The sequence below is a fragment of the Neobacillus canaveralius genome, from assembly GCF_047237705.1.
Lineage (GTDB): Bacteria > Bacillota > Bacilli > Bacillales > Cytobacillaceae > Neobacillus > Neobacillus niacini_K.
The window spans coordinates 865,072-922,742 of sequence record NZ_JBDFLL010000001.1 but is presented as its reverse complement, the minus strand read 5'-3'; the positions used below and the strand labels follow the sequence as shown (position 1 = coordinate 922,742).

The 57,671-nt window shown below is 39.5% G+C and carries 54 protein-coding genes and 1 pseudogene; 32 read left to right on the top strand and 23 right to left on the bottom strand.

The window, feature by feature from the left end; genetic code table 11:
* The first annotated feature begins 223 nt into the window (after nt 1-223).
* The 5 genes from ABC255_RS04465 to ABC255_RS04445 all read left to right on the top strand — a co-directional run bounded on the left by ABC255_RS04465 (nt 224) and on the right by ABC255_RS04445 (nt 5,936).
* The gene (locus ABC255_RS04465; protein ID WP_412991631.1) at nt 224-604 is read left to right on the top strand and encodes a hypothetical protein; all 381 of its coding nucleotides are present in this window, start codon (nt 224-226) and stop codon (nt 602-604) included.
* Nucleotides 605-811: 207 nt separating this feature from the next.
* A complete protein-coding gene (zupT, locus tag ABC255_RS04460) occupies nt 812-1,624 on the top strand; it encodes a zinc transporter ZupT (protein WP_412991630.1) in 813 nt (270 codons plus the stop codon).
* Nucleotides 1,625-1,864: 240 nt separating this feature from the next.
* Nucleotides 1,865-3,244: a S1C family serine protease gene (locus tag ABC255_RS04455; RefSeq protein ID WP_412991628.1), complete on the top strand. Its 1,380-nt coding sequence runs from the start codon at nt 1,865-1,867 to the stop codon at nt 3,242-3,244.
* A 525-nt stretch (nt 3,245-3,769) separates the two neighbouring features.
* Entirely contained in the window at nt 3,770-4,336 is a 567-nt protein-coding gene (locus tag ABC255_RS04450; RefSeq protein WP_412991627.1) for a glycerol-3-phosphate acyltransferase, read from the top strand.
* Complete coding sequence (locus tag ABC255_RS04445) at nt 4,329-5,936, top strand: aminotransferase class V-fold PLP-dependent enzyme (protein WP_412991626.1); 1,608 nt, start codon at nt 4,329-4,331, stop codon at nt 5,934-5,936. Before ABC255_RS04450 ends, ABC255_RS04445 begins: the two co-directional genes overlap by 8 nt.
* A gap of 155 nt (nt 5,937-6,091) precedes the next feature.
* Here the strand turns inward: ABC255_RS04445 and ABC255_RS04440 are convergent, their stop codons facing one another.
* Together ABC255_RS04440 and ABC255_RS04435 are read right to left on the bottom strand one after the other, a co-directional pair.
* The gene (locus tag ABC255_RS04440) at nt 6,092-7,576 is read right to left on the bottom strand and encodes a YifB family Mg chelatase-like AAA ATPase (protein WP_412991625.1); all 1,485 of its coding nucleotides are present in this window, start codon (nt 7,574-7,576) and stop codon (nt 6,092-6,094) included.
* Entirely contained in the window at nt 7,561-8,172 is a 612-nt protein-coding gene (locus ABC255_RS04435) for a transposase (protein WP_412991624.1), read from the bottom strand. The genes ABC255_RS04440 and ABC255_RS04435 overlap by 16 nt, the downstream gene beginning before the upstream one ends.
* 194 nt (nt 8,173-8,366) lie before the next feature.
* On the opposite strand from ABC255_RS04435, the gene ABC255_RS04430 reads away from it, so the two are divergent.
* Nucleotides 8,367-8,813 (top strand): helix-turn-helix domain-containing protein, encoded by a 447-nt coding sequence (locus ABC255_RS04430; protein ID WP_412991622.1) that lies wholly within the window; start codon nt 8,367-8,369, stop codon nt 8,811-8,813.
* Nucleotides 8,814-8,940: 127 nt separating this feature from the next.
* Nucleotides 8,941-9,387 (top strand): DUF6376 family protein, encoded by a 447-nt coding sequence (locus ABC255_RS04425; RefSeq protein ID WP_412991621.1) that lies wholly within the window; start codon nt 8,941-8,943, stop codon nt 9,385-9,387.
* A gap of 138 nt (nt 9,388-9,525) precedes the next feature.
* On the opposite strand, the gene ABC255_RS04420 is transcribed toward ABC255_RS04425, so the two are convergent.
* The 3 genes from ABC255_RS04420 to ABC255_RS04410 are packed head-to-tail and all read right to left on the bottom strand — an operon-like array spanning nt 9,526 to nt 12,624.
* A complete protein-coding gene (locus ABC255_RS04420) occupies nt 9,526-10,665 on the bottom strand; it encodes an ABC transporter permease (RefSeq protein ID WP_412998482.1) in 1,140 nt (379 codons plus the stop codon).
* Nucleotides 10,646-11,368: an ABC transporter ATP-binding protein gene (locus ABC255_RS04415; protein ID WP_412998481.1), complete on the bottom strand. Its 723-nt coding sequence runs from the start codon at nt 11,366-11,368 to the stop codon at nt 10,646-10,648. The genes ABC255_RS04420 and ABC255_RS04415 overlap by 20 nt, the downstream gene beginning before the upstream one ends.
* An 8-nt stretch (nt 11,369-11,376) precedes the next feature.
* Nucleotides 11,377-12,624: an efflux RND transporter periplasmic adaptor subunit gene (locus ABC255_RS04410; RefSeq protein WP_412991619.1), complete on the bottom strand. Its 1,248-nt coding sequence runs from the start codon at nt 12,622-12,624 to the stop codon at nt 11,377-11,379.
* 286 nt (nt 12,625-12,910) lie between these two features.
* Between ABC255_RS04410 and ABC255_RS04405 the strand changes: the two genes are divergently transcribed.
* Complete coding sequence (locus ABC255_RS04405; RefSeq protein ID WP_412991618.1) at nt 12,911-13,654, top strand: C39 family peptidase; 744 nt, start codon at nt 12,911-12,913, stop codon at nt 13,652-13,654.
* A gap of 676 nt (nt 13,655-14,330) precedes the next feature.
* Here ABC255_RS04405 and ABC255_RS04400 read toward each other — a convergent pair.
* Together ABC255_RS04400 and ABC255_RS04395 are read right to left on the bottom strand one after the other, a co-directional pair.
* Nucleotides 14,331-15,101 carry a M48 family metallopeptidase gene (locus ABC255_RS04400; protein ID WP_412991617.1) on the bottom strand — a complete coding sequence of 257 codons (771 nt, stop codon included), beginning with the start codon at nt 15,099-15,101 and terminating at the stop codon, nt 14,331-14,333.
* Nucleotides 15,102-15,128: 27 nt separating this feature from the next.
* The gene (locus ABC255_RS04395; protein ID WP_412991615.1) at nt 15,129-15,449 is read right to left on the bottom strand and encodes a TM2 domain-containing protein; all 321 of its coding nucleotides are present in this window, start codon (nt 15,447-15,449) and stop codon (nt 15,129-15,131) included.
* Nucleotides 15,450-15,714: 265 nt separating this feature from the next.
* Here ABC255_RS04395 and ABC255_RS04390 point away from each other — a divergent pair, with 265 nt between their 5' ends.
* Nucleotides 15,715-17,754, top strand: a complete 2,040-nt coding sequence (locus ABC255_RS04390) for a molybdopterin-containing oxidoreductase family protein (RefSeq protein WP_412991613.1) — start codon at nt 15,715-15,717, stop codon at nt 17,752-17,754.
* 63 nt (nt 17,755-17,817) lie between these two features.
* Here ABC255_RS04390 and ABC255_RS04385 read toward each other — a convergent pair whose 3' ends face one another.
* The 6 genes from ABC255_RS04385 to ABC255_RS04360 all read right to left on the bottom strand — a co-directional run bounded on the left by ABC255_RS04385 (nt 17,818) and on the right by ABC255_RS04360 (nt 28,096).
* Entirely contained in the window at nt 17,818-19,023 is a 1,206-nt protein-coding gene (locus ABC255_RS04385) for a hypothetical protein (RefSeq protein WP_412991612.1), read from the bottom strand.
* Nucleotides 19,023-19,493 carry an RNA polymerase sigma factor gene (locus tag ABC255_RS04380; RefSeq protein ID WP_412991610.1) on the bottom strand — a complete coding sequence of 157 codons (471 nt, stop codon included), beginning with the start codon at nt 19,491-19,493 and terminating at the stop codon, nt 19,023-19,025. The genes ABC255_RS04385 and ABC255_RS04380 overlap by 1 nt, the downstream gene beginning before the upstream one ends.
* A gap of 224 nt (nt 19,494-19,717) precedes the next feature.
* Nucleotides 19,718-20,692 carry a ring-cleaving dioxygenase gene (locus tag ABC255_RS04375; protein ID WP_412991608.1) on the bottom strand — a complete coding sequence of 325 codons (975 nt, stop codon included), beginning with the start codon at nt 20,690-20,692 and terminating at the stop codon, nt 19,718-19,720.
* A 219-nt stretch (nt 20,693-20,911) separates the two neighbouring features.
* Entirely contained in the window at nt 20,912-26,317 is a 5,406-nt protein-coding gene (locus tag ABC255_RS04370; RefSeq protein ID WP_412991607.1) for a 5'-nucleotidase C-terminal domain-containing protein, read from the bottom strand.
* Nucleotides 26,318-26,974: 657 nt separating this feature from the next.
* A complete protein-coding gene (locus ABC255_RS04365; RefSeq protein WP_412991605.1) occupies nt 26,975-27,445 on the bottom strand; it encodes a hypothetical protein in 471 nt (156 codons plus the stop codon).
* A gap of 129 nt (nt 27,446-27,574) precedes the next feature.
* Nucleotides 27,575-28,096: a DUF6241 domain-containing protein gene (locus ABC255_RS04360; RefSeq protein ID WP_412991603.1), complete on the bottom strand. Its 522-nt coding sequence runs from the start codon at nt 28,094-28,096 to the stop codon at nt 27,575-27,577.
* A gap of 198 nt (nt 28,097-28,294) precedes the next feature.
* Here ABC255_RS04360 and ABC255_RS04355 point away from each other — a divergent pair.
* Nucleotides 28,295-28,441, top strand: a pseudogene (locus ABC255_RS04355) (sigma factor-like helix-turn-helix DNA-binding protein); the annotation flags it as partial.
* Nucleotides 28,442-28,493: 52 nt separating this feature from the next.
* Here ABC255_RS04355 and ABC255_RS04350 read toward each other — a convergent pair.
* The 4 genes from ABC255_RS04350 to ABC255_RS04335 all read right to left on the bottom strand — a co-directional run bounded on the left by ABC255_RS04350 (nt 28,494) and on the right by ABC255_RS04335 (nt 30,946).
* Complete coding sequence (locus tag ABC255_RS04350) at nt 28,494-28,790, bottom strand: DUF5658 family protein (RefSeq protein ID WP_412991601.1); 297 nt, start codon at nt 28,788-28,790, stop codon at nt 28,494-28,496.
* Nucleotides 28,791-29,176: 386 nt separating this feature from the next.
* Nucleotides 29,177-29,470 carry a hypothetical protein gene (locus tag ABC255_RS04345; protein ID WP_307308079.1) on the bottom strand — a complete coding sequence of 98 codons (294 nt, stop codon included), beginning with the start codon at nt 29,468-29,470 and terminating at the stop codon, nt 29,177-29,179.
* A 148-nt stretch (nt 29,471-29,618) separates the two neighbouring features.
* Nucleotides 29,619-30,518, bottom strand: a complete 900-nt coding sequence (locus ABC255_RS04340; RefSeq protein ID WP_412991598.1) for a GNAT family N-acetyltransferase — start codon at nt 30,516-30,518, stop codon at nt 29,619-29,621.
* Between the two features lie 41 nt (nt 30,519-30,559).
* Nucleotides 30,560-30,946 (bottom strand): VOC family protein, encoded by a 387-nt coding sequence (locus tag ABC255_RS04335; protein WP_412991596.1) that lies wholly within the window; start codon nt 30,944-30,946, stop codon nt 30,560-30,562.
* A 145-nt stretch (nt 30,947-31,091) separates the two neighbouring features.
* Here ABC255_RS04335 and ABC255_RS04330 point away from each other — a divergent pair, with 145 nt between their 5' ends.
* The 4 genes from ABC255_RS04330 (at nt 31,092) to ABC255_RS04315 (ending at nt 34,006) form a co-directional block, all read left to right on the top strand.
* Nucleotides 31,092-31,517, top strand: coding sequence for a VanZ family protein (locus tag ABC255_RS04330; RefSeq protein ID WP_412991594.1), 426 nt, complete (start codon nt 31,092-31,094; stop codon nt 31,515-31,517).
* A 94-nt stretch (nt 31,518-31,611) separates the two neighbouring features.
* Nucleotides 31,612-32,139: an NUDIX hydrolase gene (locus ABC255_RS04325; RefSeq protein WP_412991592.1), complete on the top strand. Its 528-nt coding sequence runs from the start codon at nt 31,612-31,614 to the stop codon at nt 32,137-32,139.
* Between the two features lie 155 nt (nt 32,140-32,294).
* On the top strand, nt 32,295-32,798 hold the full coding sequence (locus ABC255_RS04320; protein WP_412991590.1) for an Lrp/AsnC family transcriptional regulator: 504 nt from the start codon (nt 32,295-32,297) through the stop codon (nt 32,796-32,798).
* A complete protein-coding gene (locus ABC255_RS04315; protein WP_412998480.1) occupies nt 32,798-34,006 on the top strand; it encodes an aminotransferase in 1,209 nt (402 codons plus the stop codon). The genes ABC255_RS04320 and ABC255_RS04315 overlap by 1 nt, the downstream gene beginning before the upstream one ends.
* 108 nt (nt 34,007-34,114) lie before the next feature.
* On the opposite strand, the gene ABC255_RS04310 is transcribed toward ABC255_RS04315, so the two are convergent.
* Nucleotides 34,115-34,447 carry a hypothetical protein gene (locus tag ABC255_RS04310; RefSeq protein ID WP_412991589.1) on the bottom strand — a complete coding sequence of 111 codons (333 nt, stop codon included), beginning with the start codon at nt 34,445-34,447 and terminating at the stop codon, nt 34,115-34,117.
* Nucleotides 34,448-34,606: 159 nt separating this feature from the next.
* Here ABC255_RS04310 and ABC255_RS04305 point away from each other — a divergent pair, with 159 nt between their 5' ends.
* From ABC255_RS04305 to ABC255_RS04290, 4 genes are all read left to right on the top strand, one after another.
* The gene (locus ABC255_RS04305) at nt 34,607-35,515 is read left to right on the top strand and encodes a DMT family transporter (RefSeq protein ID WP_412991587.1); all 909 of its coding nucleotides are present in this window, start codon (nt 34,607-34,609) and stop codon (nt 35,513-35,515) included.
* A gap of 107 nt (nt 35,516-35,622) precedes the next feature.
* On the top strand, nt 35,623-36,387 hold the full coding sequence (locus tag ABC255_RS04300; protein WP_412991586.1) for an SPOR domain-containing protein: 765 nt from the start codon (nt 35,623-35,625) through the stop codon (nt 36,385-36,387).
* A gap of 157 nt (nt 36,388-36,544) precedes the next feature.
* Nucleotides 36,545-37,774 carry an ATP-binding protein gene (locus tag ABC255_RS04295; protein WP_412991585.1) on the top strand — a complete coding sequence of 410 codons (1,230 nt, stop codon included), beginning with the start codon at nt 36,545-36,547 and terminating at the stop codon, nt 37,772-37,774.
* Between the two features lie 68 nt (nt 37,775-37,842).
* Nucleotides 37,843-38,496: an MOSC domain-containing protein gene (locus tag ABC255_RS04290; RefSeq protein ID WP_412991583.1), complete on the top strand. Its 654-nt coding sequence runs from the start codon at nt 37,843-37,845 to the stop codon at nt 38,494-38,496.
* Nucleotides 38,497-38,509: 13 nt separating this feature from the next.
* Here the strand turns inward: ABC255_RS04290 and msrA are convergent, their stop codons facing one another.
* On the bottom strand, nt 38,510-39,475 hold the full coding sequence (msrA, locus tag ABC255_RS04285; protein ID WP_412991581.1) for a peptide-methionine (S)-S-oxide reductase MsrA: 966 nt from the start codon (nt 39,473-39,475) through the stop codon (nt 38,510-38,512).
* Nucleotides 39,476-39,646: 171 nt separating this feature from the next.
* Here msrA and ABC255_RS04280 point away from each other — a divergent pair, with 171 nt between their 5' ends.
* On the top strand, nt 39,647-39,943 hold the full coding sequence (locus ABC255_RS04280) for a c-type cytochrome (RefSeq protein WP_412991579.1): 297 nt from the start codon (nt 39,647-39,649) through the stop codon (nt 39,941-39,943).
* Nucleotides 39,944-39,994: 51 nt separating this feature from the next.
* On the opposite strand, the gene ABC255_RS04275 is transcribed toward ABC255_RS04280, so the two are convergent.
* Nucleotides 39,995-40,957, bottom strand: coding sequence for a 2-hydroxyacid dehydrogenase (locus tag ABC255_RS04275; protein ID WP_412998479.1), 963 nt, complete (start codon nt 40,955-40,957; stop codon nt 39,995-39,997).
* Between the two features lie 175 nt (nt 40,958-41,132).
* Here ABC255_RS04275 and ABC255_RS04270 point away from each other — a divergent pair, with 175 nt between their 5' ends.
* From ABC255_RS04270 to ABC255_RS04260, 3 genes are all read left to right on the top strand, one after another.
* Nucleotides 41,133-43,481 (top strand): DUF4084 domain-containing protein, encoded by a 2,349-nt coding sequence (locus tag ABC255_RS04270; protein WP_412991578.1) that lies wholly within the window; start codon nt 41,133-41,135, stop codon nt 43,479-43,481.
* A gap of 76 nt (nt 43,482-43,557) precedes the next feature.
* On the top strand, nt 43,558-43,782 hold the full coding sequence (locus ABC255_RS04265; RefSeq protein ID WP_412991577.1) for a hypothetical protein: 225 nt from the start codon (nt 43,558-43,560) through the stop codon (nt 43,780-43,782).
* Between the two features lie 86 nt (nt 43,783-43,868).
* A complete protein-coding gene (locus ABC255_RS04260) occupies nt 43,869-44,849 on the top strand; it encodes a glycerophosphodiester phosphodiesterase family protein (protein WP_412991575.1) in 981 nt (326 codons plus the stop codon).
* Nucleotides 44,850-44,882: 33 nt separating this feature from the next.
* On the opposite strand, the gene ABC255_RS04255 is transcribed toward ABC255_RS04260, so the two are convergent.
* Nucleotides 44,883-45,935, bottom strand: coding sequence for an NAD(P)/FAD-dependent oxidoreductase (locus ABC255_RS04255; RefSeq protein ID WP_412991573.1), 1,053 nt, complete (start codon nt 45,933-45,935; stop codon nt 44,883-44,885).
* Between the two features lie 300 nt (nt 45,936-46,235).
* Between ABC255_RS04255 and ABC255_RS04250 the strand changes: the two genes are divergently transcribed.
* The 4 genes from ABC255_RS04250 (at nt 46,236) to ABC255_RS04235 (ending at nt 50,110) form a co-directional block, all read left to right on the top strand.
* A complete protein-coding gene (locus ABC255_RS04250; RefSeq protein ID WP_412991572.1) occupies nt 46,236-47,081 on the top strand; it encodes an ABC transporter ATP-binding protein in 846 nt (281 codons plus the stop codon).
* Nucleotides 47,032-47,955 carry an iron-hydroxamate ABC transporter substrate-binding protein gene (locus ABC255_RS04245; protein WP_412991570.1) on the top strand — a complete coding sequence of 308 codons (924 nt, stop codon included), beginning with the start codon at nt 47,032-47,034 and terminating at the stop codon, nt 47,953-47,955. The genes ABC255_RS04250 and ABC255_RS04245 overlap by 50 nt, the downstream gene beginning before the upstream one ends.
* Nucleotides 47,956-48,095: 140 nt before the next feature.
* Nucleotides 48,096-49,106, top strand: a complete 1,011-nt coding sequence (locus tag ABC255_RS04240) for a FecCD family ABC transporter permease (protein ID WP_412991568.1) — start codon at nt 48,096-48,098, stop codon at nt 49,104-49,106.
* Nucleotides 49,103-50,110 (top strand): FecCD family ABC transporter permease, encoded by a 1,008-nt coding sequence (locus ABC255_RS04235; protein ID WP_412991566.1) that lies wholly within the window; start codon nt 49,103-49,105, stop codon nt 50,108-50,110. Before ABC255_RS04240 ends, ABC255_RS04235 begins: the two co-directional genes overlap by 4 nt.
* Before the next feature lie 26 nt (nt 50,111-50,136).
* Here ABC255_RS04235 and ABC255_RS04230 read toward each other — a convergent pair whose 3' ends face one another.
* Nucleotides 50,137-50,505: a winged helix-turn-helix transcriptional regulator gene (locus tag ABC255_RS04230; RefSeq protein ID WP_034676656.1), complete on the bottom strand. Its 369-nt coding sequence runs from the start codon at nt 50,503-50,505 to the stop codon at nt 50,137-50,139.
* Nucleotides 50,506-50,677: 172 nt separating this feature from the next.
* Here ABC255_RS04230 and ABC255_RS04225 point away from each other — a divergent pair, with 172 nt between their 5' ends.
* Nucleotides 50,678-51,910, top strand: a complete 1,233-nt coding sequence (locus tag ABC255_RS04225) for an MFS transporter (protein WP_412991563.1) — start codon at nt 50,678-50,680, stop codon at nt 51,908-51,910.
* A 1-nt stretch (nt 51,911) separates the two neighbouring features.
* Nucleotides 51,912-52,754 carry an aldo/keto reductase gene (locus ABC255_RS04220; RefSeq protein WP_412991561.1) on the top strand — a complete coding sequence of 281 codons (843 nt, stop codon included), beginning with the start codon at nt 51,912-51,914 and terminating at the stop codon, nt 52,752-52,754.
* Between the two features lie 41 nt (nt 52,755-52,795).
* Here the strand turns inward: ABC255_RS04220 and ABC255_RS04215 are convergent, their stop codons facing one another.
* On the bottom strand, nt 52,796-53,131 hold the full coding sequence (locus tag ABC255_RS04215) for a zinc ribbon domain-containing protein YjdM (RefSeq protein ID WP_412991559.1): 336 nt from the start codon (nt 53,129-53,131) through the stop codon (nt 52,796-52,798).
* 233 nt (nt 53,132-53,364) lie between these two features.
* On the opposite strand from ABC255_RS04215, the gene ABC255_RS04210 reads away from it, so the two are divergent.
* From ABC255_RS04210 to ABC255_RS04195, 4 genes are all read left to right on the top strand, one after another.
* Nucleotides 53,365-53,964: an NADPH-dependent FMN reductase gene (locus ABC255_RS04210; RefSeq protein WP_335531319.1), complete on the top strand. Its 600-nt coding sequence runs from the start codon at nt 53,365-53,367 to the stop codon at nt 53,962-53,964.
* A 156-nt stretch (nt 53,965-54,120) separates the two neighbouring features.
* Complete coding sequence (locus ABC255_RS04205; RefSeq protein WP_412991557.1) at nt 54,121-55,182, top strand: glycosyltransferase; 1,062 nt, start codon at nt 54,121-54,123, stop codon at nt 55,180-55,182.
* Entirely contained in the window at nt 55,182-56,654 is a 1,473-nt protein-coding gene (locus tag ABC255_RS04200; protein WP_412991555.1) for a hypothetical protein, read from the top strand. The genes ABC255_RS04205 and ABC255_RS04200 overlap by 1 nt, the downstream gene beginning before the upstream one ends.
* Nucleotides 56,651-57,646 carry an NAD-dependent epimerase gene (locus ABC255_RS04195; RefSeq protein WP_412991553.1) on the top strand — a complete coding sequence of 332 codons (996 nt, stop codon included), beginning with the start codon at nt 56,651-56,653 and terminating at the stop codon, nt 57,644-57,646. Before ABC255_RS04200 ends, ABC255_RS04195 begins: the two co-directional genes overlap by 4 nt.
* The last annotated feature ends 25 nt before the right edge of the window (nt 57,647-57,671 follow it).

Below are 57,671 nucleotides of genomic sequence, written 5' to 3'. Positions count from 1 at the left end.
CCATAGACTACAAACGTAAACAAGACTAAGACCTGAGACGTATTTTTTTGTGAATATGGTGACAGGCACCACCCGTGGACAGTGTCCACCCCAGGCGGACAGTTAACCATCTCTTTCTTGTTGTTTAGTGTTTTCTAGGCTTTAGTCCAAGAGGTTTACCCAGTTAATCATAGGATATGAAGGTACTACATTAAAATCTTAAATAAATAGATAGAGGAGCGCGATGAAACGAATGTATCAACCATTTGGAATGCCCGTTAATTATCGATTTGGACATCAAGGAGGACAGCATGGTGGCGGTCACCATGGCGGTGGTCACCATGGCGGCAGTCATCATGGCGGTGGTCACCATGGCGGCGGATTTAATTTAGGGAATGTTGGAGCTGGATTGCTCGGACTTGGATTAGGATATTTAGGATCGAGTCTTGGTGGTGGATATGGTCCTGGTTACGGTGGTTATGGTCCAGGATATGGAGCTGGATATGGCTATCCTGGTGGCTATTCTGGATTTGGACCAGGTTATGGCATGTACGGATCTGGTTATGGTCCGGGAATGGGTGGATATGGCGCGGGATATGGCGGCGGAATCGGTCCAGGGTATTAATCTTTTTTTAAACTAAGCGTGAAGTTCTTGAGGAAAATTCAAGGATCTCATGCTTTTTTATATTTTTTGATTATTTTTACTGTTTTTTTGTTTCGGACGGTGTAAAATGTTTCTCAAAGGAAACATTCCTGTATTCGCGCATATATAATATTATTCAAAACATTCAAATATAAAATACATCATTAATAAATAAAGGGAGAAGAGACTATGACGGAGAATCTGCTATTAGCATTTGGGCTGACATTATTTGCTGGCCTTGCAACAGGCATAGGAAGTCTGCTCGCATTTTTCACTTCACATACCAATACAAAGTTTCTATCGGTTACCCTCGGGTTTTCAGCCGGTGTGATGATTTATGTGTCGATGGTTGAAATTTTTGTAAAAGCAAAGGTAGCTCTTGTTGACTCATTGGGTGTTGTTCCAGGGAACTGGTTAACGGTTGGAGGTTTTTTCGGAGGCATGCTTCTGATTGCCGCAATTGATAAATTTATACCGAAACAATCCAATCCGCACGAATTGAAAACAGTTGAAGATATGAATCAGCCAGGTACTAATGATGGAAAGAAGCCTGATCTTTTAAAAATGGGGACATTTACTGCGCTTGCCATCGGAATTCACAATTTTCCAGAAGGAATCGCAACCTTCACTTCTGCTTTACAGGATCCTGCACTTGGTATTGCCATCGCTGTCGCGATAGCGATCCATAACATCCCAGAGGGCATTGCTGTTTCAGTACCCGTTTACTTTGCGACTGGTGATAAGAAAAAAGCTTTTAAACTATCATTCTTGTCTGGCTTATCTGAACCAATTGGTGCACTTGTTGCGTATCTATTTTTAATGCCCTTTTTAAATGATATTATGTTCGGAATTATCTTTGCAGCCGTTGCAGGGATCATGGTGTTTATCTCCCTTGATGAATTATTACCTGCCGCCAAAAGATATGACGAAACCCACCTATCAATCTACGGTCTTATTGCTGGAATGGCCGTTATGGCAATAAGCCTTTTACTTTTCATCTAATCACACATTGAAATGGAATAGTTTGGAGCCAGCAGAAATGCTGGCTTTTTGCTATTTGGGAATCCTCTAACTGTCCACCAGAGAGTTGATAGTGTCCACCCTGGGTGGAAAGTGTCCACGGGTGGTGACAGGCACCAAAATTGAGCAATGATGATTTATTTTTAAGTACAAAGTTTCAATATTTGAGTAAGGGCATATATTAGATGGAATTTCCAAAATTCATGGAAGCGGGTGAATTTAATGATGAAGAGGGCTCTTTTTACAATTCCTCTTTGTTTGATACTTATCGGGGTGATTGTTACTTCTTTTGTTCTAATGGGTATTAAACCAAGCTCTTCGAATATTTCTCAGGCTCAGAAGCTAGCGGAATACACGAAGCCAGCGGTTGTTAGGATTCTTGGCTACTCTGTTGTTGGCTGGCAGTTTAACAATCCAAATGACCCTGAAGTCGATGCAATACTAAGTCAGTTAAACTACCAATCTGTTGTGGGTGGATCTGGGTCAGGGGCGATTATTAGTTCAGACGGTTATGTGGTTACCAATGCCCATGTTGTAGAAGCTGCCCAAATGGAAGATGAGGATATAGCCAATGCTGCATTTGACCAACTTGTTACCATTATCGCGGATTATTTTCAGGTAGATTATGATACAGCGTACGAATATATGCTGACTTATACGCAATACACTGGGATCCAAAAGGTAATTAAGGTTATTTTACCAGGTGGAGAAACTCTTGATGGTGAAGTGAAAAGCTATGGTGCTCCTGTCAATGAAGGGAAAGATGTAGCGGTACTTAAGATTGAAGGAAAAAACCTTCCTACATTAAAGCTTGGGAATTCCGAGACAATTCAAAACCAGGATAATATTTGGGTAAGCGGCTACCCGGCAGCAGCTGATTCTGATTTGTTATCACCTGATTCCTCACTTGTATCGTCTATGAATGCCGGTCAAATTTCTGCTACAGATAAGAAAACGGAGCAAGGAAGCCCGGTTATACAAATTAATGCCGCAGCCACACATGGTAATAGCGGTGGACCTGTAATCAATGAAAAAGGAGAAATCATTGGATTACTGACCTTTAGAGGCGATACCGTAAATGGTCAAGAGGTTCAAGGTTTTAACTTCTCGGTTCCTGTGAATACCGTTAAGGAATTCACAAACCAAGCGGGAGCAAAGAATTCTTCTAGCAGCACAGATAAACTTTACAAGGAAGGGCTTGAGCTTTATTGGGGCGGTTATTACAATAATGCTCTTGAAAAATTTGAAGCAGTTCAGAGACTGTATCCGAACCATTCCGAAATCAAAAAATTTATCACCAATTCGGAGCAAAGAGCTGGAGACAGTAAAACATTGTGGACAGAATATAAAACCATTTTCTATATCGTTGATGGCGTTGCAGCATTACTGATCATACTTCTTTTGATATTTACCTTTGTCAGAAAACGGAAACCAGTAACTGCACCTGCAGCAGCGGGTCTACCGCAGGCACCACCAGCACCGCCAACTATACCAGAAAACACCATCCCAGACTTAAACGGCGATGGAAAAATCGACGTCCAGGACATCATACTAGCACTCCAAGAACAACAAAAGAAACAACAGAAAAAAGACGACGAATAGGTGACTGCTACAGAGTATGCATAAATGGATGAATAAATGAAGGAAAATGTATAAATGGTGACAGGCACCCCTCAGGTATAAAAAGCTATAGGAGATAATATCTATTTATAAATGCTATTTTTGAGGGGGAATGTCTTCTGAGAGGGATTTTACGATTTATTGGTTTCCTCATTTTCATATTTGGAGTTTATCTGATTTTTGCTGAGCAAGTATTTTTTGGGGTACTTTCCATTATATTAGCCTTTTTGATTTTTCCTAATCGAAGTAATAGCAAATCTCATCACTCTAGCTATGACAACGATTATAGCACCGATCATGCCTACAGCTCAGACGGTGATTCTGGGGGTGGCGACTCCGGCGGTAGCGGAGATTAATAAATAAACATCCTCAATCACGAGGATGTTTATTTATTAACGTAATTAGATTTTACAAAGTATATGTGAATAATCAAGGAATTCTATTATAATGGTAATAAATTCATTTTTTCCAAATGAGTTCCAAGAACCCACAAAGGTTGTGTTACACATGCTATGGTTGTATTTTATTATTTCCTATTTTATTGGAAGTATTATGTTTGGCTTTCTTATCACGAAAATCTTCTATCGTAACGATATTCGGGTTCAAGGAAGCGGCAATGTCGGTGCAAGAAATGCCGGCCGCCTTCATGGCAAAACAGCCTTTGTACTCATTTTTCTTGGGGATGCACTAAAAGGGATCCTGGTTATTTTAGCGGCACGCTACCTGCATTTCTCGGAATCTATTCAACTTCTAGGGTTAGCATTAGCCATTTTCGGTCACATCAAGCCCATCACTCTGAAATTTAAGGGTGGAAAAGGGATTTCAACCTTCATAGGCGGGATCATCACCTTTGAACCAATCCTTGTTCCTGTAATTATCCTAGGATTCGGGGTGCTCTACCCTTTTATGAAAAGCTTTACATTAGCAGGATTAGGGGCATTTCTATTTATCCCAGTGGTACTCTTTTTAAAAAATAATGAATGGCTAAGTTGCATTATAGCATTAGGTATCATCGCAATGCTTTACGCAGCACATGCAGAAAATCTCAAGGAAAGGCTGAAACCTAATGAGTAAGCACGAGTTCTTTTTCAAAATTGCAACAACGGCTGATGAATTCGAACAAATTCATCGCTTAAACTATCAAACTTTTTCAGAGGAAATCCCGCAGCATGAAAAGAATGAGGAACAAAAATTAGTTGATCCTTTCCATGCTGAAAATACATATATCATTTGTATAAAAGAAAATGAAGTGATAGGGATGACAGCGATTCGTGATAACCGGCCATTTTCACTTGATCGAAAAATCGGCCCTGTCGAACAATCACTCTCTTTCCCAGTCAACGCACCATGTGAGGTTAGACTACTGTCCGTTAAAAAAGAATATCGAAATGGCCGTGTCTTTTTAGGACTCGCACAGTTTTTAATAAAATATTGCTTGAAAAAAGGATACGATATTGCTTTCATTTCTGGAACAGTCCGCCAATTAAAGCTCTATGGTCAGTTAGGATTCCAGCCTTTTGCTCATTTAACCGGCACAGATGAAGCACGCTTTCAACCAATGTACTTGACGAAAACGACCTTTGACGAGTCAATTGCGGGCAGAATTCTCCCACCGGCGATTCCCTTTTTGCCGGGACCTGTTCAAATTTCAGAAAAGGTCATGAATGCCTTAGGCAAATCACCGATTTCTCACCGTTCCGATCAATATAAAGAAAAAATAGCTAAAGCCAAGGATATTCTCACTAAATTAGTAAACAGCAAATATGTTCATATTTTCCTAGGGTCTGGCACACTGGCCAATGATGTGGTGGCAGGACAGCTTTCGTTAGAGACTGGCCGTGGACTTATTTTAGCAAATGGAGAATTTGGCATTCGTTTGGTAGAACAAGCGAATCGATTGGGTCTCCAATTTGATGTACTTCAAAAAGACTGGGGACATGCCTTCACCCGAGATGAAATTATTTCTAATATCTCAAGTAAAACCGGCTGGATTTGGGTCGTTCACAGTGAAACTTCGTCTGGTATGCTCAATGATCTAAGTTTGCTGAAGGAAATATCGGAACAGCACAAACTCAAGCTTTGCCTTGATTGCATCAGTTCATTAGGTGCGATTGAAGTCGATTTAGAGGGTGTGTATTTAGCGACGGGTGTAAGCGGAAAAGCCATTCGTGCTCTAACTGGTCTTTCATTCGTTTTCCACCACCACGAGGTAAAGCCGTCATTAACACTGACAAAATATCTTGATTTAGGAACATACATGGCTAAGGACAGCATTCCTTTTTCTCAGTCATCTAACCTTTTGGAGGCCCTTCTAGCAGCATTAGAAGAGATAAATAGAGAAACGTTTGAAAAAGTGGTGGAGACACATTCTTTCTTAAAAAATCAGCTGAAACAATTTGGTTTTACCATTATCAGTGAAGAGAACAGTTCCCCCATCATTCTCACGATTGAAATACCAAGGTCCCTTTCTTCTGTTGTAATTGGAGATATCCTCTTCAATCATGGCTACCAGCTCCACTACGAAAGTGACTATCTACAGAAAAGAAACTGGATTCAGATTGCATGCATCGACCACTACGATAAAGCCGACCTAGAAAAAATGGCCAATCTTTTAAATAGAGTAATAACCTATGAACAAACTGCCATCCAACAAGCGCTAGTGAATGGTAAATAGGATTGAATTAAGTCACTGCTAGAAGAGCCTGAGCAGTGACTTTTTTGTGTATCAACTGTCCGCCTGAGGTGGACAGTGTCCACGGGCGGTGCCTGTCACCAATGTCATCATTGTTGATGGTACCACTATTGATGTCACCACCTTTGTTGTCATTTTCAACGAAGCTTCACTGCTTCCAAAATGCTTTGGTCGGTTATGGTGGTGTTCCCTTCTAGGTCTGAAATGGTTCGAGCTAAGCGGATGATTTTTATTTGGGTGCGGTTGCTCCAGTTCTTTTTAACCGAAAGCCGTTGAATTATTTTCTGCTGTTCTTGTGTTAACGGGCTTGTTTTTTGCAGAATATCATAGCTGACTCTACTATTGCATATTTCTTTTCCATAACGTTCATATTGCCGATTTCTAGCAGCCTCCACCCTACTTTTAAAAACGAATGACGTTACCTCTTCTTTTGAGGTATCTCTATTAAGAGTAACAGGTTTTATTGTGAGACGGATATCAAATCGATCTCGCAGCGGACCTGAAATTTTATTTTGATAGTTTTTGGCCTGCCTTTGTGTGCAGGTGCAATAATGTGTATTCGAACCTGCATAGCCACATGGACATGGATTCATGGCAGCAAGTAAGATAAATGATGCAGGGTAGGTAAGAATCGCATGTGTACGGCTTATCGTAATTTTGCCACTCTCAAACGGCTGACGAAGCATATCAAGGGTCTTTTTCGGAAATTCAGCAATTTCATCAAGGAATAGTACTCCTCGATGAGCTAAGGAAATCTCACCCGGCTTTGGATAGGTCCCACCGCCAATGATAGAGATACCAGATGCAGAGTGATGAGGATTTCGGAATGGAGGGATATTGGTGTTAGGATAGTGGGTTCCACTTAATTGGTGGAGGGCGATTATTTCGAGTCGTGCTTCTTTTGACAATGGAGGTAGAATCGATGGAAAGCTCTCAGCAAGCATACTTTTTCCACATCCAGGCGGCCCTGTCATCAAGACATGGTGTTCCCCGGCAGCCGCCACCTCCAATGCCCTTTTCGTATCCTGATGACCAATGACCTGCTGAAAATCTATGTAGTTACTGTGTTGTGAATCAAGTTCGTCTTTTTTGGGAGTAAAAAGTGCGCCCCCTCTTCCCTCTAAATTCTCAATCACTTCTCTTAAACTAGAAGTATAAATAATTTCAAGTCCTTCAATCTCGAGAACAGGCTGCTTTTCGTCATACGGCATATAAAGCCTTTTAATGCCTAGCTTTTTAGCAGATAAAACGGCTGGGAGCATACCTTCTACTGGCACAATCGCTCCGTCCAACGACAGTGCTCCAATAAATCCATAGTTGTCAGGAATCGAAATCACCAGTTCATCCAGACTCAATAGCACCCCAATCGCCATAGGCAGATCAAACATTGGACCACTTTTCTTCTGTTCAGAGGGTGAAAGGTTTATGATAATTTTTTGACCATTTATTGTATATCCTAATGATCGAAGAGCAGCGCTAATGCGTTCCTTCGACTCCTTAACCGCCGCATCAGGGAGCCCCACAATTCGAATTGAGTCATTCCCCACAAACGTTTTTACTTCCACATTTAAACGATAACCTTCCATACCTTTTAATCCAATACTCGTTACTTTTGCACACATGGATTTTCCTCTTTCCTTGGAATCATCAGAACCTTACCATTATCGAGTAAAAACAGATCCATTAGCGGAGCTTTTATATATTCCTCATAATGCTTGGCAGCGGGATCGGGAAAATAAGAAAGCAGATGTTTTGTATCGACAAGTTGGGTGACTTCCCCATTAACATAAGCGTGGTAACTACTCCATGAATAGTCCTCTAGTTCATCCACTAGCCCTGCTTTCAGTGGATTCAGGTGGATATACTTGCTCACATCGAATTCGTAATCAAGTGAACCTAATAACTCAGCACCATAACGTTTTTCAAATACATGACCGCTATAGTCGTATTTTTTATTGAAGTATTTTGCGTATTTGGTGTTGAGATGACTCATGAGAATGGTTGGAGAAGTGTCTAAAGTTTGAATCTGGAGGTGTGTATGATTGGTCATTAAGCAGAAGGTATGAAGGGTAAAGGGGAAGCGAACCATTGTTTCCTTTAAAAAACTAAGATATTTCATGCGGTCCTCATCATCATAAAAAAGTGTAGATTTCCGGTTTCCTCTATTTGTAATATGATATTTTGCACCAGGAAACCAAGCACGGCGTTTTCGCCCCATAGCAGTCACTCCTATTCAATTGGAATTTGGCAGATAAAAGTTGGTGAAGCTGAAAAGCGAAGGAAACAGAATACATTAAGTTATACTATTTCGACAACATCCACCAAGATCCCTCTTAATTTGCATAAGAAAAATCAATCATTTCTAATTAAATGGAATTAATTATATAATTAACATGCAAGGAGGGGAAAAAAATGTATTTAGGAAAATTTGAACATGGCAAAGTAATTCGGAGATTACGAATGGAAAGGCAGCTTTCAATTGAAGATCTTGCTGAACTTATTGGTGAAGACCCCAAATTTATTCGCGAACTAGAAGCAGAGATGTATCCAGATTTAGAACTTGGACCCTTTTTTTACCTCGCTAAGGCATTTAAAATGAGACCTCACGAGCTAACTACAGAAATTGAAAAGGATAATATAGATTTTTTAAATAGAGTATGGACATATCGGGGCAGCAAAAACAAAGTAATGACTCAGAGAGATAAACAAAGAAGAAAGGTTTTCCAAAAGGAAATAACGCATAATTTCAAAAATAAACATACAAAACATCCATTTAAGAAGAAAATTGCCAATAAAAAGCCCAGTGTTTCTACGAGGAAAACTAGTTATTTTTATGATGATTCTGAATATGATAATTAAAATTAAATAATAATCTACATCTATATTTCTAAAATCACCTCAGATTTCCAACTGTCCACTCCTCACGGACAAATGGTGCTATTTGTCCACGAGCGGTGACAGGCACCATAAAAAAGGAGGTTTTAATTTGAAAAAATTATTGATTGTATTGTCTACGTGCATGTTATTGCTATTGGGAGGTTGTTCGTTCCTTAATGATGCACAGGATACGATAAGTTATATTAATGAAGCAACAGACTATTTAACCGCAGCGACTGATTTTGCCAGTGATGCCCCTGCTCTTGCACAGCAGGCTATAAGTGATCTCCAAGCAGCGGAGGATCTTCAAAATATGCTTCAACAAATGCAGCAAACAGCGGAAGCTTTTAATGAACTGCAAGCACCGGATATTGCAGCTGAGCTTCACCAGCAAATTATTGAACAAAACAGTGCTATCGTCAGTGAAATTGAAACCTTCATGAGTAGTTTCCAAGATGGACTGCTTGATCCTGCTATTCTCGAAAATACAGAGTTATTTCAGACCGTTCAAGATGTGACCAGTATTATTGATCAGATTCAGCAGCTTGGTGAATAATTCTTCTCCACTACTCGAAAAAGTAGAAAAACAGGCTGACTCATTCAGCCTGTTTTTCTAGCTTTATCGCAATGCTTCAAGCGGATATTGAAAAATAATAAAACAAAGCGCTCGCAGCACGGAGTCGCTTTGTTTTTTCTATTCATATCGGAGTGCTTGGATGGGATCAAGCTTAGATGCCTTATTCGCTGGAAATACACCGAATACCACTCCAACTAATAAAGAGAATAAAAATGATAACAGCATGACAGGTACAGAATAGGCAATGGTTGTTCCTGTCGTTAACGTAAATATTTGGGCGCCTATTACGCCAATTCCAACTCCTATTATTCCTCCAAGTGAACTTAATACCATCGATTCAATGAGGAATTGAAGAAGGATATTTCCTCGTTTTGCTCCAATTGCTTTTCTAATACCAATTTCTTTGGTACGTTCTGAAACTGAAACGAGCATAATGTTCATAATACCGATACCGCCAACAATAAGAGAAATAGCAGCACTTCCGCCTAGCATTAATGTCATTGTTTCATTGACAGATGTAGCAGTTTCCATTAAATCCTCTTGACTGGATACACTATAACTATCAGCATCACCCACAATGGTGTACATGGTTTGTTCGATACGACGTGATGTGAAATTAATCATATCTTCATTTTCTACCATAACATATACTGACCCAATTTCAGTCGTAGAGGATAAGCGTTGTCCTGTGCTAAGGGGCACAATAATCGTACTGTCTCCGCTTGTTCCTAATGAACTTCCGACAGATTCAAGAACCCCAACAACTTTATATGACGTTCCGTTCACCTTAACAGATTCTCCAACCGGATCACCGAACCCAAATAATGTTTGTGCAGTGTCTGAACCAAGCACCGCTATTTTTGAATGATTATCATTATCCAAGTCTGCGATGAAACGTCCTGATTGCAACTGTAAATCACGAACATCTATATAAGAAGAAGTTGTTCCTATCATTGACACTTGTGCGTTCGTCTGTCCATTTTTTACGGTTACCCTTCCAGAAATAGTTGGAGCGATTGCTTCTACACCATTAACATCCTGAATTTGATTTGCATCCTCTTCTTTAAAAGTAACATCTGAACCAGTAACACTGACCGTTAATACGTTTGTACCCAGACTGCCAATTTGATCTTGCACTTCTTTCGTTGACCCTTGTCCAATCGCAACCATGACAATAACAGAGGATACACCGATAATAATACCTAGCATCGTCAGGAATGCTCTTACTTTATTTCCTTTAATGCTTTTCAGTGCCATTCTGATTGTCTGCAAACCATTCACCCCCATTCTCAAATAATTGACCGTCGTGTATACGAACGACACGATTTGCTCGTTTTGCTACTTCTAAGTCATGTGTAATGAGAATAATGGTATGGCCCTGCTCATTTAACAAACTCATAGTCTCCAAAATTTCCTTACTTGTTTTACTATCTAGTGCACCAGTCGGTTCATCTGCTAGTAAAATGGGGGGATGTCCAGCCAGCGCGCGCGCAATTGCGACACGTTGCTGCTGGCCCCCTGATAATTGAGTGGGTAAATGATTCGCTCTATCTACCAATCCTACCTTTTTCAAAGCCTCTAACGCAATTTCTCTCCGTTCAGCCACTTTCATTCCGCGATAAATGAGAGGAAGCTCTACATTTTCAACTGCTGTTAGCTTTGGTATGAGATTGAAGTTTTGAAAAATAAACCCAATTTTTTCATTTCGAATCGTCGCAAGTTGTGAGCTCTTCATTTTCCCTACTTCTTCATGATCTAGCATGTATTCACCTGAATCTGGTCGATCTAAGCACCCAATCATGTTCATAAATGTTGATTTTCCTGACCCCGATGGACCTATGATAGAGATAAAATCACCTTTTCGAATATCAAGGGAAATATCTTGAAGAGCCATTACCGTTTCGCCACCAAGTTCATACATTTTCTTCATGTTTTTAATTTGAATAATTGGCTCAGTCATAGTCATCATTAGTTTCCTCCTTGTCCGCCGCCTGATGGAGCCGCGCCACCTGTTGGAGCTCCAACTCCACTTCTTCCTCCGGAGCTGTCACCCCGGAAGTTGCCGCCTGGGAAGTCGCCGCCTGGCATCATCATTCCTCCTTGAGAAGAATTACCGCTAGATTGGACTCTCGGTATTTGAACAGAATCTCCTTCTGCTAACCCACTTGTAATTTCTACAAAGGTATCATTTGTTATGCCCGTTTCTACTGTTATCTTATTTGTTGATTGTGTTGAATCATCTGAAGATGTAGGAACTAATACATATTTTTCATCTCCACTTGTATACACTGCTTCTACCGGAACGTATATTGCATCCTCTTTACTCTCTATTGAAATACTTGCTTCAGTTGACATACCAATTTTCAGGCTCTTTGGATCTGTGATTTGTACGGTTACGTCAAATGTAGAAACCCCATTTGTTGATGTTCCAACCGTTGCTACTTTGGTTACGACCCCTTCGAAGGTTTCATCTTCAAATGCACTTGCTGTTATTTTTACTGCCTGTCCTACTGCTACTTTTGTAACATCTAATTCATCAACACTAATGGTTGTTTGCAAAGTGCTGTAATTTGTTATGTGCGCAACTGTCGCTGAACTTTGCACAGAATCACCGCTTGCAACAGAAAGACTTATAATTGTTCCTGCAACTGGAGCCTGTAAGATACTTCCATCTGTAAAAGTTATAAGTGTTGCACCTGCTTCTACAACATCTCCTTCTTTTACACTGACAGTATCCGCTGTTAAGCTGCTTCCGCCAGTACTTCCTCCGCTCGAGCTATCTGTACTTACACTACTGTCCCCTCTTGTTACAGGTGATATGACTTCATCTTCATCTTCCATACGAAGAAGGATTGTTCCTTGTGAAGCTCCGCTGCCGCTACTCACACTAACGGATGATATTTCTCCATCATATGGAGCTGTAACAACATCACCATTATTAAACGTTACAAGTGTGTCACCATTATCTACTGAATCTCCAGCTGCTACACTAACGCTATCTACAACAAGAATTGTATTTGCTGCTGTTACATCTTGATCTGTAATTGCTGTAACTGAACCCGAACCACTAACGGCTACCTCTAATTTTCCTTTTTGTGCTGTTGTTGTTTGTGCTGCCTCAACACTTTGAGTTTGATCTGTATTACCTAATAAAAACCAGGCACTCGCTCCACATATTACAACAATAATTACCGAAATAATAATCCACTTTTTCAAATTTCTCTTCCTCTCTATTATTGAATTTGATCCGATTGAGTTTGTCCAGACTGATTCTGAGCCAGCTGTAGTTGGTTGAATGTACCTTTTATTCTGACGCGTCTTTCCACAATGCCTATCATAGGTCGCCAATGTGTCAGGAATATGTCGGTCTTATTTTTTTAATATTTGGTTGTTTGGTTAATAGAATGTTCCTAGTCTATTCATAATTTGTTCATAATTCCCCCTTATTCTTTAATAGAATAGTGCCTTTTCCCCCTTCCAAACCAAATAGGAGGTATTCCAAATGATAAAAATATTAAACCTTAGCATGGTTGGGATCGTGGTAATTACAGGCTTTTTCCTTTATACAAACAATAAGGAAACAATCACCTCGGAGGTAGATGTTAATACAGGTGTAGTAGAAGAAAAGATTCTATCAGAACAAACCAGTGTTTCAGAGGATCATAAAATCGCAGATGAAATGCAGCTGGATGTACCCTTGCTTAATCAAATGGATTCGCCACGGCTCTATAATGGATGCGAAGTAACCAGTCTAGCGATGATTCTCAATTATAAAGGGATTTCGGTAACAAAAAATGAACTAGCAGAGGAGATTACTAGAGTTCCATTACAATATAGTAATGGTGAGAATGGGAATCCAAACACGGGGTTTGTGGGCAATATGGAGGATGGACCAGGTTTAGGCGTTTACCATGAACCTATTTTTGAATTAGCACAAAAATATCTGAATGCAGCCGACTTAACAAATTCGTCGTTCGACCAATTAATAGAAGAATTAGCAAACGGAAATCCCGTTTGGGTGATCACAACCTCGACCTTTGCACCTATTTCTGAATTTGAAACATGGCAGACACCAGAAGGAACCGTAGACATTACCTATAACATGCACAGCGTCGTGATCACCGGTTATGATTCTACGAATATTTACATTAACAATCCTTATGGAACGAAGAACCAAAAAGTTGACCGTAAAAACTTTATCCAGGCGTGGGAACAAATGGGGAAACAAGCTGTAGTTCTCTATTAAAATGTAGGCCAAAATGGGTGCCTGTCACCTCTCGTGGACACTTTCCACCTAGGGTGGACACTTTGTGTACCCTACTAGAATATTATAAAGTGAGGAGTTTTTTTATTTATTGGGGGTAGATAGATGTCTTTCTTTGGTTTATTCGGTGGTAAGTGTGGGTTTTGTAAACGGCGTGGCAGACCTTTAAGGAAGTATTTTGATGATCGTGGGAAAGTGATTAGGGTTTGTGTAGCTTGTTATGAGTATGCTGAACGTCGAGCTTTTAGAGTAATAAATAGATTCATTGCCCTACTCTCTATTAAAAAAAGATAATCAATATCACTTTGGGTGAAATTAATCAGCTTTTTATTTTCTTATGCTTGTTTACGTCTTCTTACAAAAAATAAAACCAAAAATATTTGAATGTCCCCTCTTGAATTTTAACATCGGTATGAAGTTATTCAGTTAGCGCTTGTATTATTAGTTCTTCCGTTGCTAACCTGCATGTTCAAGCTAAACTCATGGGAATGATTATCAAAATTGGTTCCATTATCGTCGCTGCACTAGGTGTCTTCTGGCTCATCGAAAGGATATTCTCATAGGACTCACATAAAAAGACTACTACCCTTCTACACTAAAGTGGAATTAGGCAGTAGTCTCTTTACGTATATTTAAATTTAAATTCCTAAGATGTGGTTTATCCTACTTTAGTCACTTTAAAAACATCTATCATCCTGTTAAAATGTTGAATTTCCTCAATTCGTTTAGGTAATGGAGGATGGGTAGAAAGTACTTGACTAAGCCAGATGAAAAAACCTGATTCTGATTTAGCTGTTTGTATGTATTCAATAATGTCTATATCAACAAAAAGCCTTTTTCCTACTGCTAAAATGGCCAGTGCATTTACGGCAAAGGCAGAATTATTAATATAGGAAGCTGCCATTCGATCACAGGTATACTCACAAGCTCGAGAATAAGCGTTTCCAAGAAAAGGAATCCACAATGCGGGAAGAATCAATATTTGCTTCGTAACATGCTTCCTTTTTATATGAGAAAGTTCATGAGCAATAATAAAATCCAGTTCTTCCTTATGGCCTTCTTTCGAAAGTTCCACAACATCAGAGTAGAGGACAATAAAATTTCTTCCTAAAAAGTGAGTAGCAAAGGCATTTAACGTTCCACCTGATTCAACAATGAAGATATCAGGAACATCACTAACGCCCATTTGAAGGGCAATATTTCTCGCTCTCTCAAATATCTCAGGAAATTGTCTTTCAGTTAATTTAACCCCATTATTTCGAATATGCCCGACAGATATTCCCTGTACAAAGATGGTAATAATAAAACCTATAATAATATAAAAAATTCCAATAATTGAAAGTATAAGTCCTAAATAAGTTATTATACTGATGACTAAGCACAGCGTATAATAGGCCTTTTCATTATCATGTACCAGTCGTTCTTCCATTTGAACCTCCGTTTTACTTAGAAATGATTATGCTTCACGGGTTCTTGCATTTTTCATCAACTTAAGTTCACTGATAATTTGACTCTCAACTTCCGTATTTTTCTTGTTTAACATCCCACTAATTAAAAACAGGTCAATCAGCGACCAAATACCAAGCCCGCCAAGCGTTAGTGTCATAGCAATTGCACTACCTGTTCTTCCAAGATAATAGCGGTGTCCTCCTAATCCCCCTAAGAAGAACCAGAGTAGCCATGTTGTTGTAGTAGATTTCTTTCTACGGTCCATCTCCGATGCTAAAAGCTGAAGTTCCTGTGAGCTTAAATCTTGCTTGGCATAAATGTTTTGCATTATAAATTCCTCCTATTATTGTAAAAGATTACAAAAATATTATAAATTACCCAGTACATTTTTACTATAAAAATTAAAAAAAATGTAAAAAATTCAATTAATTTGTAACTTTTTAGTTCAATTTCCAAAATAAAGAGAATTGCTAATCTAGATTACTCTTGCTATAACCTTGCTGGACCTCCTAAGCTGTCATATGATAGTAATCATATAAAAATATACAGTCATGTATAAATGGTGCCTGTCACCGAGGGGAGGAATACTCAATATGGATAAACATGGGGTTTTTAAATCTGTTTGTTCACTAGATTGCCCGGACCAATGTGGGTTGCTTTTGCATAAGGTGGATGGAAGAGTTGTGAAGGTGGAAGGTGATCCGGAGCATCCGGTGACGAAAGGGAATATTTGTAATAAGGTTCGGAATATGGCGGAACGGCTTTATGATGAAAACCGCTTAAAGTATCCTATGAAGAGAATTGGAGCTAAAGGTGAAGGTAAATTTGAACGAATCAGCTGGGATGAAGCGATTGCTACAATAACTTCCAAGTGGAAAACACTTATCGAAACAGAGGGTCCTGAAAGTATTCTCCCTTATAGTTTTTATGGAAACATGGGGCTGCTGAATGCGGAGGGGATGGACCGCCGATTCTTTCACCGCTTGGGAGCATCACAACTGGACCGGAGTATCTGCTCTTCTGCTGGCTCGGTTGGCTACAGATATACGATGGGTGGCAGCTACGGCATTGACCCGGAAGATACGATTCATTCCAAACTTATTATTTTTTGGGGTATCAACGCAGCTAGCACCAATATGCACCAAGTAGCTCTGGCGCAAAAAGCACGCAAACAAAACGGGGCTCAAATTGTCGTTATTGATGTGCATAAAAACCAAACTGGAAGATTAGCAGATTGGTTTATTCCGATTTTACCAGGGACTGATAGTGCTCTCGCATTAGGACTTATGCATATTTTATTTGCTGAAAACCTGGTCGACTCCACCTTTTTACACCAATATACTGTTGGCTATGAGGAACTTCGCGAGCATGTGATTCAATATGACCCTGCTACTGTTTCAGGTATAACTGGGGTTCCTGTTGAAGATATTTATAAGCTTGCTAGAATGTATGGGAAAACCTCGCCTTCCTTTATTCGGATTGGCAATGGCCCGCAACACCATGACAATGGCGGTATGTTTGTCAGAACGGTTTCATGTCTACCGGCATTGACAGGTCAATGGCTCATCAAAGGCGGCGGTGCCATCAAAGGAAATTCAGGGTATCTTTCGGTCAACACCACAAAACTGCAGCTTCCAAGATTACTGAAAAATAAACAGACAAGGGTAGTCAACATGAACTTGCTTGGAGAAGCTTTGTTAACGGCAGACCCGCCTGTAAAATCACTGTATGTATACAGCAGTAACCCTGCGGTAGTTGCTCCAGAGGGGAATAAAGTCAGAAAGGGTCTTGAGCGGGAGGACTTATTCGTCGTCGTCCACGATTTATTTTTAACCGAGACCGCCAAATACGCTGATATACTACTTCCTGCAACATCGTCTTTTGAGAATACAGATATATACACTTCCTATTGGCACCATTACATTCAGATTCAGCAGCCAGTCATAGAAGCGTATGGGGAGTCAAAATCCAACGTCGATGTTTTCCGTCTTTTGGCCAAAGGAATGGGCTTTGAAGAAGCCGCATTTGAGGATACAGAAGCAGAAATGATCGCACAAGCACTTAATCAACCAGCCAATCCGTATCTGCAAGGAATTGATTATGAAACTTTAGTAGAGAAGCATTTTATGAAAGCGGAGGTAACCCCACTGTTTCTGGGCAAATTGCGAACACCTATAGGGAAAATTGAATTGTACTCAAAGCGGATGAAAGCAAATGGATATCCTCCACTGCCAACTTACACTCCCTTAGTTAATGACGGAGAACATCCTTATCAATTTATTCCTGCACCCAATCATAATTTCCTAAACTCTACCTTTTCAAATAACCAAAAGCACATCAGCCTTGAAAAGGAACCTCGATTGTATATGAACAGCAAGGACGCTAAGTCATCGGGGATTGAAGATGGCGACCAGGTCCGGGTCTGGAACCAGCGCGGAGAATGTCTGTTAAAAGTGACCGTAGGCGAAAATGTCCTTCCAGGAGTAGTCGTCACCCAAGGCCTCTGGGCGGATTTAGACGGCTCAAAACAGCTCGTCAACACCCTAACACCCGATCGAATCGCCGACATGGGCGGCGGCGCAACCTTCTTTTCTGGGCGTGTCAGCGTCGAAAAAATATACAGTGATGTATAAACGGGTGAAAACATCCGTTTTCACCTTGGTGACAGGCACCGCCATTTTGGCGGTGCCTTCCTTTTATAGTGACAGCTCTCCCACATTTTGAAGTGTCACACCTGTTTCTTCTATTCCTTTTTCTTCTTCTACTGTGCCTGTATTAAGTCGAATGATGTTTTGAAGAACGCCTTTTAGTTTCTTTTTGCGAACAACGACTTCACCTAAGATATCTAATGCTGATACTTTGGAGCGTAGCACGTCTTCACTTACATCGGCATCAAGGACGAGCTGGCCGTTGACGATGAAAGTAGCTGGCTGGTTTAAGGCTTGGAATTGGTCGTTTGACCATAACTCCTCCCCTTCAATTAAGATATAGTTATTTTCGTAGGACAAAACTTCTGTTTCCAGCAGACTTAATAGCTCATAAACGAGATCTTCCACTTCCTCGTGGCAAATAATAACAGAAGTAGAATGAATTTTTTCAACTGCTTTTGTTAGCACTTCTCTTGAAACATCGCTCTCAATAATAACCGGTTTATTGGTAAACAATTTTTTCTGTTGGAATCTGCGAATCGAACGGGCATTCAGGCGCAGCGGTTTACCCAAAACCTCATATCCGGCAGGAATTACTTCCACTATACAGGTTGTTAAAGAAACGACTTTTTTATATAAATAAGCTTCTTGATTTTCAAAGATTTCGAACTTTCCATTCACTTCTAACTTATTAATTTTCTCATTAAACAAATCAAGATTCAGATCCTGCGCAAAAGTTAGCAATCCATTTACAACCAGAAATAAAGGTTCATCTATTGATTGTAGAAAGGAATTCGTCAATGTAAATTTACCATTCTCTAATCTTGGCGGTGCACCATTATAGGTTTCAACTGCTCCGTTATTTTTTTTAAACATCCTGCCGGCCGCTCCAGATAAATGTTCAGGACAATACACTTTTCCGTTTACCATCAAGTTTAAATTCCCAGCTTGAATCTGGTCCGGTTGAACATTCCGATCAATAATCACCACACCGTTTACTAAAAGAAGGACTGGCTCAACAATGGAAGACAGATAGTTTTGGTCCAAATTAAGAACTCCATTAAAAAGGCGGTAACCAGTTGGCACCTCTAGACTCGACCCGATATTTCCAATATTCAAGCGAGTTAATAGGTGAGCATTTTCTTTCCCATAAAGAACGAGACCGACATTTTCAATCCGTTCTATACCTTTAATACTCTCTTCCGTAGCATTTACCAAATTTAATAATCCCACATTTCCAATACGTTGACTCATTATTTTTCCTCCTCCAAAATTGTTCGTAACCGTTTTATTGCGAGTTGAAGTTTATAGCGTACCGTTGAGGCTGGGAGCCCTAACTGAGCGCCAATTTCCTGACTGGAAAGCCCTAACCAATATCTTTTAAAAATTAAATCACTTAAATCCTGTGGCAAATGTCTAATTAACTCGGTTATTTCTAAGTGGCTGACACCGGCCTGCTGTATCGGAAAATCAAGGTCTTCTTCCCACTGTGTCAATCGTTGTTCCTTCCGTCGGTCATCAATCAACCTATTTTTCATGACCCGAAAAAACCATGCTCGCTGCTTATATTCCGGCAGGGTGAGAAGCTCTGGTTCATTTAGCGACTTTATCATTGCGTCCTGAACGAGGTCATTTGCCTCCTGCCCATGCCTTGCAATGGAACGGGCAAAACGGAAAAGATCATCTTTTAACTTTTCATATAAATCACTTACTTCGACCTTCACGTTGACCACTCACTTTTATTCATTTTTATCTCTTAGGAAAATCATGTATTGCTTTCAGAGTTGTTTTTGCCGCTTTCATGTAGATAACGATTGAGGAAAGGAAAGTGTTGGAGATTTTTTAAAAAAAAATTTAAAAAGTGGAGTTTTCTATAGATTAATATAGAAGGCAGATTGTGCCAAGAAAAAAGACAAGTTCCATATTTATATGGTCCCTGTCTTAATGTTTACTTACTATCTAACTCTAATGGTCTTAGTCTCGCTTCAATATCCGCCCTGCGGGGTTCCAGAAATGGCGGAAGTGCAAGTTTTTCCCCCAATTTTTCAATCTGTTCATCCACGTCAAAACCTGGGGTGTCGGTAGATAATTCAAAAAGGATATGATTTGGTTCTCGGAAATAGAGGGCTTTGAAGTAATACCGTTCAACTTTACCTGAATTCATGAGTCCCGATGCGGCGATTCTCTGTGCCCAATAGTCATATTCTTCTTCATTCGGAACGCGAAAGGCAACATGATGAACACTTCCTCGCCCTGGTCGCTCCCTAGGCAAATCTGGTCTCGTCTCGATATGCACCTCTGCTCCAGACCCGCCTTCACCTGTTGTGAAAACCAGAATATCCGGGAAATCCCCTGCGAGCGATGGATATGTGCCAGCCTGTGTAAAACCCATTACCTCAGTTAAAACTTTAACCGTTTTGTCCGGAACACCAACCGTTAAAGTCACAGGTCCCAAACCAACGATGGCATGCTCTACCGGGACTTCACTTTTGTCCCAAGGAACACCAGCAGTAACACCTTCTTCACCGTTATCTGCCACCAAAACTAAACGAGTTCCCTCAAAATCCTGAAACGCAAGCGTGTCGCGATTGTTTCGCTTCTCAATTTGCCCATGTTGAATCCCAAACTGCTTAAAACGATCTTCCCAGTAGTGGAGCGCATCACTGTCCTTCACACGAAGTGAGGTAGATGAAATACTGCCGACACCGGGATACGTATGCCCCAATCCAGGTATATCAAAAAACGTAATCTCTGTCCCTGGACTTCCCTTCGCGTCACCATAAAATAAATGATAGGCTTCTGTATTATCTTGGTTGACTGTTTTCTTGACCAATCTCAAACCTAAAATCTTTGTATAAAATTGAAAGTTCCTCTCCGCCTTACCCGTTAAGATCGAAACATGATGTAAACCTAACAGCTTCATTTGAAGGCCTCCTAATCAAACTTAGTACAATAATTATCTCGAATTCAAAGTAATTGTACTCAAAAATTGAGCGTCCGTCAAATTACCGACCACAGACAATGTCCACCTCAAGGTAAAATCACGAGGAAAAAGGCGTGCCTGAGATTGGCACGCCTACTTTTTTATACAACTAATAATTGGATTCTAATATTATCAATTGTCTTTATTAATTATTACGTATTACTTTAATGTAGTATTTCTTCTCTTAACGAAGAATAAAACACTACCAGCTATAACTAACATTAATCCTGCAAGTAAATTGTTATAGTTGTTTGTTGCTGTGTTCGGAAGTTCATGGTTACCTTTAGTTGGAGTCTCAATAGAATCTGGAGTGCCTTCGAATACACCAAATGTACTGAAGTGATCTGTATAAGCTGAAACTTCGCCATTATTGTATTCTCCGCCGATTAGCTCCCAGTTCTTTTTCTCTTCATTCCAATAATAGATTTTTACATCTTTAGGATTTTTAACTTGTTTTGGATCAACCTTAAATGTAAGTTTAACTTTTTCATTGAACTTATGATACTCTTTGCCATCTACTTCAATCTTAAAGTCATAAACAGCTAATGCACCTTTTGCTTCCATTTTCTTCACACTAATATCAAGATTTTCTGCTAAAGGCAGCATAGAAGCAGGGATTTGTACATCTACATTTCCATTGCTAACCACAATTACTGCATTAGCACTTTTCAAAGCTTGAACTTGTGCTTTAGTAAGAGCTAAAGTTGCATTTGTTTTATTATCAACTTCAAAAACAACTACTGCTTTATCTTTAAGATTTTCAAGTGCTTTTTCACTAATTGTATACTTGTTACCTATTTTAGTTACTGGAACTTTAATTTCTGTTGTCCCATCTGTATTACCTGGCACTTCGCCTGGGTTCTGGCCTGGGTTTTCGCCTGGGTTTTCACTTGGTACTACTTGAGTTACATCTAAAATTCTGCCTTCAACTTTAGTTGGAATTCCTTCGCTTCCAATACTAACTAGATGATCACGGAAGTTTTCCCAATCTGAAAGACCTAGGTCAGTTACACGTCCTTCAGCATATGCTTTTGCAAAGACATCATAGCCGTCTCCGCCTTTTGCTGTAAAGGCGTTTGTTGCAATCGTGTATTTCACATCATCTTGAACTTCTACATACTTACCTGTTTCATTCAAATAAGATACAGAAACAATACGTTGTTTTGCTGGTTTCGTCATATCATATACGACTTTACCACCTGCTACATGCAGGAATCCGCCATTTTCTGCTGGGTATTGAGAAAGAGAAATTTCAAATGCTGCTTTTAATTCAGCACCTGTTACGTCCATTGTTGCTAGAGTGTTATTAAACGGAAGTACAGTGATTACCTCACCTACAGTGATTGGACCTTGGTTGATACCTGCACGGATACCGCCACCGTTTTGTAATGCCATAATAACATTCTTGCCAGTGAACGATTTTGCCTTCTTAAGCATTCCATCTGTAATCAAATTCCCTAGAATAGTTTCATTTTTACGTACACTTGGTTTCGTATTATCACCGTTTGTACGAGGAGATTCCAATGCAATTGGAGTAGATACACCAATTTCTGTTTTAGATACCTTAGTTACTTGTGTTTGATATGGTTCCAATACTTTTACTGCTTCAGGGTCAGCAGCTATTTTAGTATCAATTGCAATTAATCTGCCATTATAAGCTTTTACAACACCCTTATCATCAAAATCAACATTTAGGACACCTAAGTTACTGTTTGAATTTCCAGTTTGAACAATTACAGTAGGAGTTGCATCTTTCTCAATAAGAGTTGGTTTTGTTAATGCTGTATGGGTATGTCCACCCACAATCACATCAATGCCTTCTACCTTCTCTGCAAGAATTAAGTCATTATCAATAGTTGGATTGTCATCATAACCTATATGAGTCAAGGCAACGATGCGTTTAACACCTTGTGCTTCTAGTGCTTTTACTGCCTTTTTCGCTTCTGTAAGATAGTTTTCAAACTCAATTGAACCAGGGCTTGAAATATCTGCAGTTTCTTCTGTTGTTAAACCGAAAATACCAACTTTTTCACCGTTTACCTCTTTAATGATTCCATTGTAGATTTGACCATTTTCAACATTTGCTGCATATAAGTCAGTGAAGATATCTTCAAATTTCTCATCATTTGAAAAATCAACGTTTGCACTTACAAATGGGAATTGAGCTCCCTTAATAAAGTCAGCCAATTTTTGATGGCCTTGAGCTGAAGAACCTAGGTCAAATTCATGGTTACCAAAGGTCATCGCATCAAATTTCATCAAATTCATTATATCTAAGTCGGCTTTTCCTTGGAATTCATTGAAGAACAATGTTCCAGTAAATGCATCCCCAGCATGAAGGAGAAGCGATCCAGGATACGTAGCTCTCATATCCTTCAGAGCTGTAACTGTTCTAGGCATGTTCTCTAAAGCTGCATGTGTATCATTAGTATGAATAATTGATAAGTCAGGGAAATCGAAACCTAGCTGAACGACTACAGGATCATGGTCAGATGCTTGTCCCTGTTCTTCTGTGAAATTCGCATTGATATGAACCATATCAACAATTGCATTTGGTACGAGATTCTTTGTTACTAAAACGTGGTCTAATACTTGGTTGTTACCTTGGAAGAAGTATGAGAAACGATCTTTCTCAGGAACAAGGTCAACCATATTTGTTAACTCATTGCCTTTAAGTTTTGCAAGCACTGGTGTGAATTCAAAATCATTCATATCTCCAGCTACAACTACATTAAGGGCAGGATTTTTTGCAAGACCTGCTTTGATAAAGTTATTTATTTCTTGAGCCAATCCTAGGCGTTGTGTTTCAGAGCCTAATTTAGGCGGTTGGCTTGAACCCCATAGAGATTCATCTCCACCTTTGGAATTTAAGTGAGCTCCAATAACTACTACGCGCTCACCTTTGAATTCGAACTCGGCAGCGATTGGTTTACGTGTTCCAGCAAATTTTTCTGGATTAACCACACCTGGGTTTAGTGTTAAGTTCCCCTTTTCAGTCCATCCGTTTGCTTGAGTACTCGTACCATGAGTTCCTTCAACCAATTTAACTCGTTCAGGATTATATAGGTAACCAACCCGGATATTACCTCCAGGGGCGCCACCGTTTGTATTGTTTACAGGAGCAACATCTGTCCAATTATATGTTGGACCGCCAGCATCCTTGATTGCCTTAATTAAACGCTCATAGCTTTGCGTAGCATCTACATTTCCTGAATCAGTTTCTCCGTCATTATCTTGAACTTCTATAAGAGTAATGATGTCAGGAGATTTCATATTTTCTACAAATGTCTTTGCGATTTTTGCAACCTTCGCATCTGGTGTGTTTGCTGTATTGTTTGAGAAGTTTTCAACATTGTAAGATGCAACAATTAGTTTTTCATCTTCACGTTCAATATTTGTAACTTCTGCTTTAAAAGTTGATGGGATAACTGAAGGCAATGTTGTCTTATTAGTTACAACCTGATAGCCTGTGCTTGCATAAGAAACGATACCAATAACATTCCCATCAAATTTATCACCTGAACGATAGTCGTTTCCAACATTGTCTAGCATGATTTTTTCTGGGTTATAGTCATCTTTTGCAATATTAATACCACCAGCAACATTCAATGTGTTATTTGATGTGCTTGGAACCATAATAGGAATATCGTTTGAGTACGGAGGTCCAACTACAACTGGACTTGGGAATGAAACGCGCATATATTCAACGGATTCCCAGAAGTCAATGCCATCTTCTGCTGGATCATACGACTGCATTTTGTCATTATCAATGATTTTGTTTGGAGGCAAAATATCTTTGCCAACTACAAGTGGTTCAGGTAATTCTGCTGTACCTGTTTTCGTAACTGCTGTTGCAGTAATTCGTGTTGTAGACAGGTTTGCACCGCCGCCATTTTCTGTAACTGTTCCGTCAACCGTTACTGTATCACCAACGATAACTCCATGAGCTGTTTTAGATACTTCAATTGCTTCTGATGTCGCCTTGTCATTGTCAGCGGTAGTAATATCCTGCATAACAAAACTATTATTACTAAATTTGTGAGTTACAACACCTGTAACTGCTTTTACAGAAGCGCCATTATATTCGGAAACATGTCCTTTTCCTTGAATATCATGGATTTTTACACCTTCAGTATTTAAAATCTTATAAGTAAAGCTGAATACTTCACTTACAGTTTCACCTTTTACTGCAATAGCTTTAATAGTTGTTTCACCAGTTTTTAATTCTATTGGTGCAACATATTTTGCGCTTGCTGCAGTTGGTGTTGAACCATCTGTTGTGTAGTGGATTTCAGCACCTTCAAGGCCAGAATTCAACACAATTTTTGTATCGGCCGGAACAACACCTTGTGCCTGTGATACATAAACTGCTGGTTTGTTTACTAGATCATAGCTGTCGAGACCAGTAGTCTTTAAGTTGAATCCATTATCGTCTACTGAACCAAGTCCAACAATATGAACTAGATCGCCTTCTTTGTAATGCTTAACTAATTCATCATAATTAGAACCTGTACGGTTATCATGAATAACTCTAACTGTTTCCCCGCTTTCAAATTTAGCTTGGAAAGTAGCAGTTCCGTAGCTATCCTTAGTCATCTCAGTGATTGTTACTCTTTCAAGCTTCAGTAATTCACCTTGAGTTGTTTTATCTACTGCCTTAACAGACTGTGCTGCAGGAAGTTGATTTCCGCTAGAAATAATGACTAGACTCGTAGGTTTAATCTCTAGTTCACCTTTGTATAATACTAAATCACCAGTAATTTTTACTTTATCACCAGGTTTTACACTTTGCGGGCTACTAAAGACATACATCCCAGCAGTTTCATCTTGCATATAAAATGTCTCGCTGCCCCAAAGACCGGATTTGGTTGTTGCAATACCTTCAATAGTTACAGTTTCACCAACCGCTTGTCGTGCTTTTTCAATTGAAATAGCAGGAATTGGTGCTGGTTCGTTTGGTTCTTCAGGAGTGACACTTCCAAGGAAATGTGTTCCAAGATTTGTGAAATCATCAATATTGGAACGGGTCCATTCCTGATTATTATTAAATTCATCTTTAAGGTTAGTATCCCCTGTTAATACATTGCTTTTCCTAACAAAAGTGCCATCTACCGCCCAATTTACTGTTGTTCCTACTTGACCAATTGAATCAATGATTGTTCCGCCTTTTTTAAGAACGATAGGATCATTTCCATTAAAATTAATAACAGTTGAATCTACAAGATTCCCCTTGCTTTTTATACCTTCAGCTGCTTGATTATTATATAAAACATATGTTTTGCCATTTTCTAATGTACCGGATAAGCCTAGGCTTTTTGAAACTGCTTCTGCACCGTTTGTATGAATTCCAAGGGTGTACTGGCTTAAATCAACATCCGCACCTGTTCCATTATATAGTTCTATAGCTTTGTTAAAACTTGATCCCTCAATATATTCAGAGATAATCAAATCTGTAGCTTTAACAATTTCAGCCTTTGCATTTGTCCCAGCCACTGGTGAAAGTAAACCCATAAGTAAAACAGGCACTGTGACAATACTCAAACTCTTTTTATGTCTCTTTTTCATATTTTTCCCCCTAAGACTAAATCAATCGCCATTTACATTAAAGTGCATTAATTTTCTGTATGACCCCTCTAATTCCCCAATTCTAGCTATCCTCTTAAGTACTTTTGATTTATTACTTTAGATAAGGTTATAAATATAAACCGCTTTCATGAGTAGCAAAATTCTAACTACTTCTATTATTCAAACACCTCCTGTAAGAATTATATTATTATATAAATCTACTAACAAGGAAAATTATTTTTTTGTAATAATTTGACGATTTATCTTAAGCCTTAATAGATTAACTTTACAAATTATAGGATTATATCAATGAAAAATTTGTTTGCATACAGAAAAAGCCCTTTATTATGGATAAGTCAGGTGGTAAACCTGTCCTAATCCACTAAAAAGGACTCACACACGGACAATATTAAACGAAAAAATTAGCGAAAGAGTCATTCAAGACTTTTTCCTTTTCACTTTATTCCAAAACGTGGATATGTCGAATTTCCCTCACGGTTGGATGTGCTAACAATTTTTATACTACCTTAAATATTGAGGAACTTAGTAACCTTCCCCATTTGCGTACATTTAATTTGCAAATTCATATCTTAATATAGATTACTATCTTTTCAAACAGATATCACTAACAACGGAGGGAGTCCTTTTCACCCTATTTTACTGGTTATAATCCCAAACGATCTTCCATTCGTCTTTCTCTTGAACGGCAAATACTTCTTGTGCCAGTTCAAAGTTACCGTAGGTTCCTTTGTAGGTTTGAGTCACAAGGATTTTGTAGACATTTTTCATGGCTGGTCCTGTTTTGGACATTTTCCATTGCTCGATATTCTCAGGTTCACTCATCGCAAAGTCAAACGTTTCAACGCCAAAGTGGTTCATGAACACATGGGCCCTGTCTTGAATATAGTGCCCTTTCCCGAATCTTTCCTTCATGGTTGAATGAAAAAGCTCCCAAGAAGAAGCAAATTCCCCCTCCTGTTCATACAAATAAAACTCCTCCACCACAGCAGCTGCCTCTGCATCGGGCGAAAACCAAGCACCCCTTATTAGCATAAAAACAGTAACGATACAGACCAGCAGCACCATTCCCATTAAAAAACCTTTAATCGACGCGGATTTTCTAGACATGTACCTCTCCTTTAATACAGACCCCCATACTAAAGACTATGTCCAGCCTCGTCCGAATATTAATAATGTTCGGCCTAACTGTCCTCCTGAGGTGGACAGTGTCCACGAGCGGTGCCTGTCACCATGGCACTAACGAAATTGATCCTCGATAAATTCTAGTTCTTCCTGAGGGGTAAGTAGACGAGTGGCTTTGCCGATGTTTCCGTTTTGGAAGGACCAGATGCGATTGTGAGCGCTTACGGCATTACTGAAGTCTTTTCGTATCCACGGTTCAAGGATAGCTAAGAGCATATCTTTCGTACTGCCATTTTGGAAGTCCTTATTTTTTATTACATTAAATAATGTCTGGACTTTTTCGGCGGTGATTTCGGAGGAACCCCATTTTTTGTCTGCCTCCACCTTTTGATGTGTCATATCGTGAACTTCTTGGATTAGCTCCCCATCTTTCATTGTTTCATATTCTTCCGTCACATCGCTCGATACAGGAGTCTCAAAGCTTTTATCGATTTTTGTTTGTGCCTCTTTCGCAGCAACGGGATCATTTTTCTTTAAGTTTAATTCCAGCCCGCGCTCTTCACTTAAGTAAAAATAGGCTCCCACAATACAAGCTAGAATCCCAACGATAGGACCCCATACTTTCAATTTTTTCATTGTGCTCTCCCCCTTAACCCTAATCTATCTAATTTCGACTTGGCAAAAGCCCAATTTCTATAATTATACAAAATTATCCCAGATACTTGTACATATTATTTAAACATGGATATCACGAATGAATACTGTCCCTCTCAAACATCGGTGGCATCCTTTTTTTTGCAAAAATAAAAACCGCATTGTCATACTTTAACACCCAATCAAAGAAAATGGCTCTTACTAACAGTACAGGAAGGCTTGAGTGTAAGTGAAATTGCCCAAAAGGAAAAGGTGTCATTATCTGCGGTAAAAAATTGGCGTAAGGGAGCTCGCGACAAATTAAAATTATCTATGGGACGTAATTAACTCTCAGTTGCCTAAGTAAAAAGGTGTCTGCCACTATAATGGATCGGCGCCTTTATATGAGGACAACGAGCCAGTAGCAATGGAGGAAGAATATTAGGGTATAGAAACTTGAAGCAAAGACAGTGAGTCCCTTTGTAAGAGAGGATGTTGGTACTTTTTTAAAAAGAATAAATAAGTAAAGGCACAGCGAAAATCCCATCTTGGTAATCAGAAACAAAGCTGGATCTGCTTCATATATTCTATTCATGAGCGGGTTCATTTCCTGTATCATTGAGTTTTCCAAGCCAAAGTAAGTAATCAGAGCATCAAATATATTTAAGAGAGATAAATAATGAAAAAGTAAGACCACTGTAACCTTACCTCCTTGGTTGTTCTTAATAACGGATTTCTTTTTTGATGGTATGTATTCCTTCTAATTAGTAAGATAATCGTTTGACAATTTCTTCTTAATATCAACTGAACAATCAAAAATAACACTTTATTGATAGTTGAAATTGGCGTTATGGGTCGAGATTGAAAAAGAAAGCTCGAAGGAAGTCGCCTAATTCATACCCATGTATTAATAAAAAGTGACAGAGCGTGAAGGCGAAAAATGGTTATTATATTACAATTTATTAAAAAGAAAGGCTCAGAGTAGAAAACTCTGAGCCTCTTTTACGTGCTAAACAATAAAATTCTGCATTTCCATCAAATTTCACTCGATGCTTTGGTGTGCTCCCACTCGTGACTAGTTTCTTATAGCTTCCATTCTGGAAAGTCTTTTATCTTTTGTTTTTCATACTCTGTCATTCTGGAGTACGAGTGTGACAGTTTTGAAAGGATGTACCCCTGAGGGCTAGCAGTTTCTTCGTGATCGTTAACCTCTTGTAGTTTGATATTGGTAAACATAATAGCTATTTGAGCTAAACTCTCGATTGTGTCCATCAATTCAGGGTTGTCATTGTAATTTTTCTTGGCAATGGCATAAACAGTATCAAGTCTGCTCCTAATGTGCTTTAGTGTTTCTGCGTCAAATTGGTCTTTTTTCATTACATTTCACCCCTTATTACTAAAGCATATGGAGTTTCAGGTGATGTGGAACGGACGAAAATAAATAAATATTTTCAAGAATAAATCCGTTTTAATAGAAAAAAGGCATTTTCTCTTTTTCAAATTGAGAAAACACCTTTTTTTCCTATTACTTATTTAAAAAATATTGATAACAGACAACTGCCTCTGCCTGTTTAAAGCCCTCTTGAATATATAGCGCTTGAGCACGCTCATTCTCTCCGTTTACACTAAGGATGGTGCGTTTATAACCTTTTTCCTTGGCAAATCTTAAAGAAGCTCTCAGCAGGCTTCTTCCTAACCCGCGGCCTTGATACTCAGGCAATATTGCGACAGGCCCTATGTTCATAATAGGTGCCTCATCATATTCATCATCTGCTCCTCTAATTACTCCTACCGGCTTTTCCTGATCGAAAAGGATCATCATCCCGCCTTCAAGGTAATCATCATCGGTTGACAGCTTTTTTACCCCCTCAGTGGTGAGCGGTGTTTCACTGCCTTTCAGAGTTGAAAAAGCAGCATTTCGTACCTTTAGCCAATGCTCTTCATCCTGTCCTGGACGAAAAGTTCTAAGCTCATAACCCTTTGGCAGTTCGACTTCTGGTACGTCCAGGTCCTCTCTTACAAGCAGAAAAGCATATCTTTCCACAGAAAACTTCAAGCCCTCGATCATCTCTATCAATTTTTTATTTATTACTGGGATAAACAGAAAAACCTTATCTAGGTCAGTTGTATGTTTTAACACAGCCTCTAGCAGTTGCTGATAGCATTGCATATTTTGAGTTTCGCAATGAAAAATCCGAAAGCGAGCCCTTTTTCCACGTTTATGATAATCATCCATGACCAGCGAAGCTGCTCCGACTATTTCATCCTTCTCATTTAACGAAAGATAAGTAGGATTTTCATCATCAACGACAAACTCCCGTAATTCAAAATCATACAAATAAGAATCATCAACCTCTGATCTATGCTTTTTACAATAAGCAATAAAATCAGAAACTCTCTCTTTCTCTAAAGATACAACCCTCATCTGCTCCCCCTCCTGTAAATTTTTAGTCCATTGCAATTAAATTAAGATTTTGGCTGAAATAACTCTAGAGTCTCCCCATCTGGACCCTTAAAGAAAATATACTTGCTGCCATTTGTCAAAGTAGAAATTTCTTCATTTGTGAATTGTATCTTCAACTTTATAAGTCGTTCAATTTCTTCCTCAATATCGTCCACCGTAAAGGCAATATGATGAACCTTTCCTTCATCAGGAAAAGGATTATCCTTCCCACAAATAAGTTCAACAATCACCTGTCCACTAGCACGATCCCCTAAAAAAGCCAACCCAGTCGTTTCATTCGCTGCAAACCTATCCAGCAAATCCAACCCTAAAACATTCTCATAAAAATCAATAGAAACCTCCAAATCACTCACCATCACACCAACATGCTCTAACTTATTAACTGCCATAAAAAAACCTCCTTATTATGGTGCCTGTCACCAAGGTGAAAAAGACGTATTTTTCACCATTTATGCAAATTGTACCATTTATACATTCATTTATGTATGAAACCTATTGTAACCGTTTAAACTGTGTTTGAAAAAGGGGGACGCAATGATGCGAGGTCTGTTTATTTTTATTTGGTGTACGGCCATTTTGATTTTTACTTGTACCTCAAGCTTCCATAATTTAATTCAATTTGGTGTTGTAAGGTTTCGTTGGGACGGTCAGCCAACATTTTATGATTTCCTATCACCACTCCCCTATGACCTTAGTCAGGGATTCCTGTTGCAAAAGTTAGGCCATATAATAGCTTTTCAAGTTTTTACTATTCTGTTGTTAACTAAATTTAGATCTCATATGATAATCCTGGCTATGGCTGCTTCCTTTGCGGCTCTAACCGAATTTCTGCAATTATATTTCAACCGGGGTGGAAGGGCTTTTGATATTGGATTTGATTTAATAGGTATTTTACTGGCTTTAGCGATTGCAGACCTTTTCAGGATAAGACATTCCAATCACACCAATTTAAATAATTAAAGCACTTTTACAGACTAAAACTACCTTTCACTTGAATTTCATCGATACTTAAGCAAAAATAAATAGATTCGATATACAAATGAGGTGTAGTGTTGTGGAGTGGAAAATTAACAAAGTTCAAAAAGACCAAGTAGACCGATTTGAGATTGTTCAGGAAGATGTTACACTGCCAAACCAAACAGATATGCATTTCTCTTATGTGAATTTTTCAAAGGGTGTTTGTATTTTACCGATAACGGAGGACGGGAAGGTCATTTGTATTCGGCAATATCGTCATGCAGTCAAGGAATGGCAATGGGAGTTACCTGCAGGAGCGATTGATCCTGAAGACAAAGAACCACTTTCCGCAGCCAAAAGAGAACTTGAGGAAGAAACAGGCTGCCAGGCTAAAAACTGGATAGATCTAGGCAGTGTTTACCCCTCTCCTGGGTCCACGAGTGAGCAAATTTTCCTTTTTGCTGCAACCGACCTAATAAAAAAAGAGCAGCAGCTGGAAGCCACCGAACAGATAGACTTACATACCATCGAAATGAACGAGTTAAACCAGCTCATTAGTAGCGGGGATTTCAAACACGGCGCCGGACTCGCAGCCATCCTACGTTACCTCATAATAAATAATTAATAAAAAAGGGTTTTAGCACAACACGTGCGAAAACCTTTTTTGTTATTAATCAATACACCTTATGACAGGCACCATCCACTAGAAAATATTTTATTTATTCTAACTATGATGTATTATAGTAATATTAAATTTGAACGTTATGAGGGGGATTTAGGATGAGGTTGTCTGGTGAGGAGTTAGAGGTTCTTTCGATTCTGGAGGAGAATCATAGGATTCCTGTGGAAGATATTGCGTTGATGGTGAATTCGAGTGTGGAGGATGTTTCTGCGATTATTAAGAAGCTGGAGGATGAGAAAATCATTGTTAGTTATCCGGCTTTGATTGATTGGAGCAAGGTGGCTGGCGAGGAAAACATCGTTGCCATGATTGATGTAAAGGTGACCCCGAAACGCGGAGTAGGTTTCGATGAGGTGGCGGAAAGAATTTATCGTTTCCCTGAGGTTACATCTCTTTATCTCATGTCCGGTGCGTATGATTTATCGATTACCATTGAAGGTAAAACCATGAGTGAGATCGCTAGGTTTGTGTCGGAAAAGCTGTCGACGATTGATAATGTGATTTCCACAACCACTCATTTCATGTTAAAAAAATACAAGCATGATGGCGTCATTTTTGGCGAAAACAATGATCGTGATCGTCGGATGGTGGTTTCACCATGATGAAGGAACACCAACACTATTTATCTGAAATGGTAAAAGAATTAAAGCCATCTGGAATCAGGAAGTTCTTTGACCTAGCTGCCTCTATTAAGGGCGTCATTTCCCTAGGTGTTGGGGAACCAGATTTCATCACGCCGTGGAGCATTCGGGAAGCAGCTATTTTATCTTTAGAAGAGGGCTACACCTCTTACACTGCAAATCCAGGGTTACTTGAATTAAGACAGGAGATAACTGCCTACTTAAACAAGCGGTTTGGGGTCGAGTATAATCCTGTCGACCAAGTAATTGTAACGGCCGGTGCCAGCCAAGCCATTGACCTAACCTTCCGCGCCATCCTAAATCCTGGTGACGAAGTACTGATTATTGAACCAGCTTTCGTTTCATATGCACCATTAGTTACGTTGGCAGGAGGGAAGCCAATTCCGGTCTCAACACACCCAAGTAATGGCTTCAAGCTTACACCTGAACAAATCGAGAACGCGATTACGACCAAAACAAAAGCAATTTTACTATGTTCACCAAATAACCCGACGGGTACCTATTTAAACAAAGAAGAACTTACAAATATTGCAACAGTGGTAGAGAAACACGACTTACTTGTTATCTCTGATGAAATCTATGCAGAATTGACCTATGATGATGAATATACAAGCTTCGCCTCTATCGAGGGCATGTATGAACGAACCATCTTGATCAATGGCTTCTCCAAAGGATTTGCGATGACAGGATGGCGACTAGGTTTCTTAGCCGCTCCTAAACCATTTACGGAACAAATGGTAAAAATCTTACAATATACAACGATGTGTGCACCGCATATGCTGCAGCACGGCGCGATCGAGGCTTTACGAAATACGTATCACGAAGTGGAAAGCATGAGAAGAAGTTACCGTAGAAGACGAAATTTTATTGTTCAATCGTTAAACAATATTGGACTCGACTGTCACACACCAGGCGGAGCTTTCTATGTCTTCCCTTCTATTAAAAATACTGGCATGACCTCAGAGCAATTTGCCGAAGAGCTTTTACTGGCAGAAAAAGTAGCCGTTGTTCCTGGCAGTGCTTTTGGCGAGAGCGGCGAAGGGTATATCCGATGCTCCTATGCTACTTCTATGGAACAACTTCAAGAAGCCATGCAGCGAATCAAACGGTTCATGGATTCATTGGAATTAAAACAAAATCGTGTCCAAGAGCTGTCTACAAACAATTAAATGCTTTTAAAAAAACGTCAAACCCCAAGGGCTTGACGTTTTTTTATAATGGTTTCATATACAGGAAGTGATTTTGGAGTAATAAGAAGTATGATTTGAGGCAGAAATTTAAAGCTGAAGGTGTTTTTTGAATTTTGCTAGTTCTCTTTCATTTCGAGCTGCTTTTTCCCAGATATGCTCGTGGTCAGCTTGCATATCAGTAAGTATATTTTTAATATCTGCAAATTGTTTATTAATATCTGTGAATTGCTTATTAATATCTGTGAATTGCTTTTCATTTTCATATTTCATGACAGTCTGTTCCTGTTCGATAACATTTAGCTTTTCATTAATAGTTGCATTTTCTTCCTGAATATTTTGCACTTTTTGATTTAGGTTCCCAACCATTGTAATTAAGTTAGATAACATATCTTCCATTCTATCTAGTTTTTTATTATCCATTTTACATCACCCTCCTCCACGTTATTATACATCATTCTTCCAGATTATTGACACAATCCGACTAATTTCCACCTATGTGGTGCTGGTGAGTTTTGTTAGTATCTGGAGAGCAGCATTTATGGTACTATTCATTTATATATTCATGAAAAGAGGATAAAAATGAACCATCAAGATAATTCCAGATCTATCGTCTTACCACTTACCATTTCAATTATAGCGATATCGTTCTCAGCCATCTTTGTAAAATGGTCTGACGCACCTGCTTCGATTTTAAGCATGTATCGCATGCTGCTTGCAAGTCTATTAATGCTTCCGATTGTCTGGAAAAACCGCGAAGAATTTAAAAAAATAACAAGAAATGATTGGGTCTTTTTATTTTTTTCAGGCCTATTTTTAGCCTTGCATTTTGTCCTTTGGTTCGGTTCGTTAAAATTAACCACCGTCGCAAGCTCTACCATCATACTTGCCCTTCAGCCGATTGTGTCTTTGATTGGCGGATACTTCTTTTTTAAAGAACGAACAACAGCTTCCGCGTTGATGACAATGGGAATTGCCATTATCGGTGCGATGATGATTGGCTGGGGTGACTTTGCTTTAAGTCAGGACGCCATCCTTGGCGATATCCTTTCCTTCTTAAGTGTCATTGCCGTCGTCGTTTACTTAATGATTGGTCAAAGTATTGTGAAGAAAGTTTCGCATTGGATTTATAGTTTTAGTGTATTTTTCATTGCCGCCGTCGTTCTATCAATCTATAACCTTAGTACAAGTGTTGCATTTAACGGCTATCCGGCAAAGGAATGGGGAATTTTCTTTTTGCTTGCAACCGTTCCGACGGTCAGCCACATCATCAATAACTGGCTCTTAAACTATGTCAATGCTACCACCATTTCTATGAGTATTTTAGGTGAACCTGTGGGTGCGACGATTTTGGCAGTCATTTTATTAAATGAACACCTTGCCAGCTGGCAGATTGCCGGTGGACTGCTCGTGCTTCTTGGTGTGTTTTTCTTTTTAACGCAGCAGCAAAAAAGGATTCCTATTAAAGGGGCCGTAAAGACTGGGACTTGAAATAAACCTCCATCAGGGGGTTTTTCTGCTGTTACAGGCTATTGTCCATCTACACCCCTGTCACCTTCTCATAAAATAAGAAGAAACTTTAATTTGGAGGAGATGAAATGTACAAAGTTTTTGCCGGGTCGTTCAAGTCTAGGGAAAATGCACAGGAACGAGTAGCTTTCCTACGTTCAAAAGGAATCCAATCCTTTATCGTATCCACCGTCATATCAGGTGAAACTTGGTTCCGAGTACAAGCGGGCGCCTTTTCAACCAGGGAAAACGCTGAAAAACGAGTAAATGGAATCAAGGCAAAGACAGGAATAAATGCTTTCATCCTACCTGAAAACGTTGGTTCCAGCACGACTTCAAGCACAGTATCAAACCCCCGCGCTATTGATCTCAATCCATCCTCAATTTTAGGTCCTACGCAGCTCTCCGCTGAACAAATGAATGCGTTTGTAAAAATGATAAACCCTGATGCACCCTTGTTAGGGGAATATTATAAATCGATTGGTGAGTATTATGGTATCAGAGGGGATGTGGCATTTGCACAAGCCTTGCAGGAAACAGGCTATTTTCGGTTTACAGGGGATGTTAGGAGTAGTCAAAACAACTTTGCAGGAATTGGTGCCACCGGTGGCGCAGTGAGAGGTGCAAGTTTCAGCACACCAGAGGAAGGTGTACTTGCACATCTCCAGCACTTATATGCTTATGCTACCACAGCAGCATTACCAAACAAATACCCGTTAGTTGACCCTCGCTTCCATCTTGTAAATAGAGGTTCGGCCACTACATGGACCGCCTTAAACGGAAAATGGGCTGTACCAGGTACCACCTACGGTCAGTCAATCTTGAACATCTATCGAAGAATGGCCGAGTCGTAAAATGATATCGATAACTTTAACGAAAGCCAGCCAAAAGCTAGGCTTTTGTTTTTCACTACCCCAACATTATTAATAAGCCTTTCTTACTAATTCTCTATTAATTTTTTAGCCATTCGTGATATGATAATAGCAAATTCAGATAATTAGAGGAAACTGTATGAATAGAATAGGACAAATTACTCTAGTGTTAATATCAGTGCTATTTTCCGGCTTCCAAACCATTGTGGAGCATGATCGTTTTTTTACAATAGACTTTCTCATTTTTACAGGGATTGCCTGGCTGGTTGGGTGGCAATATGACCGTGCACGTTTCTTTGGGAAGAAAGCGCGTGACAGTGAAGAAAGCTATAGACAATTAATAGATTCATTGCCAAAAGCAGTCATAGTGCACCAAGATAATAAGGTCATCTATGTAAATAAGGAAGCACTAACGATGATTGGTGCAAAGCAGAAGGAAGAAGTAATTGGAACGTCTATTTATAATTATGTTTTTTCAGAATATAAGGAACGACTAATCGAAAGACTGAATCAAGTAAAAAAAGAAGTCCTTCCATTAAACAATATTGAATACAAATTTAAAAAGTTGGATGGTTCGGTTTTTGTCTTTGAAGGCGCATCCATGTTCATTACATATGGTGGAAAAGATGCAGTATTGTCAATCGGAAATGATATCACAAAAAGAAAAGAACAAACGGAACAACTCCTGCAAAAATCCGAGAAATTGGCGCTTCTTGGCCAGATGGCCGCAGGTATAGCCCATGAAATCCGTAATCCACTTACCTCTATAAAAGGCTTCATTCAATTATTCAAAAGCGAAACACATCAGGCAGAATACTATGATATTGTGTTATCAGAGCTTGACCGAATCAATAATATCGTCGGAGAATTTCTTGTACTCGCAAAACCAACCGCAGCTGTTTTTACCGAAAAGGATGTAAGGGAATTAATTAAAGATGTTGTGACCTTAATTAATACTCAATCTATTTTAAACAACGTCCAAATCTTCGTAGAATTTGAAAGTGATTTACCTAAAATAAGCTGTGAAGAAAACCAATTAAAGCAGGTCTTTTTAAATTTGCTAAAGAACGCCATAGAAGCCATGCCTAGCGGCGGGAATATAGATGTGAATGTCAAGGGAAAGGAAGAAGGTAAGATTTCTATTCAGATTATCGATCAGGGTATTGGAATTCCAAAGGACCGGATCCAGACCCTCGGTGAACCCTTTTATACGACAAAAGAAAAGGGGACGGGTCTCGGTCTTATGACGTGTTACAAAATTATTGAAAGCCACAATGGTCAACTTACGATTGATAGTGCAGTGGATGAAGGAACAACAATCGAAATTACTCTGCCAACCATCACCCAGCGAGTTTTTAGCCTTACTTAAGAAACCCTCAATTATTATGAGGGTTTCATTTATTTATAGTAAAATAAATGAAAAGGAGGCGAAGAGCTTTGCAAAATAGAGAAATTATATATTTAAGCAAGGGATTGCCTAAAAAGATGGTACATAAGAATGAGGCTTACGAATCAGGAATCTGGAAAGAACAATGTGAAGAACTTTATGTGGGCTTTGATGAGATAACTGGTGATCAGGTCGCGAATCCTGAGTATCATGGCGGCTCAGAACGTGTCGTCTGCGTATATCCCTTCGAACATTACGCACATTGGGAAAGTGTCTTTGGTAAAACATTAACACCCTCTGCCTTTGGGGAAAATTTAACTCCAATTGGCATGAAGGAAGATCAGGTTTGTATTGGAGATGTTTTTCAGATTGGAGAGGCTGTCCTGCAGGTATCTCAAGGTCGTTATCCCTGCTCCACCATCAATAAACGCAATAACAACAACCTTTTGTTAAAAAGAATTATTCAAACAGGGTATACTGGATATTTTTTCAGAGTTCTGGAAGAAGGAAAAATAACGGCAGAATCTCAGATAAAAAAGCTGAGTTCACATCCCGAGCAAATCTCCGTCTCTTCCATCCATCATCTTTACTTCCATGATCCCTCTCCATCAATTGAAGTGATTGATAAAATATTGGGTGTTGAGGAGCTCGCGGGACAATGGCAGCAGTACCTCATTGATTTAAAAGAGAAAATTCAGAGCTGACAAAACTCCCAGGCTAAGCCTTGGGAGTTCTTTCGGTAAACAGTTTTAAAAATTGACCATAACCTTCTTCTTCTAATCTAGCCTTCGGGACAAAACGGAGTGCAGCCGAATTAATGCAATACCTGGCGCGGTCAGGACCAGGCCCATCATCAAACACATGCCCGAGATGGGAATCGGAGGTTTTGCTTCGAACCTCAATCCGCCTCATTCCATGGGAAGTATCAAACCTTTCCTCCAATTCATATCGCCTTATTGGCTTCGTAAAGCTTGGCCAACCGCAGCCGGCATCATATTGATCAAGTGAACTAAAAAGCGGCTCACCTGAAATGATATCTACATAAATTCCTTCTTCTGTGTTATTCCAATATTCATTTTTGAATGGCGGCTCTGTGGCATTTTCTCTAGTTACAGCATATTGAATAGGGGATAATTCTTCTTTTAGAACCTCATCACTTTTCCGCTTTTTCCAGTTTTCACGTATGAACTTGGCACGCCCTGAACCTTCTCGATAGTGATTATAATGAAAAGGCATTTTTTTATAATAGTCCTGATGTTTCTCCTCTGCTCGGTAAAAGGGGCCAGCAGGCAGGATTTTTGTTACAATCGGCTTTTGAAAACGACCGCTTACAGCAAGCTCAGCCTTTGAGTTCTCCGCCATTTCCCTTTGTTCTTCTGTGTGATATAAAATCGCCGTCCGATACGATAGACCGCGATCATTAAATTGTCCTCCCTCGTCCGTTGGGTCGATTTGCTGCCAGAATATCTCCAGCAGTTTCTTATAGGGAAAAACAGCAGGGTCAAAAGTAATTTGTACCGCTTCATAATGCCCCGTCGTATCCGAGCAAACTTCCTCATATGTCGGATTTTCCTTTTGCCCGCCTGTATAACCCGATATGACTTCTTTAATCCCAGGCTGTTCATCAAACGGCGATACCATGCACCAAAAACAACCTCCTGCAAACGTTGCGATTTCCGCCATTAGACCAACTCCTTTACATTATTTTCTACTATCCAAGAGTATTTTCCGCCATCGGAGTTCATTTTACATAACCAAGCCCATTTAAGAAAATTTTAATCTTTCGTTTAGAAAAAATTTAGTTTTATAAAGTACTCTTTTAGTAACGATTCACTACATTAGGAGGTTACATATATGAAGCAACTATGGATTGTTTTTGCCCTCGCATTATTAGTATTACCAGGATGTTCATCCAATACCGCTACTGCAAAGAGACCTGCAGACGGAGAAGGTTTATATAAATTCAGCTGCTTATCCTGCCATGGAGAAAACTTAGAAGGATTAGCAGGTCCACCCGTGACCAATATGAAAGCAAAGTATGCAGAAGAAGATTTACAGCAATTACTGAACGATGGTGTCGGCATGATGCCTGGCGGACTACTTTCAGAAGAAGAAGCTAAAACCGTCACAAAATGGCTTTTAGATAAATAAAAGGTTAGGGATTCCTAACCTTTTTTTCAGGCTCATTTCATGCCTTTGGAGTTACTTTACCAAATTTTCCGGGGTTTCACCCTTTAAACCCTGGAGTAAATTTTCAGCAGCGAGTAACGCCATTTTTAGTCTCGTGTTCACACTCGCACTGCCGATGTGCGGCAATGCCACTACATTTGGAAGGCTAAGCAGAGGATGGTCTGTCCTCACAGGTTCTTCTTCAAATACATCAATACCTGCACCCCAAATATACCCATTTTCCAAGGCATGATATAGAGCCACTTCGTCGACGATTCCCCCACGGGCGGTATTAACCAAGACAGCAGTCGGTTTCATAAGTGATAACTCTGCAGTACCAATGTAATTCTTCGTTTCCGGTGTATAAGGCATTAATACGCAAATAAAATCCGATTCCCGTAGTAATTTTTCTTTATCCATGTACTCAATACCAAGCTGTTCCTCGACTTCAAGCTTTCGGGAGCGGTTATGATAGTAAACTTTCATATCAAACCCTCTCGCTCTCCTTGCGAGCGCCTCTCCAATCCTGCCCAATCCGAAGATCCCCAAGGTAGCTCCATAGATATCCTGCCCTGTTAATTGCATTGGCGACCATGTTTTCCATTTCCCCTCACGCAAGTAATCGGAGGCTTCTACCAATCTCCTAGACGCGGCCATTAACAGCGCAAAGGTTAAATCAGCTGTCGTCTCCGTTAATACTCCAGGGGTATTAGTTACAATAATCCCTTTTTCTGTTGCTGCCGCCACGTCAATATTGTTATAGCCAACCGCCATATTACTAACAATTTTCAATTTTGTTCCCAATTCTAGAAGGGGTCTATCGATACTCTCTGTTAATAAACAGTAAAGACCATCGACAGCCTGAATCTCTTTCTCAAGGATTTCTCTAGGAACCGGCTCCTCTTCCTTATCCCACATTTTCACTTCACAAACCTCTGCTAACCTTGAAACAATAGGTTCCGGCAACTTCCGCGTTATGTAGATTTTTGGTTTCAACTTGGTATTCACTCTCCATAAATTAAAGTATTGGAAAAAAATTTCATATTTTAGATTAAATTTCCACATCTACTGACACTATTCGACAACTTCCCACTACGCTAAATGGTAAGATAGTCTTGCTTTTATTCAAGTAAAATGGAAATGTATCTGTTTTCTCATGGGAGTGTCATGGATGGAATGGTTGGTTAGAAAAAAGCTATATATTTACTATACACTTTTTCATGCTCTTGGTTATTATGTCCTGCTTTATTTCTGGCAAAATAACGAAGAGCTCAAAACAACTGGGGAGAATCTATTTTCACTTGCTGCCCCCCTTTCTTCATCTATCATTCTATTTTTCATTTACCGAAAACAGAAAACGAATGAAAAATATCTATGGCTCTTCCTCTCGCTAGGATGTTTTTTAAACTTTATGACTGAGATGGCAAGTCGTTATTTTTCACAAAAAGAATTTCTTTATCTTGAATGGAATCATTCCTTTTATATCCTTCAAATCGGATGCTTTCTTATAGCGTTTATTTGCAAAATTCGAATAGATGAACACCATCATCTTATAGAATTCACCTTTGATACCTGTATTATAATGACTGCAGCAATTACATTTAGCTGGCAATTCATCATGCGTGGTATCCTAACTCAAAATATTTTTATAGGATATCCTATCGGGGATTTGATTCTATTTTTTGGGGCAATTATTTTCTATTTAGGATCTGAAAAATTAACCCCTCCTAGAGTTTTAATACTTTTTAGCTTATTGATTCAAGTGATCGCTGATTGTTCCTACCTTATCTTTACGTTAATGAATATCCCTTTTTCAGAAAGTTTATTTCATCCAGTATGGTCACTTTCCCCTTTATTAATGGGGGTTGCAGGAACATTGGAGATAGTAAATGACAATACATCTCCAGCAAAGAAAAATAAGATCCATTCTTTAAAAGATTCTATTACTCTAAGATTATTATTGCCTTACATAGGTGTAATCCTTTTATTTATGGTCATGATTTCTCAACATCATGATTCAAACAGTTTAATTATAGGGTCAGCGGCAGCTATCCTCTTTTTAATCGTACGGCACATCTTTGCCTCCTTAGAAAATCAAACATTGTTGGCTAAGTATCATGAATTGACAGAGGAATTAGAGCTGAAAATTGGGGAACGAACAGAAGAACTACGCTCAAAAAACCAGCAGCTTCTTTCTGCAGCACGGAAAATGAAACACATGGCCTACCATGATGTACTAAGCGGGCTGCCAAATAGAAGAATGTTTTTGGAACGGCTGAAGACAGCAATGGATGAAGCGAAGCGGAACCAATATAAACTAGCGGTACTCTTTATTGATTTGGACCGTTTTAAAAATATTAACGATACACTTGGGCATGAGTTTGGTGACTTACTGTTAAAGCATGTTACCAAAGAAATGGCAATGTGCGTTCGTAAGATTGATACGATTTCCCGGCAAGGCGGGGATGAATTTACCGTCTTACTAAATCGGATCCGTGCTGAGGAGGATGTCATTCCATTAGTGGAACGAATGCGATCGATTGTGGCAAAACCCATCACCATTCAAGGTCAAGAATTACACGTCTCCATGAGTATTGGGATTGCTTTTTATCCCAGTGATGGAAAAAGCACCGAAGAGCTAATGAAGAATGCAGACATGGCCATGTATCGTGCCAAAGAAGAAGGCCGAGATAATTACAAATTCTATTCAATGGATATGAATAAAGCAGTTTCAAGAAAAATGGCACTCGAAAATGGACTGCGAAAGGCGCTAAAAAATGATGAATTTGTTCTAAATTATCAACCACAGGTGAGTTTACAGACCTTTGAAATTGTCGGAGTAGAGGCACTACTTCGGTGGAATACAATCGAAGCAGGTATAGTATCCCCAAATCAATTTATACCAGTTGCAGAAGAGTCGGGGCTGATCATTCCAATTGGGGAATGGGTCCTAGAATCTGCCTGTATGCAGGGGAAAGCTTGGCATGATAATGGTCAAAGCGATTTAAAAATAGCCGTAAACCTCTCACCCGTACAATTTCTTCACGAACATTTGGTCGGGACGGTCATTAAGGCTTTAAAGAAATCTGGCTTTAATCCAAATTATTTAGAGTTAGAAATAACCGAAGGCGTTGCCTTTACCGATGCAGAGGCAGCTATAAAAAAAATGCAGGCTCTACGAGAGCTAGGGGTAAGAATATCAATTGATGACTTCGGTACAGGATATTCTTCTTTAATGTATCTTAAAAGCTTTCCAATAAACACCTTAAAAATTCCTAAGCCATTTAACCAGGACATCATGAGAAGCCAAAAAGACAAAGCATTAGTAGAAACGATTATTTATCTTGGCCACAGCCTCGGGTTATCCGTGATCGCGGAAGGAATTGAGAATAACGAACAGCTGCTTTTCCTAAAAGAACACCATTGTGATGTGGTTCAGGGTGACTTGTATAGTAAACCATTAACGGTTATGCAAGTAAGTGCCTTGATTGAAAATAAAAAGTCTGAAAAAATCTCATGATTCATTTAAAAAGGTATAGACCTTTCTTTTTAACAAACACTATTTTTATCGTATGTTAAAAGGAGATTGTATTGTGATGCCGTATGAAATAACCAACATGATTATTGATGATGATTTTGATAGTGAGGAATATGTAACAGCAGAGTTTACACATAATCAAAACCATTACAGCATTACGTTTAAAAAAGCAGACCTGGAAATCATTAATGCTTGGGTATATAAAGATGGCACATCCCTGCCGGCTAATTTATCCGATACACTGATTGAATCGGTTAGAGAAGATGTAAAAAAGAGAATTTAGCAAGAGAGCTGGTTGGAAACTCCAATCAGCTTTTTCTATGGATTTGTAAATTTAGCTGCTATATATTTAATTATGTATATTAACTAATGGAGGATACGAAGCTGAAGAAAATACTAAAAAGATTACTCATTTGCCTACTTTTGCTGTCATTATTTATTTTTCTAAACAATAGTTCTATATTTGCGAAGGATCGTAAAGGTGACCCTCTGCTTCTCGCACACCGCGGGTTAGGACAAACCTTTAGCATGGAAGGAATCCAGGGCGATACATGTACGGCGGAACGCATTTTCAAACCTGAACATCCCTACATAGAAAACACAATCCCTTCGATGGAAGCTGCGTTTGAAAATGGAGCTGATGTAGTTGAATTGGACATTAAGCCTACAAAAGACGGACAATTTGCAGTTTTTCATGACTGGACGCTGGAATGCAGAACAAATGCCGAAGGAACCACAAAGGAATTTACGATGGAAGAATTAAAGCAATTAGATATCGGTTATGGCTACACAGCGGATAACGGAAAAACCTTTCCATTTCGCGGGAAAGGCGTTGGCCTCATGCCTTCTCTCGATGAAGTATTAACCCATTTTCCGGAGGAATCCTTTTTAATACATATTAAAAGTGATGATTCTGAAGAAGGAATCCAGCTCGCTGATGTGCTCTCTGAACTGCCGAAAGACCGCTTAAGTCAAATGACCGTTTACGGCGGTGATCAGCCCATTGCAACGATTAAAGAAGAAATCCCTGAACTTCGCGTCATGTCAAAGGCGACGTTAAAAAGCTGTCTTCTTCCTTATATTGCAGTCGGCTGGACAGGTTATATCCCTTCAGCATGCGAAAAGACACAATTGCATATTCCGGAGAAAATTGCCCCTTGGCTATGGGGGTGGTCGGAGAAGTTCTTAAATCGGATGGATAGTGTCGATACACGAGTGATCGTGGTGGCAGGTGATGGCGGCTGGTCCGAGGGATTTGATACCCCGGCTGACTTAAAAAGACTTCCGGCTAATTATAGCGGCGGAATCTGGACGAATCGGATTGATCAAATCGCCCCGCACATAAAATAAAGGTGGACCGCATTAGTCCACCTTCTTTTTTGCTTATATCATTTGCTTGATTAATTCCTTATTGCGCTTTTTAAAAGCCTCATGATGAGATGAAACCATCGCGACTTTCGCCGCATCAGGCTGTATATATTGCTTCGCTTTGTTCACGGCATTGGCTGCATCCTGAAAAGCACCGGCAATCAGATTGATTTTCCCCTCGTACATGAGAATATCTCCAGCAGCATAAAGCCCCTCAATGGAAGATTCGCTTGTTGCGTTTCCGGCGATATAATAATTATCTGCTCGATCAATTGACAGTGCACTATTTTCCAATAAGGTTGCGTCCTGTTCATACCCATGACTAATTATCACTTCATCAACTGACAAGTAGGAAACCTCACCTGTCTCGTGGTTCGTTAATTCTACGTTGGCGATTTCATCACGGTCGCCATTGGCGATTAATTTGGTAATCGAGGATTGAAACAAACATTCAACAGAGCTTTCAAGGAGCTTGGTGGCCTGTGCCTCTTGTCCATGCCCCCCCAATTCCTCTTTTCGATAAGTTAAATAGACTTTTTTCGCAATCGATTCTAATTCATTTGCCCAGTCCACAGCGGAATTTCCGCCGCCAGAGATAATCACCGTTTTATCCTTGAATTGTGCAAACGATTTAACAGTGTAATGTAAATTAGACACTTCAAATCGCTCGGCACCTTCAATCTCCAGCTTTTGCGGATTCAAAATGCCGCTGCCAATCGCAACAATCACTGTTTTTGAAAAATGCTCTTGTCCTGATGATCCGGTCAAGACAAAGATTCCTTCTTCATTACGCGCAATTGACTCTACTTTTTCTTTTAAAACAACAGTTGGACTAAAGGTTAACGCCTGCTCAACAAGCTGTTCCATTAATTTCGCTCCGGTAATTGGTGTTAAACCGCCCACATCCCAGATCATTTTTTCTGGATAGACATGTATCTTTCCACCTAATTCCGGTTGATATTCAATGACCTTTGTTTTCATTTCTCGAAGTCCGCTATAAAAAGTAGAGTAAAGTCCTGCTGGGCCTCCACCAATAACCGTCACATCAAACAATTCTTGTTGTTCCATCTCCGTCCACTCCCTAACCAACTGTAATTGATTATCATTATCAATAAGAATAATTCATTTATCTCTGTTTTACAATCATTTATTTTTTGAAAAATCTGTGACATCACACTTCCTTTATATAAAATCCTTCTATAAAGCATTTTTCCACCAAAATGAAGGTGTAAAAAAAAATTATCCACCGCAAACTAAAAATATTCACAAAATTGTAATTGACAATCATTATCACTCACCTTTATAGTTAGGTCATAACGACACTGATAATCATTATCAACTATTTACAGAAACAAAAGGAGGATTACAATGGTTCGCCTTTCTATTGATAACCTAAGCATTGGCTATGGTGAACGGTTAATTGTCAAAAGTCTTAGTATCGCAATTCCAGATAGGAAGATTACCACCATTATCGGCCCGAATGGCTGCGGAAAATCGACTTTACTAAAAGCAATTACCCGGATTATCTCCCACCAATCTGGGTCCATCCTTTTAGACGGAAACGATATTTCAAAAGTCAATACGAAGATTTTAGCGAAGCAAATGGCCATCCTTCCACAGACGCCAGAAAGTGCCAGTGGATTAACAGTTGGAGAGCTTGTCTCCTATGGCCGCTTTCCATATCAAAAGGGTTTTGGGCGTCTAACCAAAAAGGATTATGAAGTGATTGACTGGGCACTTGAAGTGACTGGAACAATCGACTTTAAATTTCGTCCGGTAGATGCATTATCCGGCGGCCAGCGCCAGCGCGTTTGGATTGCGATGGCACTCGCGCAAGAAACGGATATTATCTTTCTTGATGAACCAACTACCTATTTAGATATGGCCCATCAGCTTGAGGTGTTAGAACTACTGCAAAAATTAAACCTTGAACAGGAACGAACGATTGTCATGGTCCTTCATGATTTAAACCAAGCTGCTCGCTTTGCGGATCATATCATCGCCTTAAAAGACGGTGAAATTGTAAAAGCAGGAAATTGTGAAGAGGTGATCAGTAATAAAGTACTCAAAAAGGTATTTAATATTGACGCTGTTATCGGTCAGGACCCTCGAACAAAAAAACCAATGTGCGTAACGTACAATTTACTAAAAGGAGAAACCAAACATGAAAAAACTACTACTGCCCTTTATCCTGCTCGCAGCGTTAATTATTAGTGCCTGCGGTACAGATACTTCGAAAGAAGAAGATAACACAGCACCTGCTGAAAAGAAGTCAGAAACGATTACCTACCAATCAGAAAATGGACCGATTGAAGTACCGGCAGACCCACAGCGCGTTATTTTACTATCTGGCTTCACGGGTAATGTCCTCGATCTTGGTGTGAATGTTGTCGGTGTGGATACTTGGTCAAAAAACAACCCAACGTTTGAAAAAGAAATGAAAGATGTTGCAGAAGTATCCGATGAAGATCTCGAAAAAATTATCGAATTAGAACCTGACTTAATCGTTGGTTTATCCAATATTAAAAACATAGATAAATTAAGTGAAATTGCCCCTACTGTTACATATACTTGGGGAAAAGTTGATTATTTAACACAGCACATAGAAATTGGTAAACTATTAAATAAAGAAAAGGAAGCTCAAAGCTGGGTGGACAACTTCAAGAAAGAAGCTGAAAGTGCGGGCGAAGAAATCCGCGCCAAAATTGGTGAGGATGCAACGGTTTCCGTTATGGAAAGCTACGGAAAAGATCTTTATGTATTCGGCAGCAACTGGGCACGCGGAACAGAAATTCTTTATCAAGCCATGAAATTAAAAATGCCTGAAAAAGTAAAGGAAGTTGCAGAATCATCAGGCTACTTTACTTTATCTGCTGAAGTTATTCCTGAGTATGCAGGAGATTATGTGATATTGAGTAAATATTCAGATGCTGATACTTCCTTCCAGGAAACAGAAACGTACAAAAACATTCCTGCGGTAAAAAACAATCGCGTTTTTGAAATGAATGGTCAAGGGGCTTCCTTCAGCGATCCAATCACACTTGAAAAGCAGCTTGAATTCATTAAGAAATCATTTTTAGGTAATTAATAAAGGCTCTTTTCGTGTACGTGCATAGACATTGATACGAGAAGCCACAATTTATACGAAAACAGCTATAATATTAGAAGAGGAATCCTTACACAGGATTCCTCTTCACCCTATTCTATGAAAGAAAAGATGAGAGAGTTATGACTATAAACAACCGACGTTCCATTCCTTTTGGCTATAAACTAATAATCGGACTGCTTGTATTTTCCGCGATGTTTATTCTTTCCATGATTTTCGGAGCAGCAGATATTTCTCTCCGCGATGTTTGGCAGGCACTATTTTCAAATGCGAAGGGTGAAAAAATTTCCATCATTCGTGAAATACGTCTACCCCGTGAAATCGCTGCGATTGTGGTTGGTGCGGCCCTTTCCGTTGCAGGTGCGATTATGCAGGGAATCACTAGGAATCCACTTGCTGATCCAGGGTTACTTGGTTTAACAGCAGGGGCAAATGCCGCACTAGCATTCATTATTGCATTTATCCCTTCCGCTAATTATTTCGGTGTTACCATTGCATGTTTTATTGGAGCAGCGGTAGGAACGACAATGGTTTTCGGCATTGGAGCGATGAGAAAAGGCGGCTTTTCTCCACTAAGAATTGTCTTAGCAGGAGCAGCTGTCTCTGCTTTCCTTTATGCAATTGCAGAAGGAATTGGTATTTATTTTAAAATATCTAAAAATGTCTCGATGTGGACCGCTGGAGGTATGGTTGGCACTACATGGGGGCAGCTCCAGATTATTGTTCCCTTCATTCTAGTTGGGCTGCTGGTCTCTTTCTTTTTATCAAAACAGCTTACGATTCTTAGTTTAAATGAAGAAGTGGCGGTTGGATTAGGTCAAAAAACAACACAAATAAAGGTGATTCTCTTTATTGCAATCATTTTATTAGCCGGTGCTTCTGTTGCACTCATCGGAAACATGGCCTTCATCGGCTTAATGGTTCCCCATATTGTTCGAGCAATGGTTGGGACGGATTACCGTTTTATCCTCCCCATGTCGGCTATCTCTGGAGCCACCTTTATGCTTTTTGCCGATACACTTGGCCGGACCATGAATGCTCCCTTTGAAACACCTGTGGCGGCAATTGTCGCAACCTTGGGTTTACCTTTCTTTCTTGTGATTGTTCGTAAAGGAGGTAAGGCATTCTCATGATACAGCCTTCATTAATTAGAAAACAACGTATCATTTTCATTAGTTTACTTGCATTAATTTTGATTACGCTCGTAGTTGGGATGGGGTTAGGTCCAGCCTCTCTTTCTTACGATAGGTTGATTCCTGCTCTTTTTGGCCAAGGCACGTTCAAAGAGGAATTTGTGTTATTTTCGGTTCGATTACCGCGAATTATCATTACCCTGTTAGCAGGAATGGCACTAGCTTTATCTGGTGCTATTTTACAAGGAATCACCCGTAATGATTTAGCTGACCCAGGTATTATTGGGATTAACTCTGGTGCGGGTGTTGCCGTCACCGTTTTCTTTCTGTTTTTTCCAATTGATTCAGGTTCGTTTGTCTATATGCTTCCAGTTGTAGCTTTTGTCGGTGCATTGCTGACTGCGGTTCTAATCTATCTATTCGCATACAGCAAAACGGAAGGAATGCAGCCAGTACGGTTGGTGTTAATCGGGGTCGGATTTTCGATGGCACTTTCCGGAGCGATGATAGTCCTGATCTCTTCTGCTGAACGCGCAAAAGTCGATTTTATTGCAAAATGGTTAGCAGGGAATATATGGGGAACCGATTGGCCATTTATCTGGGCACTCCTTCCTTGGCTGGTTGTACTGCTTCCTTTTACTTTATACAAAGCTAATCGATTGAATTTACTAAGTCTGAGTGAACCAGTAGCAATCGGCGTCGGTGTTTCAATTGAAAAAGAACGGATTGTTTTACTGATAACAGCGGTGGCACTTGCAGCCTCTGCAGTTTCGGTTACGGGAGGAATTACCTTTATCGGCTTGATGGCGCCACACATGGCAAAAGCGTTAGTTGGGCCGCGGAATCAATTATTTATTCCAATCGCCATTCTAATTGGCGGCTGGCTGCTCGTATTTGCTGATACTGTTGGTCGTAATATCATGGAATCTGCTGGAATCCCTGCCGGTATTATGGTCGCATTAATTGGAGCTCCCTACTTTGTCTATCTTTTATTGAAAAAATAAGGCTATCCTGAAAAGGATACGCCTTTTTATTTTAAATGTTCATTTAGTACGTTTTCTTCTAAGACATCTAAACTTCCATACACTTTGGTAATATGTTTTTCTCCCCATGTGCATAGTGAATTTAAAATCCCTTCTAAACTCCTGCCATACTCACTTAACTCATACTCCACCTTCGGCGGAACTTGATTATAAACAATACGGTTGATGACCCCATCTTCCTCTAATTCCCGCAATTGCTGTGTTAACATTTTCTGCGTTATATCCGGCATTAGGCGTTTTAATTCACTTGTTCGTTTCTTGCCATGAGTTAAATGACAGAGAATCACACACTTCCACTTTCCTCCGATTACTTCTAACGTTGCTTCAACAGATATATTATATTTCTTTTGTTTCATAGTTTATTCCCTCCTCGTTAACAGGTACTTTTTAGTACCTATATTACCCCAAAGTATCTATATCACTTTAAAGTGCGTACTTCACTAATGTTTCACTATCTCCCATAATAACATTTATCGATTGAGCCGTAAAAAGCAAATCGTTCAAAATTTCATAAGGAGGAGACAACATATGTCTTTCAATCATAAACAAAGTTTGTTTGCACTACTGGCATTAGCCATAAGCGCGTTTGCAATTGGAACCACTGAATTTATCAGTGTCGGACTTTTACCGTTAATTGCAAATGACTTAGAAATACCTGTTACAACGGCTGGTTTAACAGTTTCCTTATATGCACTCGGAGTTACATTCGGAGCACCGATTCTGACATCTCTTACTTCTAGTATGTCACGAAAATCATTATTACTTTGGATCATGGTTATTTTTATAATCGGAAATGGTCTGGCGGCTAGTGCAACAAGCATCGGCGTACTCTTAGTGGCGCGTGTTATCTCTGCCCTCTCACATGGTATTTTCATGTCAATCGGCTCAACCATCGCAGCTGATTTAGTACCTGAAAATAAGAGAGCGAGCGCAATCTCGATTATGTTTACAGGACTCACCGTTGCCACCGTAACTGGTGTTCCGTTTGGTACCTTTATAGGTCAACAATTAGGCTGGAGAATGGCGTTTATTCTAATTATTGCTGTCGGAGTAATCGCATTACTAGCGAATAGTATCCTAATTCCATCCACTTTACGAAAGGGTACTGTTTCATCTTTTCGTGATCAAATCAAAATCGTCACAAATGGCCGTCTTTTACTAGTGTTTATCATTACAGCCTTGGGGTATGGAGGAACGTTTGTTGTCTTTACGTATCTATCTCCAATCCTCCAGGATATCACAGGCTTTAAAGAAGGAACGGTTGCTGCCATTCTACTTGGCTATGGGATTGCAATTGCGATTGGAAATATGATTGGTGGAAAGGTATCCAATCAGAATCCGATTAAGGCGCTATTTTATATGTTTATCGTCCAAACTATTGTCCTATTTATTTTAATGTTTACCGCACCATTTAAAATAGCAGGATTAATAACAATTTTCTTTATGGGGCTTCTTGCTTTCATGAACGTTCCTGGATTACAAGTGTATGTGGTGATGCTGGCAGAACGGTATGTGCCAAGCGCTGTAGACGTAGCTTCTGCCCTTAATATTGCTGCGTTCAATGCAGGAATCGCAATTGGTTCCTACTTAGGAGGCGTCATAACCGATTCAATCGGACTCATCCACACCACATGGATTGGGGCCCTGATGGTTCTTGGCGCTGTCATCCTAACTGGCTGGAGCCGAAAGCTTGAAGAAAAAGACAAAACCGTTACTGATAACCAGTGTTTATTTTCTAATCAAAAATTGGAGGTTCAATAAAATGACAAACAACTTACAAGCAACAACTACTTTATCTAATGGTGTAAAAATGCCTTGGTTCGGTCTTGGGGTATTTAAAGTAGAAGAAGGTCCTGAATTAGTGAATGCTGTTAAATTTGCGATTAAACAAGGTTACCGCAGTTTTGATACAGCCGCTATTTATGGGAATGAAGAAGGCGTTGGGCAAGCCATTCGCGAAGCAATCAATGAATACGGCATTACAAGAGAAGAATTATTTATTACCTCAAAGGTTTGGAACTCTGACTTAGGGTACGAATCAACACTAAAAGCCTATGAGACTAGTTTAGCGAAACTGGGTCTAGATTATTTAGATTTATTCCTGATTCACTGGCCAGTCGAGGGTAAATATAAGGATGCTTGGCGGGCATTAGAAACTCTTTATGAAGCAGGAAGAGTAAAAGCGATTGGAGTTAGTAACTTCCAAGTCCACCATCTTGAAAAATTACTAAAGGATGCTGAAATAAAACCAATGATCAATCAAGTTGAATATCATCCACGGTTAACTCAAGCAGAAGTCAAAGCCTTTTGTGAAAACAATGGAATTCAATTTGAAGCATGGTCACCTTTAATGCAGGGTCAATTATTTAATAACCCTCTACTACAAGACCTAGCGAATAAATATAACAAAACCGTCGCTCAAATCATTTTGCGCTGGGATTTACAAAATGGCGTTGTTACCATACCTAAATCAACAAAGGAACACAGAATAATAGAGAATTCAACCATATATGATTTTGAACTGACAGCAGAAGATATGGACCGAATAAGTAGTCTAAACGAAAATCATAGAGTCGGTCCAGACCCTGATAATATTGACTTTTAGCCAAAATAACAGGCGCCCCTTACAAAAGGAGCGCCAATTTATTATATCTTTTTCACATACTCAGACTTTAAACTCATGGCACCAAATCCATCGATTTTACAATCGATATTATGATCCCCATCTACCAAACGGATATTTTTCACCTTCGTACCTTGTTTTAAAGTTGATGAACTACCTTTTACTTTAAGGTCCTTGATGACCGTTACTGTGTCTCCATCACTTAAAACATTTCCATTGGAATCTTTAATCACACGGTCTTCTTCTGTGACTGCAGCCTCTAAACTCCACTCATGACCGCACTCCGGGCAGATCAAAAGACTTCCATCTTCATATGTATATTCAGAATGACATAGAGGGCAATTTGGCAAAGTAGACATAAATCACTTCCTCCCTTCGTTCAGTTTATTTGTATATTGTGGCATAGCTTTTTCAAACAGACAAGCTCTCTCAAAAAATCAATTTTTCTTTGAATCCAATCTCTTGACATCGAGATAAATCTGTATTATATTTATCTCGAATTAAAAATAATAAATTTAAACATATTTTAATTCAAAACAACCGAAATCGAAAAACCTAAATAGATTAAAAATAACAGCAAGGGGTGGACATCATGGGTTTTTTAAACAAATTATTTGGTACATCAACAAAGGAGGAAGAAACAATGACAAATCCAAAATTAAAAATAGGTATTATTTTAGGTAGTACACGTCAAGGACGTGTTAGCCCGCAAGTAGGAGAATGGGTAAAAGGAATCGCTGATAAGCGTGGAGATGCAGACTATGAAATCGTTGATATTTCTGACTACAATCTTCCATTCCTAGGCACAACTGATGGTTCTGAACCAGGGATTGCTGCTTGGAATCAAAAACTTGCTAGTTTAGATGGTTTTGTATTCGTTGTTCAAGAATACAACCACAGCATTACAGGTGCATTAAAAAATGCTCTTGATTTTGCACGTGAAGCTTGGAATGACAAAGCTGCTGGTATCGTAAGCTATGGTTCAACAGGTGGAGCTCGTGCTGCTGAACATTTACGTGGTATTCTTGGAGAATTGAAAGTCGCTGACGTTCGTACACATCCAACATTGTCTTTATTCACAGACTTCGAAAACGGTTCTGTTTTCAAACCAGCTGACCTGCACCAAACAAACATGACCGCAATGCTTGATGAAGTAATCGCTTGGAGCGGAGCTTTAAAAACATTACGTTAATATCAAAAAAATCGCGCCATAGTCCATTTCGACTGTGGCGCATTTTTTTGCCCCTTGTGTTTTTACCAATTTGTCCAAGCCTTCCCTTTCAAAAAGCATACTTTATTTTTAGAGGCTGATAAATTTAAGTATTATTTTTGAAAGGAGAATGAAAAAGTGCCTAAAGTTATCCATTTAAACCTTCGTGTGGACCCGACTCAATATATTCCCCAGATTCGAGAAGTTCCTGGCTATGATTATATCCATTTGGTCAGGCAGCCCAAGTATATGGTAAATCTGCCGCTTCTCAATAAGAAGGTTCACTACCTGAGTGAGATATTCTCACCACAAGAATATGTAGAAAAAAATAAGGTTTCCCTCCTACACGCACACCATGCTCAATTAGGTTTATTATTACTTCCATTTAAAGAAGAAACCTCCCTCCCACTTGTAACGAGTATTAGAGGTAGAGATGCTACGCTGGCAAATCAGCCGGTTGGCTATTTAGATGGCATGAAAATGCTGTTTGAACAAGGGGAGCGTTTTCTCCCAGTATGTCAGTATTTAGCTCAGCGAATTAATCTATGGGGATGTCATTCAGATAAAATCAGAGTTCTCTATGGAGGAGTTGACCTTAACCTTTTCCCTTATAAGGGACCAAATCTACAAGGCACACAGAACATTGTTTCAATCGGGAGACTAGTAGAAAAGAAAGGTCACCATGTTTTAATGCAGGCGTTTAAAAAGATTAAATCAAAATTTCCAAATGCCACCCTAACGATTATCGGAGGCGGAGAGCTGGAAGGATATATTAAATCACTTGCAACGCAGCTAAATTTAGGTACCTCCTTCCGTCTTCTAAGCCGTGTGCCAAAAAGCCAAGTACCAGAACTAATGGGACAAGCTGATATATTTTGTGCGCCAAGCTTAACAGCGTCCAATGGTGATGTAGAAGGAATACCGAATACGATCAAAGAAGCAATGGCAACCGGTATTCCAGTTCTCGCCACGAACCATGCTGGTATTCCAGAAATCATCACTAATAACAAAGATGGAATTTTAGTACGCGAAAACGATGTTGACCATCTCGCGCAAGCATTAGAATTTATGTTACTAAATAAACACCTATGGGAAGGCTTTGCGCTTTCTGCTCGTCAAAATGTAGAACAAAACTTTGACCAAAATAAGCAGCTTCTTTTGCAAGCCAAATATTACGATGAATTGTTAGGGGGATCATAATGGTAGAAGATTTAAGATTAATTAAAGTAACCAAAGGACCAAAAACACTATTAATTGACAACCCTACAAACTACCCTTTAATCGGAATGGGTGCTCAAGGAGCCGTATTTAAATTATCGGAGGAGCGCTGTGTAAAAATATATAGCAACAGTGTTCAAGCACAAATGGAGTTAGAGGCATTAAAAGCCGGACAACACCTGCCCTTCTTCCCTCGACTATATGAATATGGTGAAAACTATATCGTCATGGAATACTTTAATGCTCCCACATTAAAGGAATATCTACGAAATTGCACCTATATACCAGAGTCGATTACTAGAAAACTTCTGTATATTTTAGGTGAAATGAAAAATGCACAGTTCACAATGGTGGACGCGCCTTTACGGCACATTTTCGTCCTTGATAATGAAGAACTGAAGGTAATTGACCATGTAAATGCCTTCAAGCGCATACATCCGGTACCACTTAAATTATTGAGAGATTTAAACATGATGTTATTAAAAGAATCCTTCCTATCTCAAGTAAGAAGTTTCGAACCGGACACATATGCAATATGGCAGAGATATTTTGATGAAAACAAAATGGATTATCGAAACATTCCTGTCAATTCGGGAGGAAATGGTGAAGGAGTAAAAGTAGATAGCGCTATCTCGCAAACATTAATTGGTGCAGGACATCAAGGTGCGGTCTTTCGTATAGCTGAGGATCGATGCGTAAAAATTTATGGAAAACCAGAACATTGCCAAATGGAATCAACGATTTTATTGGCTAATCAAGACCTTACTTTTATTCCAAAAGTTCATGAAAGCGGAGATAACTACGTAGTAATGGAATATTTATCGGGACCAGACTTAAACACTTTTCTAAAAAAACAAACCACTCTCCCGCCCATCGTGACAAAACTCTTACTAGACATTTTAACTTCGCAAAAACAGGCTGGGTTCAAACAAATTGACGCTCCATTACGACATGTCTTTGTTACCAATACTGGCTTTAAAATGGTTGACCATGTGTATTCGTTCTCTCGTCTACAAGAAAGACCATTAGAACTTTTCCACAACCTTCATGAAAGAGGGTTCCTCGCAGAATTTCTTGAGCAAATTAGGCTTCTTGATCCGGTCACACATGCAGAATGGACGAAAACTCCAATCCCACTTACCGAAGAGGAAGTACAAATGGAAATTAAGGACATTCCTACCGTTCTGCCAGTAATAAAAAATCATGGCCGTAAAAAAGGGCATGAGCAGAAAAAGGGCAAGGGGCATGAAAAGGACCGTGACCATAAAAAAGGCAAGAATCATGGCAGGGACCACGACCATAAAAAGGGGCATGATCGTGATAAGAACCGTGACCAAAACAAGGGGCATAATCGTGATAAGGACCACGGTCAAAAAAGAGAGCACGGCGGTAAGAGAGATACCAAGGACAATAAGAAGGGGAATGGTCGTAAAAAAGGATCGGATAAAAAATGAACATTTTAGTGACAGGTGCGGCAGGTTTTATTGGGTTCCATCTTTCTAAACGATTATTAGCTGAAAATTATCATGTAATCGGTGTGGACAACCTTAATGACTATTACGATGTTCGTTTAAAAAATGAGCGGCTAAAACAGATAGAGAATAACGATAAGTTTACATTTTATAAAGTAGATTTAGCTGATTCAGAAGGCCTAAACGAAATTTTCGAGAATCATTCCATCCCCATTGTGATTAATTTAGCTGCCCAGGCTGGGGTCCGCTATAGTCTTACCCATCCACACTCCTATGTTCATTCCAACCTAGTAGGGTTTGTAAATATTTTAGAGGCATGCAGACATTTTCAAGTAGAGCACTTACTTTACGCATCGTCCAGCTCTGTATATGGAGCCAATACCAAAACGCCTTTCTCTACCCAAGACTCTGTTGATCACCCGGTTAGTATCTATGCCGCCACAAAAAAAGCGAATGAATTAATGGCTCACACTTACAGTCATTTATTTAATACCCCAACGACTGGTCTTCGTTTCTTTACTGTGTATGGACCTTGGGGCAGACCAGATATGGCCTATTATTCTTTTACAAAGGATATAATCGAAGGGAACCCGATAAAAGTATACAATAATGGCGACATGCGCAGGGATTTCACCTATATTGATGATATTGTCGAAGGAATCGTCAAATTACTAGATCAGCCGCCTGAACCTGATCCAAACAGAGATCTCGACCCAAGCACAAGTCATGCACCCTACAAAATCTATAATATCGGCAACAATAGCCCCGTCAGATTAATGGATTTTATTCAGACTTTAGAAAATCTAATCGGTAAAAAAGCCAAAATCGAATTCCTCCCTATGCAGCCTGGAGACGTGAAAGAGACCTATGCAGATATTACCGACCTGCAAAAAGCGGCCGGTTTCTCCCCTGCTACTCCATTAGAAATCGGATTAGGTCAATTCGTTGACTGGTATAAAAAATATCATAAATAAAGACACTCTTCCAATTCTCGAGACC

Bases quoted from the DNA above. Each gene is read 5' to 3' on its own strand.
- ABC255_RS04465 (WP_412991631.1), top strand. From the start codon at position 224: ATGAAACGAATGTATCAACCATTTGGAATGCCCGTTAATTATCGATTT.
- zupT (WP_412991630.1), top strand. From the start codon at position 812: ATGACGGAGAATCTGCTATTAGCATTTGGGCTGACATTATTTGCTGGC.
- ABC255_RS04455 (WP_412991628.1), top strand. From the start codon at position 1,865: ATGATGAAGAGGGCTCTTTTTACAATTCCTCTTTGTTTGATACTTATC.
- ABC255_RS04450 (WP_412991627.1), top strand. From the start codon at position 3,770: ATGCTATGGTTGTATTTTATTATTTCCTATTTTATTGGAAGTATTATG.
- ABC255_RS04445 (WP_412991626.1), top strand. From the start codon at position 4,329: ATGAGTAAGCACGAGTTCTTTTTCAAAATTGCAACAACGGCTGATGAA.
- ABC255_RS04440 (WP_412991625.1), bottom strand. From the start codon at position 7,576: ATGTGTGCAAAAGTAACGAGTATTGGATTAAAAGGTATGGAAGGTTAT.
- ABC255_RS04435 (WP_412991624.1), bottom strand. From the start codon at position 8,172: ATGGGGCGAAAACGCCGTGCTTGGTTTCCTGGTGCAAAATATCATATT.
- ABC255_RS04430 (WP_412991622.1), top strand. From the start codon at position 8,367: ATGTATTTAGGAAAATTTGAACATGGCAAAGTAATTCGGAGATTACGA.
- ABC255_RS04420 (WP_412998482.1), bottom strand. From the start codon at position 10,665: ATGGCACTGAAAAGCATTAAAGGAAATAAAGTAAGAGCATTCCTGACG.
- ABC255_RS04415 (WP_412998481.1), bottom strand. From the start codon at position 11,368: ATGACTGAGCCAATTATTCAAATTAAAAACATGAAGAAAATGTATGAA.
- ABC255_RS04405 (WP_412991618.1), top strand. From the start codon at position 12,911: ATGATAAAAATATTAAACCTTAGCATGGTTGGGATCGTGGTAATTACA.
- ABC255_RS04400 (WP_412991617.1), bottom strand. From the start codon at position 15,101: ATGGAAGAACGACTGGTACATGATAATGAAAAGGCCTATTATACGCTG.
- ABC255_RS04395 (WP_412991615.1), bottom strand. From the start codon at position 15,449: ATGCAAAACATTTATGCCAAGCAAGATTTAAGCTCACAGGAACTTCAG.
- ABC255_RS04390 (WP_412991613.1), top strand. From the start codon at position 15,715: ATGGATAAACATGGGGTTTTTAAATCTGTTTGTTCACTAGATTGCCCG.
- ABC255_RS04385 (WP_412991612.1), bottom strand. From the start codon at position 19,023: ATGAGTCAACGTATTGGAAATGTGGGATTATTAAATTTGGTAAATGCT.
- ABC255_RS04375 (WP_412991608.1), bottom strand. From the start codon at position 20,692: ATGAAGCTGTTAGGTTTACATCATGTTTCGATCTTAACGGGTAAGGCG.
- ABC255_RS04370 (WP_412991607.1), bottom strand. From the start codon at position 26,317: ATGAAAAAGAGACATAAAAAGAGTTTGAGTATTGTCACAGTGCCTGTT.
- ABC255_RS04365 (WP_412991605.1), bottom strand. From the start codon at position 27,445: ATGTCTAGAAAATCCGCGTCGATTAAAGGTTTTTTAATGGGAATGGTG.
- ABC255_RS04360 (WP_412991603.1), bottom strand. From the start codon at position 28,096: ATGAAAAAATTGAAAGTATGGGGTCCTATCGTTGGGATTCTAGCTTGT.
- ABC255_RS04345 (WP_307308079.1), bottom strand. From the start codon at position 29,470: ATGAAAAAAGACCAATTTGACGCAGAAACACTAAAGCACATTAGGAGC.
- ABC255_RS04340 (WP_412991598.1), bottom strand. From the start codon at position 30,518: ATGAGGGTTGTATCTTTAGAGAAAGAGAGAGTTTCTGATTTTATTGCT.
- ABC255_RS04335 (WP_412991596.1), bottom strand. From the start codon at position 30,946: ATGGCAGTTAATAAGTTAGAGCATGTTGGTGTGATGGTGAGTGATTTG.
- ABC255_RS04330 (WP_412991594.1), top strand. From the start codon at position 31,092: ATGATGCGAGGTCTGTTTATTTTTATTTGGTGTACGGCCATTTTGATT.
- ABC255_RS04320 (WP_412991590.1), top strand. From the start codon at position 32,295: ATGAGGTTGTCTGGTGAGGAGTTAGAGGTTCTTTCGATTCTGGAGGAG.
- ABC255_RS04315 (WP_412998480.1), top strand. From the start codon at position 32,798: ATGAAGGAACACCAACACTATTTATCTGAAATGGTAAAAGAATTAAAG.
- ABC255_RS04310 (WP_412991589.1), bottom strand. From the start codon at position 34,447: ATGGATAATAAAAAACTAGATAGAATGGAAGATATGTTATCTAACTTA.
- ABC255_RS04305 (WP_412991587.1), top strand. From the start codon at position 34,607: ATGAACCATCAAGATAATTCCAGATCTATCGTCTTACCACTTACCATT.
- ABC255_RS04300 (WP_412991586.1), top strand. From the start codon at position 35,623: ATGTACAAAGTTTTTGCCGGGTCGTTCAAGTCTAGGGAAAATGCACAG.
- ABC255_RS04295 (WP_412991585.1), top strand. From the start codon at position 36,545: ATGAATAGAATAGGACAAATTACTCTAGTGTTAATATCAGTGCTATTT.
- msrA (WP_412991581.1), bottom strand. From the start codon at position 39,475: ATGGCGGAAATCGCAACGTTTGCAGGAGGTTGTTTTTGGTGCATGGTA.
- ABC255_RS04280 (WP_412991579.1), top strand. From the start codon at position 39,647: ATGAAGCAACTATGGATTGTTTTTGCCCTCGCATTATTAGTATTACCA.
- ABC255_RS04270 (WP_412991578.1), top strand. From the start codon at position 41,133: ATGGAATGGTTGGTTAGAAAAAAGCTATATATTTACTATACACTTTTT.
- ABC255_RS04265 (WP_412991577.1), top strand. From the start codon at position 43,558: ATGCCGTATGAAATAACCAACATGATTATTGATGATGATTTTGATAGT.
- ABC255_RS04260 (WP_412991575.1), top strand. From the start codon at position 43,869: ATGGAGGATACGAAGCTGAAGAAAATACTAAAAAGATTACTCATTTGC.
- ABC255_RS04255 (WP_412991573.1), bottom strand. From the start codon at position 45,935: ATGGAACAACAAGAATTGTTTGATGTGACGGTTATTGGTGGAGGCCCA.
- ABC255_RS04250 (WP_412991572.1), top strand. From the start codon at position 46,236: ATGGTTCGCCTTTCTATTGATAACCTAAGCATTGGCTATGGTGAACGG.
- ABC255_RS04245 (WP_412991570.1), top strand. From the start codon at position 47,032: ATGAAAAAACTACTACTGCCCTTTATCCTGCTCGCAGCGTTAATTATT.
- ABC255_RS04240 (WP_412991568.1), top strand. From the start codon at position 48,096: ATGACTATAAACAACCGACGTTCCATTCCTTTTGGCTATAAACTAATA.
- ABC255_RS04235 (WP_412991566.1), top strand. From the start codon at position 49,103: ATGATACAGCCTTCATTAATTAGAAAACAACGTATCATTTTCATTAGT.
- ABC255_RS04230 (WP_034676656.1), bottom strand. From the start codon at position 50,505: ATGAAACAAAAGAAATATAATATATCTGTTGAAGCAACGTTAGAAGTA.
- ABC255_RS04225 (WP_412991563.1), top strand. From the start codon at position 50,678: ATGTCTTTCAATCATAAACAAAGTTTGTTTGCACTACTGGCATTAGCC.
- ABC255_RS04220 (WP_412991561.1), top strand. From the start codon at position 51,912: ATGACAAACAACTTACAAGCAACAACTACTTTATCTAATGGTGTAAAA.
- ABC255_RS04215 (WP_412991559.1), bottom strand. From the start codon at position 53,131: ATGTCTACTTTGCCAAATTGCCCTCTATGTCATTCTGAATATACATAT.
- ABC255_RS04210 (WP_335531319.1), top strand. From the start codon at position 53,365: ATGGGTTTTTTAAACAAATTATTTGGTACATCAACAAAGGAGGAAGAA.
- ABC255_RS04200 (WP_412991555.1), top strand. From the start codon at position 55,182: ATGGTAGAAGATTTAAGATTAATTAAAGTAACCAAAGGACCAAAAACA.
- ABC255_RS04195 (WP_412991553.1), top strand. From the start codon at position 56,651: ATGAACATTTTAGTGACAGGTGCGGCAGGTTTTATTGGGTTCCATCTT.